The 57484-nt window shown below is 65.4% G+C and carries 54 protein-coding genes (2 of these 54 running past the window's edge); 37 read left to right on the top strand and 17 right to left on the bottom strand.

Annotated features, from left to right (window positions below):
• The 12 genes from manA to secA all read left to right on the top strand — a co-directional run.
• A protein-coding gene (gene manA, locus ACZI8R_RS15910) for a mannose-6-phosphate isomerase, class I (RefSeq protein WP_463380604.1) crosses the window boundary here: on the top strand, nt 1–1000 show its 3' portion. 239 nt of this gene lie to the left of the window's left edge; only the last 1000 of its 1239 coding nucleotides appear in the window; the start codon falls outside the window, past its left edge; it ends in the stop codon at nt 998–1000.
• 57 nt (nt 1001–1057) lie between these two features.
• Complete coding sequence (locus ACZI8R_RS15905) at nt 1058–1978, top strand: cation diffusion facilitator family transporter (RefSeq protein ID WP_463380603.1); 921 nt, start codon at nt 1058–1060, stop codon at nt 1976–1978.
• Between the two features lie 37 nt (nt 1979–2015).
• A complete protein-coding gene (locus ACZI8R_RS15900; RefSeq protein WP_463380602.1) occupies nt 2016–3563 on the top strand; it encodes an amino acid permease in 1548 nt (515 codons plus the stop codon).
• Between the two features lie 10 nt (nt 3564–3573).
• Nucleotides 3574–4218: a TetR/AcrR family transcriptional regulator gene (locus tag ACZI8R_RS15895; RefSeq protein ID WP_463380601.1), complete on the top strand. Its 645-nt coding sequence runs from the start codon at nt 3574–3576 to the stop codon at nt 4216–4218.
• 57 nt (nt 4219–4275) lie between these two features.
• Nucleotides 4276–5760, top strand: coding sequence for an adenosylhomocysteinase (ahcY, locus tag ACZI8R_RS15890; RefSeq protein WP_463380600.1), 1485 nt, complete (start codon nt 4276–4278; stop codon nt 5758–5760).
• 84 nt (nt 5761–5844) lie between these two features.
• A complete protein-coding gene (locus ACZI8R_RS15885; protein WP_463380653.1) occupies nt 5845–6498 on the top strand; it encodes a dTMP kinase in 654 nt (217 codons plus the stop codon).
• Nucleotides 6499–6544: 46 nt separating this feature from the next.
• The gene (gene mtrA, locus ACZI8R_RS15880; protein WP_463380599.1) at nt 6545–7222 is read left to right on the top strand and encodes an MtrAB system response regulator MtrA; all 678 of its coding nucleotides are present in this window, start codon (nt 6545–6547) and stop codon (nt 7220–7222) included.
• Complete coding sequence (mtrB, locus tag ACZI8R_RS15875) at nt 7219–9066, top strand: MtrAB system histidine kinase MtrB (protein WP_463380598.1); 1848 nt, start codon at nt 7219–7221, stop codon at nt 9064–9066. The genes mtrA and mtrB overlap by 4 nt, the downstream gene beginning before the upstream one ends.
• Nucleotides 9063–10826, top strand: coding sequence for an MtrAB system accessory lipoprotein LpqB (lpqB, locus tag ACZI8R_RS15870; protein ID WP_463380597.1), 1764 nt, complete (start codon nt 9063–9065; stop codon nt 10824–10826). The genes mtrB and lpqB overlap by 4 nt, the downstream gene beginning before the upstream one ends.
• Before the next feature lie 62 nt (nt 10827–10888).
• Complete coding sequence (locus ACZI8R_RS15865; RefSeq protein ID WP_463380596.1) at nt 10889–11566, top strand: ComF family protein; 678 nt, start codon at nt 10889–10891, stop codon at nt 11564–11566.
• Nucleotides 11567–11737: 171 nt separating this feature from the next.
• On the top strand, nt 11738–12415 hold the full coding sequence (gene hpf / locus ACZI8R_RS15860) for a ribosome hibernation-promoting factor, HPF/YfiA family (RefSeq protein ID WP_463380595.1): 678 nt from the start codon (nt 11738–11740) through the stop codon (nt 12413–12415).
• Nucleotides 12416–12545: 130 nt separating this feature from the next.
• Nucleotides 12546–15392, top strand: coding sequence for a preprotein translocase subunit SecA (gene secA / locus ACZI8R_RS15855; protein ID WP_463380594.1), 2847 nt, complete (start codon nt 12546–12548; stop codon nt 15390–15392).
• Between the two features lie 27 nt (nt 15393–15419).
• Here secA and ACZI8R_RS15850 read toward each other — a convergent pair whose 3' ends face one another.
• Nucleotides 15420–16034, bottom strand: a complete 615-nt coding sequence (locus tag ACZI8R_RS15850) for an Rv3235 family protein (RefSeq protein WP_463380652.1) — start codon at nt 16032–16034, stop codon at nt 15420–15422.
• A gap of 102 nt (nt 16035–16136) precedes the next feature.
• Here ACZI8R_RS15850 and ACZI8R_RS15845 point away from each other — a divergent pair, with 102 nt between their 5' ends.
• The 5 genes from ACZI8R_RS15845 (at nt 16137) to ACZI8R_RS15825 (ending at nt 21970) form a co-directional block, all read left to right on the top strand.
• Nucleotides 16137–17561, top strand: coding sequence for a WS/DGAT/MGAT family O-acyltransferase (locus ACZI8R_RS15845; protein WP_463380593.1), 1425 nt, complete (start codon nt 16137–16139; stop codon nt 17559–17561).
• Between the two features lie 28 nt (nt 17562–17589).
• Nucleotides 17590–18096 carry a DUF6912 family protein gene (locus tag ACZI8R_RS15840; protein WP_463380592.1) on the top strand — a complete coding sequence of 169 codons (507 nt, stop codon included), beginning with the start codon at nt 17590–17592 and terminating at the stop codon, nt 18094–18096.
• Between the two features lie 106 nt (nt 18097–18202).
• Nucleotides 18203–19318, top strand: coding sequence for a ferredoxin reductase (locus ACZI8R_RS15835; protein WP_463380591.1), 1116 nt, complete (start codon nt 18203–18205; stop codon nt 19316–19318).
• A gap of 57 nt (nt 19319–19375) precedes the next feature.
• Complete coding sequence (locus ACZI8R_RS15830; protein WP_463380590.1) at nt 19376–20623, top strand: fatty acid desaturase family protein; 1248 nt, start codon at nt 19376–19378, stop codon at nt 20621–20623.
• Nucleotides 20624–20731: 108 nt separating this feature from the next.
• Nucleotides 20732–21970, top strand: a complete 1239-nt coding sequence (locus ACZI8R_RS15825; protein WP_463380589.1) for a fatty acid desaturase family protein — start codon at nt 20732–20734, stop codon at nt 21968–21970.
• A gap of 3 nt (nt 21971–21973) precedes the next feature.
• Here ACZI8R_RS15825 and rsgA read toward each other — a convergent pair whose 3' ends face one another.
• Together rsgA and aroA are read right to left on the bottom strand one after the other, a co-directional pair.
• A complete protein-coding gene (gene rsgA, locus ACZI8R_RS15820; protein ID WP_463380651.1) occupies nt 21974–22963 on the bottom strand; it encodes a ribosome small subunit-dependent GTPase A in 990 nt (329 codons plus the stop codon).
• Nucleotides 22960–24279: a 3-phosphoshikimate 1-carboxyvinyltransferase gene (aroA, locus tag ACZI8R_RS15815; protein ID WP_463380588.1), complete on the bottom strand. Its 1320-nt coding sequence runs from the start codon at nt 24277–24279 to the stop codon at nt 22960–22962. The genes rsgA and aroA overlap by 4 nt, the downstream gene beginning before the upstream one ends.
• A gap of 38 nt (nt 24280–24317) precedes the next feature.
• On the opposite strand from aroA, the gene ACZI8R_RS15810 reads away from it, so the two are divergent.
• Complete coding sequence (locus ACZI8R_RS15810; protein WP_463380587.1) at nt 24318–25103, top strand: SOS response-associated peptidase; 786 nt, start codon at nt 24318–24320, stop codon at nt 25101–25103.
• 9 nt (nt 25104–25112) lie between these two features.
• On the opposite strand, the gene ybaK is transcribed toward ACZI8R_RS15810, so the two are convergent.
• Nucleotides 25113–25607 carry a Cys-tRNA(Pro) deacylase gene (gene ybaK / locus ACZI8R_RS15805; protein WP_463380586.1) on the bottom strand — a complete coding sequence of 165 codons (495 nt, stop codon included), beginning with the start codon at nt 25605–25607 and terminating at the stop codon, nt 25113–25115.
• Nucleotides 25608–25815: 208 nt separating this feature from the next.
• Here ybaK and ACZI8R_RS15800 point away from each other — a divergent pair, with 208 nt between their 5' ends.
• Together ACZI8R_RS15800 and rsrA are read left to right on the top strand one after the other, a co-directional pair.
• Nucleotides 25816–26442: a sigma-70 family RNA polymerase sigma factor gene (locus ACZI8R_RS15800; RefSeq protein WP_463380650.1), complete on the top strand. Its 627-nt coding sequence runs from the start codon at nt 25816–25818 to the stop codon at nt 26440–26442.
• The gene (gene rsrA / locus ACZI8R_RS15795) at nt 26439–26723 is read left to right on the top strand and encodes a mycothiol system anti-sigma-R factor (RefSeq protein ID WP_463380585.1); all 285 of its coding nucleotides are present in this window, start codon (nt 26439–26441) and stop codon (nt 26721–26723) included. Before ACZI8R_RS15800 ends, rsrA begins: the two co-directional genes overlap by 4 nt.
• A gap of 65 nt (nt 26724–26788) precedes the next feature.
• Here rsrA and ACZI8R_RS15790 read toward each other — a convergent pair whose 3' ends face one another.
• Nucleotides 26789–26863, bottom strand: coding sequence for a 50S ribosomal protein bL37 (locus ACZI8R_RS15790; RefSeq protein WP_110293457.1), 75 nt, complete (start codon nt 26861–26863; stop codon nt 26789–26791).
• A 91-nt stretch (nt 26864–26954) separates the two neighbouring features.
• On the opposite strand from ACZI8R_RS15790, the gene ACZI8R_RS15785 reads away from it, so the two are divergent.
• Nucleotides 26955–27170, top strand: a complete 216-nt coding sequence (locus ACZI8R_RS15785; protein WP_463380584.1) for a biotin/lipoyl-binding carrier protein — start codon at nt 26955–26957, stop codon at nt 27168–27170.
• Nucleotides 27171–27179: 9 nt separating this feature from the next.
• Nucleotides 27180–28727 (top strand): sensor histidine kinase, encoded by a 1548-nt coding sequence (locus tag ACZI8R_RS15780; RefSeq protein ID WP_463380583.1) that lies wholly within the window; start codon nt 27180–27182, stop codon nt 28725–28727.
• A 105-nt stretch (nt 28728–28832) separates the two neighbouring features.
• Here ACZI8R_RS15780 and ACZI8R_RS15775 read toward each other — a convergent pair whose 3' ends face one another.
• The gene (locus ACZI8R_RS15775) at nt 28833–29087 is read right to left on the bottom strand and encodes a WhiB family transcriptional regulator (protein ID WP_378573355.1); all 255 of its coding nucleotides are present in this window, start codon (nt 29085–29087) and stop codon (nt 28833–28835) included.
• 228 nt (nt 29088–29315) lie between these two features.
• Nucleotides 29316–30272 carry a diacylglycerol/lipid kinase family protein gene (locus ACZI8R_RS15770; RefSeq protein WP_463380582.1) on the bottom strand — a complete coding sequence of 319 codons (957 nt, stop codon included), beginning with the start codon at nt 30270–30272 and terminating at the stop codon, nt 29316–29318.
• A 73-nt stretch (nt 30273–30345) separates the two neighbouring features.
• Between ACZI8R_RS15770 and ACZI8R_RS15765 the strand changes: the two genes are divergently transcribed.
• A complete protein-coding gene (locus ACZI8R_RS15765; RefSeq protein ID WP_463380581.1) occupies nt 30346–30786 on the top strand; it encodes a hypothetical protein in 441 nt (146 codons plus the stop codon).
• 5 nt (nt 30787–30791) lie between these two features.
• On the opposite strand, the gene ACZI8R_RS15760 is transcribed toward ACZI8R_RS15765, so the two are convergent.
• A complete protein-coding gene (locus ACZI8R_RS15760; RefSeq protein ID WP_463380580.1) occupies nt 30792–31271 on the bottom strand; it encodes a GNAT family N-acetyltransferase in 480 nt (159 codons plus the stop codon).
• The gene (locus ACZI8R_RS15755; RefSeq protein ID WP_463380579.1) at nt 31268–31909 is read right to left on the bottom strand and encodes an acid phosphatase; all 642 of its coding nucleotides are present in this window, start codon (nt 31907–31909) and stop codon (nt 31268–31270) included. The genes ACZI8R_RS15760 and ACZI8R_RS15755 overlap by 4 nt, the downstream gene beginning before the upstream one ends.
• A gap of 120 nt (nt 31910–32029) precedes the next feature.
• Between ACZI8R_RS15755 and ACZI8R_RS15750 the strand changes: the two genes are divergently transcribed.
• The gene (locus ACZI8R_RS15750) at nt 32030–32827 is read left to right on the top strand and encodes a ParA family protein (protein WP_463380578.1); all 798 of its coding nucleotides are present in this window, start codon (nt 32030–32032) and stop codon (nt 32825–32827) included.
• Here the strand turns inward: ACZI8R_RS15750 and ACZI8R_RS15745 are convergent.
• Genes ACZI8R_RS15745 through ACZI8R_RS15735 form a run of 3 tightly spaced genes read right to left on the bottom strand, consistent with a single transcriptional unit; the run spans nt 32799 to nt 36491 of the window.
• On the bottom strand, nt 32799–33629 hold the full coding sequence (locus ACZI8R_RS15745; RefSeq protein WP_463380577.1) for an SDR family oxidoreductase: 831 nt from the start codon (nt 33627–33629) through the stop codon (nt 32799–32801). The genes ACZI8R_RS15750 and ACZI8R_RS15745 overlap by 29 nt on opposite strands.
• 48 nt (nt 33630–33677) lie before the next feature.
• The gene (locus ACZI8R_RS15740; protein WP_463380576.1) at nt 33678–34895 is read right to left on the bottom strand and encodes an Rv3212 family protein; all 1218 of its coding nucleotides are present in this window, start codon (nt 34893–34895) and stop codon (nt 33678–33680) included.
• 9 nt (nt 34896–34904) lie between these two features.
• Complete coding sequence (locus ACZI8R_RS15735) at nt 34905–36491, bottom strand: DEAD/DEAH box helicase (RefSeq protein WP_463380575.1); 1587 nt, start codon at nt 36489–36491, stop codon at nt 34905–34907.
• A 338-nt stretch (nt 36492–36829) separates the two neighbouring features.
• Between ACZI8R_RS15735 and ACZI8R_RS15730 the strand changes: the two genes are divergently transcribed.
• Both ACZI8R_RS15730 and ACZI8R_RS15725 read left to right on the top strand, forming a co-directional pair.
• Nucleotides 36830–37510 (top strand): ferritin-like fold-containing protein, encoded by a 681-nt coding sequence (locus ACZI8R_RS15730; RefSeq protein ID WP_463380574.1) that lies wholly within the window; start codon nt 36830–36832, stop codon nt 37508–37510.
• A gap of 115 nt (nt 37511–37625) precedes the next feature.
• Entirely contained in the window at nt 37626–37856 is a 231-nt protein-coding gene (locus ACZI8R_RS15725) for a DUF3107 domain-containing protein (protein WP_463380573.1), read from the top strand.
• 64 nt (nt 37857–37920) lie between these two features.
• Here the strand turns inward: ACZI8R_RS15725 and ACZI8R_RS15720 are convergent, their stop codons facing one another.
• On the bottom strand, nt 37921–38586 hold the full coding sequence (locus ACZI8R_RS15720; protein WP_463380572.1) for an HTH-type transcriptional activator FasR: 666 nt from the start codon (nt 38584–38586) through the stop codon (nt 37921–37923).
• Between the two features lie 403 nt (nt 38587–38989).
• On the opposite strand from ACZI8R_RS15720, the gene ACZI8R_RS15715 reads away from it, so the two are divergent.
• The 3 genes from ACZI8R_RS15715 (at nt 38990) to ACZI8R_RS15705 (ending at nt 42230) form a co-directional block, all read left to right on the top strand.
• Nucleotides 38990–40030: a DUF3152 domain-containing protein gene (locus ACZI8R_RS15715; RefSeq protein ID WP_463380649.1), complete on the top strand. Its 1041-nt coding sequence runs from the start codon at nt 38990–38992 to the stop codon at nt 40028–40030.
• 88 nt (nt 40031–40118) lie between these two features.
• The gene (gene moeZ / locus ACZI8R_RS15710) at nt 40119–41330 is read left to right on the top strand and encodes an adenylyltransferase/sulfurtransferase MoeZ (protein ID WP_463380571.1); all 1212 of its coding nucleotides are present in this window, start codon (nt 40119–40121) and stop codon (nt 41328–41330) included.
• A 45-nt stretch (nt 41331–41375) separates the two neighbouring features.
• Nucleotides 41376–42230 (top strand): TIGR02569 family protein, encoded by an 855-nt coding sequence (locus ACZI8R_RS15705; protein WP_463380570.1) that lies wholly within the window; start codon nt 41376–41378, stop codon nt 42228–42230.
• Here ACZI8R_RS15705 and ACZI8R_RS15700 read toward each other — a convergent pair whose 3' ends face one another.
• Nucleotides 42231–42896, bottom strand: coding sequence for a FadR/GntR family transcriptional regulator (locus ACZI8R_RS15700; RefSeq protein WP_463380569.1), 666 nt, complete (start codon nt 42894–42896; stop codon nt 42231–42233).
• A 67-nt stretch (nt 42897–42963) separates the two neighbouring features.
• Between ACZI8R_RS15700 and ACZI8R_RS15695 the strand changes: the two genes are divergently transcribed.
• The 6 genes from ACZI8R_RS15695 (at nt 42964) to ACZI8R_RS15670 (ending at nt 50570) form a co-directional block, all read left to right on the top strand.
• Entirely contained in the window at nt 42964–44139 is a 1176-nt protein-coding gene (locus ACZI8R_RS15695) for an MFS transporter (protein WP_463380648.1), read from the top strand.
• Nucleotides 44140–44273: 134 nt separating this feature from the next.
• Nucleotides 44274–45692 carry an MFS transporter gene (locus ACZI8R_RS15690; protein ID WP_463380568.1) on the top strand — a complete coding sequence of 473 codons (1419 nt, stop codon included), beginning with the start codon at nt 44274–44276 and terminating at the stop codon, nt 45690–45692.
• 44 nt (nt 45693–45736) lie between these two features.
• On the top strand, nt 45737–48244 hold the full coding sequence (nirB, locus tag ACZI8R_RS15685) for a nitrite reductase large subunit NirB (RefSeq protein ID WP_463380567.1): 2508 nt from the start codon (nt 45737–45739) through the stop codon (nt 48242–48244).
• 75 nt (nt 48245–48319) lie between these two features.
• Nucleotides 48320–48721 (top strand): nitrite reductase small subunit NirD, encoded by a 402-nt coding sequence (gene nirD / locus ACZI8R_RS15680; RefSeq protein ID WP_463380566.1) that lies wholly within the window; start codon nt 48320–48322, stop codon nt 48719–48721.
• A complete protein-coding gene (locus tag ACZI8R_RS15675) occupies nt 48718–49863 on the top strand; it encodes a uroporphyrinogen-III synthase (protein WP_463380565.1) in 1146 nt (381 codons plus the stop codon). The genes nirD and ACZI8R_RS15675 overlap by 4 nt, the downstream gene beginning before the upstream one ends.
• The gene (locus ACZI8R_RS15670) at nt 49860–50570 is read left to right on the top strand and encodes a sirohydrochlorin chelatase (protein WP_463380564.1); all 711 of its coding nucleotides are present in this window, start codon (nt 49860–49862) and stop codon (nt 50568–50570) included. The genes ACZI8R_RS15675 and ACZI8R_RS15670 overlap by 4 nt, the downstream gene beginning before the upstream one ends.
• Here the strand turns inward: ACZI8R_RS15670 and ACZI8R_RS15665 are convergent.
• From ACZI8R_RS15665 to ACZI8R_RS15655, 3 genes are read right to left on the bottom strand one after another with little or no spacing between them, the layout of a single operon-like run.
• Nucleotides 50559–52301 (bottom strand): NTP transferase domain-containing protein, encoded by a 1743-nt coding sequence (locus ACZI8R_RS15665; protein ID WP_463380563.1) that lies wholly within the window; start codon nt 52299–52301, stop codon nt 50559–50561. The two genes, ACZI8R_RS15670 and ACZI8R_RS15665, sit on opposite strands and share 12 nt — an antisense overlap.
• A 40-nt stretch (nt 52302–52341) precedes the next feature.
• The gene (locus tag ACZI8R_RS15660) at nt 52342–52644 is read right to left on the bottom strand and encodes an MGMT family protein (protein WP_463380562.1); all 303 of its coding nucleotides are present in this window, start codon (nt 52642–52644) and stop codon (nt 52342–52344) included.
• The gene (locus ACZI8R_RS15655; RefSeq protein ID WP_463380561.1) at nt 52644–53420 is read right to left on the bottom strand and encodes an alpha/beta fold hydrolase; all 777 of its coding nucleotides are present in this window, start codon (nt 53418–53420) and stop codon (nt 52644–52646) included. Before ACZI8R_RS15655 ends, ACZI8R_RS15660 begins: the two co-directional genes overlap by 1 nt.
• A gap of 67 nt (nt 53421–53487) precedes the next feature.
• Between ACZI8R_RS15655 and ACZI8R_RS15650 the strand changes: the two genes are divergently transcribed.
• Together ACZI8R_RS15650 and ACZI8R_RS15645 are read left to right on the top strand one after the other, a co-directional pair.
• Nucleotides 53488–56781, top strand: a complete 3294-nt coding sequence (locus ACZI8R_RS15650) for an ATP-dependent helicase (protein WP_463380560.1) — start codon at nt 53488–53490, stop codon at nt 56779–56781.
• On the top strand, nt 56778–57484 hold the start of the coding sequence (locus ACZI8R_RS15645; protein ID WP_463380559.1) for an ATP-dependent helicase. The gene runs 2647 nt beyond the window's last position; the window shows 707 of its 3354 coding nt (coding positions 1–707); the start codon lies at nt 56778–56780; the stop codon falls past the right edge of the window. Before ACZI8R_RS15650 ends, ACZI8R_RS15645 begins: the two co-directional genes overlap by 4 nt.

Here is a 57484-nt window from a genome sequence, read left to right as displayed (position 1 = left end):
GCTGCCTTTCCTGCTGAAGCTGCTTGCCGCCGAGGAGCCGCTGTCCCTGCAGGCACACCCGAGTGCAGAGCAGGCCCGAGAGGGGTACGCCAAGGAGAATGCAGCGGACCTGGCGCTCGACTCGTCGCTGCGAAACTATCGCGACAGCTACCACAAGCCGGAACTCGTTGTCGCACTGAGTAGATTCGAGGCGCTGGCGGGATTCCGTGACCCCAGTCGTACCGTGAAACTGCTGAGCGCGATCGATGTGCCGGAACTCGAACCGTATGCGGGGCTCCTTGCCGGGCAACCGGATTCGGAAGGTCTGCGCGCGCTGTTCACGACGTGGATCACCTTGCCTCAGCCGGTGTTGGCCTCCCTGCTGCCTGCGGTGCTCGAGGGCTGCATCGGATACCTGTCCGCCGGAGGCGGATCCGAGTTCGTCGCCGAGGTCCGCACCGCACTCGAACTGGGGGAGGCGTACCCGGGTGACGCCGGTGTACTCGCGTCGTTGTTGCTCAATCGCATCACGCTCGAGCCCGGTCAGGGTTTGTATCTCGACGCCGGAAACCTGCACGCCTACCTGCACGGTATGGCCGTCGAGATCATGGCGAACTCCGACAACGTGTTGCGAGGGGGCCTGACGCCCAAGCACGTGGACGTGCCGGAATTGCTGAAGGTGCTCGATTTCGAGTCGTTGGACATACCGGTGCTCGAATCCGAGCAGGTCGGAGCGAGTGCGGAGTTCGCCTACGAGACCCCTGCCCCGGAATTCGCGCTTTCCAGACTCGAATTCGACCCCGAGGATGGGAATCGGCGCACGTACACCGTCCAGGGCGGCGGTCCCCGGATCCTTTTGTGTACAGCCGGTCGGGCGGGTGTGACCAGCGGTGACAAAGGTCTCGACCTTCCGAAGGGCGCGGCCGTGTGGTTGTCCGCGGCGGACGGCGCCGTGACGGTCGAGGGATTCGAGCCGAACACGCAGGTGTTCAGTGCCGTGGTGGGTACTTCCGTCGCGTAATCTGTGATCCCGCTGCAGCGACTCCGCTGGGGTAACAGGTCACGAGGGGAGTTGCCGATGTCGGCTCACGGAGGCAACAAGGCGATCCTTGCAGCGCTCGGCGCGAATGCGGGCATCGCGGTCGCGAAGTTCACGGGGTTCCTCATCACCGGCTCGTCGTCGATGCTGGCGGAATCGGTGCACTCGGTTGCGGACACGTCCAATCAGGGTCTGTTGCTGCTCGGTAAGAAACGCTCCCGACGCGAGGCGGACAGCCTGCATCCGTTCGGGTACGGCCGCAATCGCTACTTCTACTCGTTCGTGGTGGCGTTGGTCCTGTTCACCCTCGGTTCGATGTTCGCGATCTACGAGGGCATTCACAAGATTCAACATCCAGAAGAACTCTCTTCTCCGATCGTCGCGGTCGTGATCCTGTTGGTGGCGATCGCCCTCGAGAGCTACAGCTTCTACACAGCGGTGAAGGAGTCGCGTCCACTCAAGGGTGACGGCAGTTGGTGGTCCTTCATCCGTACGTCGCGAAGTCCGGAACTCCCGGTCGTCCTTCTCGAAGACACCGGAGCTCTTGTCGGCCTCGTCCTCGCGCTCGGCGGTGTCGGACTGTCGATGGTCACCGGTTCCCCGGTGTGGGACGGCATCGGAACCCTGTGCATCGGCGTGCTGCTCGGAATCATCGCGGTAATCCTCATCATCGAGATGCAGAGTTTGCTGATCGGTGAGGGCGCCACGGCAGCGGAGGATGCACGCATCCGCACCGCCCTCGTGGACGGCGATCAGATCGTGAGCGTCATCCACATGAAGACGCAGTACCTCGGCCCCGACGAGATGCTGGTCGCCGCCAAGCTCGCCGTCCATCGTGGCTCGGACATCGAGGACGTGGCGAGGGCCATCGACGGCGCGGAAGCGCGTGTCCGCGAGGCCGTACCCGCAGCCCGCGTCATCTATCTGGAACCCGACCTGCTTCGGCCGGTCAAGCAATAGGCTGACTGCTGTTCTCGACCATGAGGAGACCGAAGTGGTGACGTCGTCGGACAAGAGACAATCCGGGCTGTTCCGGACCAAGTCGATCGAGCAATCGATCGCAGATACCGACGATCCGGAGACGAAACTTCGGAAGGATCTGACCTCCTGGGACCTGACCGTGTTCGGCGTCGCCGTCGTCGTCGGTGCCGGCATCTTCACTCTCACAGCCCGCACGGCAGGCAACGTGGCAGGGCCCTCGGTGTCCCTCGCCTTCGTGATCGCGGCCTTCGCGTGCGGCCTGGCCGCACTGTGCTACGCCGAGTTCGCGTCGACTGTGCCCGTTGCAGGCAGCGCCTACACGTTCTCGTACGCCACATTCGGTGAATTCATGGCCTGGATCATCGGCTGGGACCTCATCCTCGAGTTCGCGCTCGCGTCGTCCGTCGTGGCGAAGGGATGGTCGCTGTACCTCGGTGAAGTTCTCGGTGATCTGTCTCCCTCCGTGAAGATCGGATCGCTCGACTTCGACTGGGGCGCCGTCGCGATCATCACGGCCATCACCGTGTTGCTGGCCACCGGCACCAAGCTTTCCTCCCGCGTGTCCCTCGTGATCACGGCCATCAAAGTGGCGGTGGTGATCCTGGTCGTCGTGGTCGGTGCGTTCTACATCGACGCAGACAACTACTCGCCGTACGTTCCACCTTCGGAGGCGGCCGATACCGGATCGGGCATTCACCAGTCTCTCTTCTCGTTCGTCACCGGAGCCGGCGGCAGCACATTCGGTTGGTACGGACTGCTCGCCGCGGCGAGCCTGGTCTTCTTCGCGTTCATCGGATTCGACGTGGTGGCCACCACGGCCGAGGAGACCAAGGAGCCCCAGAAGGCTCTGCCCCGCGGCATTCTCGGCTCGCTGCTCATCGTGACCGTGCTGTACGTGGCCGTCACGCTCGTCCTCACCGGGATGGTCGACTACCACGATCTCGCAGGCGACGAATCGAACCTCGCGACCGCCTTCGGTATACACGGCGTCGAGTGGGCGAAGAACGTCATCTCGTTCGGTGCGCTCATGGGTCTCACCACGGTCGTCATGGTGCTCATGCTCGGTCAGACTCGGGTGCTGTTCGCGATGTCGCGTGACGGATTGATGCCGCGTTCGCTGTCGCCCACAGGCAAGCGCGGCACACCGGTGCGTATCACCGTGATCGTCGGTGTCGTCGTCGCCGTGCTCGCCGGCTTCTTCCCGATCGGAACACTCGAAGAGATGGTGAACATCGGCACGTTGTTCGCGTTCGTGCTCGTCTCGATCGGTGTCATAGTGTTGCGCAAGAAGCGTCCCGATCTGCCGCGTGGATTCAAAGTACCGCTGGTGCCGTTCGTGCCGATTCTCGCGGTGGTGTCCTGCTTGTGGCTCATGATCAACTTGTCGGTCGAGACGTGGCTACGTTTCGTCATCTGGATGGTCATCGGCGTCGCGATCTACTTCCTCTACAGCCGTAGGCACTCGGTACTCGGACAACGAATTGCGCAAGGCGTACAACACGACTCGACGGCAGCGGGTGGGTCGACACCGGTAGCCGGAGAGCCCGGTGATCGCGGCGACTAGTGTTTTCGCCATGACGTCGTCGAGGGGGAGAGTGCCGTACCAGGAGGCAACACGGCAGTTGTTGCGCACGTCGTTGCTCGACGCGATGCGCGATCTGCTTGTGGACAGCGACTGGTCGAGCATCACGATGTCGGCGGTGGCCTCCGGCGCGGGGGTGAGCAGGCAGACCCTCTACAACGAATTCAATTCGCGGCAGGGGCTGGCGCAGGCGTACGCAGTGCGTCTGGCGGACGAGTTGGTCGATTCGGTCGGCGATGCACTCGCTGTCAACGAAGGTGACGGGCGGGCGGCGCTGCTCGACGGGTTCGGTGGATTTTTCACGGCCAGTGTGTCCGACCCGCTCGTGCAGTCGTTGCTGCGTGGGGAGGCCAAACCCGACCTGTTGCGTTTGATCACCACCGACAGCGCTCCCATCGTGGTCAGGGCGTCGGTTCGGCTCGCGGAAGTGTTCGAGACCTGCTGGGTCCAAGCGGACCCGACCGACGCCGCGATCCTCAGTAGAGGCGTGGTGCGGCTCGCGATGAGCTACATCTCGATGCCTCCGGAATCGAGCACGAACGTCGCCGAGGACCTCAGCGTGCTCCTCGGGCCGTTCGTGGACGAGGCGGTCGACGGCGGAGCGCGTGAGCGGGTACGCAACGACGAGCGCGCATGACCGCACACGGCTACCGATAGCCTTGGGCGAACAGCAGAATCCAACCAGGAGAGGCAGATGACGACCTCAGCATCAACCACACCCGCGGTGACCAGTCTCAACGGCATCGATTTCAAGGTCGCGGACCTTTCGCTCGCGGAGTTCGGGCGCAAGGAAATCCGCCTCGCCGAGCACGAGATGCCCGGCCTCATGGCGCTGCGCCGCGAGTACGCGGAGGTCCTGCCGCTGAAGGGTGCCCGGATCTCCGGGTCGCTCCATATGACGATCCAGACCGCAGTCCTGATCGAGACGCTCACGTCGTTGGGGGCCGAGGTCCGCTGGGCGTCGTGCAACATCTTCTCCACCCAGGACCACGCTGCCGCAGCGATCGTGGTCGGCCCGCACGGCACGCCCGAGGAGCCGAAAGGCATCCCCGTGTTCGCGTGGAAGGGTGAATCGCTCGAGGAGTACTGGTGGGCAGCCGAGCAGATGCTCACCTGGCCCGAGGCGGACAAGCCCGCGAACATGATCCTCGACGATGGTGGCGATGCCACCATGCTCGTCCTCAAGGGCGCACAGTTCGAGAAGGCCGGCACTGTTCCTCCCACGGACGAGGAGAACGACGCCGACGAGTACAAGGTCTTCCTGGCTCTGCTGCGTAGCTCGCTCGAGGCAGACGGACAGAAGTGGAGCCGTATCGCCGAGTCGGTGAAGGGTGTCACCGAGGAGACCACCACAGGCGTGCTGCGCCTGTACCAGGTTGCGGCGGCCGGCGAGCTGACGTTCCCCGCGATCAACGTCAACGACTCGGTCACCAAGAGCAAGTTCGACAACAAGTACGGCACCCGGCACTCGCTGGTCGACGGCATCAATCGCGGTACCGATGTCCTCATCGGCGGCAAGGCCGCGCTGGTGTGCGGTTACGGCGACGTCGGTAAGGGCTGTGCCGAGGCACTGCGTGGACAGGGTGCGCGCGTCACGGTCACCGAGGTCGACCCGATCAACGCGCTTCAGGCGCTCATGGACGGGTTCGAGGTCAAGACCGTCGAGCAGGCGATCGGCTGGGCCGACATCGTCATCACGTCCACGGGCAACAAGGACATCATCACCTTCGAGCACATGAAGCAGATGAAGCACCAGGCCATCCTGGGCAACATCGGTCACTTCGACAACGAGATCGACATGGCCGGACTCGAGCGCTCTGCCGACGTCACCCGCGTCAACATCAAGCCGCAGGTCGACGAGTTCACGTTCGGCGACGGACACTCGATCATCGTGCTGTCGGAGGGACGCCTGCTGAACCTGGGCAATGCCACCGGGCACCCCTCGTTCGTGATGAGCAACAGCTTCTCCAACCAGGTCATCGCGCAGATCGAGCTGTGGACCAAGCCGGACGAGTACGACAACGAGGTGTACCGACTCCCGAAGCACCTCGACGAGAAGGTCGCGAAGATCCACGTCGATGCGCTGGGTGGAACCATCACCAAGCTGACCAAGGATCAGGCCGAGTACATCGGTGTCGACGTCGAGGGTCCGTACAAGCCCGAGCATTACCGCTACTGATCGAGTTCGCTCCTGTAGTCCGTCCCCCGGCCCGTCCGCGCGAGCCGGGGGATAGGCTTTGGCGCCGTGGGATCTGACGCGGGAATGCTGGTGGCCCTGGAAGGGCTCGACGGTGCGGGTAAGCGCACGCTCGTAGACAAGGTCACCAAGAGACTCGAGCTCGAGGGCCTGTCGGTCGCGACACTGGCGTTTCCTCGGTACGGGGACTCGGTGCACGCAGACCTCGGTGCCGAGGCGCTCAAGGGCTCACACGGTGATCTCGCCGATTCCGTGTACGGGATGGCAATCGTCTGGGCCACCGACCGCAGCGGCGCAGTCGCCGAACTGCAGGATCTGCTCGCCGCTCACGACGTTCTGATCCTGGATCGGTACGTCGCGTCCAATGCTGCATACGGAGCAGCGCGGTTGCATCAGGATGCCAGCGGCGACTTCGTGAACTGGATACGCGATCTCGAGTTCGGCAGGCTGGCCCTGCCGAGGCCGAACCTGCAGATCTATCTGGACGTTCCGGTGGAACTCGCCGGTGAGCGTGCCCGGAGCAGGGAGGCGGCCGAGCCTTCACGCACGCTCGATGCCTACGAGCGTGACGGTGGATTGCAGTCGCGGACCGGCGCCGTGTACCGAGAATTGGCCGCGGCGAACTGGATCTCACCCTGGTGGGTGGTGGGGCCGAACATCGACCCGGGCGAGATCGTAGAAAAACTGGCACTCTCGAATGGAGAACACGGCGCGCCGTGACAGTCGAACCGCCTGTTCGACGCTTCGAAGATGTAACGATAGGGACATGAAACCAAGGATTCTGGTTGTCGACGACGACACGGCGCTGGCGGAGATGCTCACGATCGTGCTCCGCGGCGAGGGTTTCGATCCGTACGTCGTGGGTGACGGCACCCAAGCGCTGGCCGCCGTTCGTGAAACCCGACCGGATCTGGTGCTTCTCGACCTGATGCTGCCTGGAATGAACGGTATCGACGTGTGCCGCGTGTTGCGTGCGGATTCGGGCGTGCCGATCGTGATGCTCACCGCCAAGACGGACACCGTAGACGTGGTCCTCGGTCTCGAGTCCGGTGCCGACGACTACATCATGAAGCCGTTCAAGCCGAAGGAACTCGTCGCCCGCGTTCGCGCACGTCTGCGCCGCACCGAGGACGAGCCGGCGGAGCTGCTCAGCATCGCCGACATCGTCATCGACGTGCCTGCGCACAAGGTGAGCCGAAACGACGAACTGATCTCCCTCACCCCCCTCGAGTTCGATCTCCTCGTGGCACTGGCCCGCAAACCGCGCCAGGTGTTCACCCGTGAGGTTCTGCTCGAGCAGGTGTGGGGCTACCGACATGCGGCTGACACTCGGCTCGTGAACGTGCACGTACAGCGTCTACGAGCCAAGGTCGAGACTGATCCCGAGAATCCAGAGGTGGTTTTGACGGTCAGGGGGGTCGGCTACAAGGCCGGACCGCCGTGACAGGTGTTTCCAGATGGCGCCGTCGTGTGAATCGGCGGCTCTCACCGGTACTACGGTGGAGCCGTTCCATGAGCAACACGCTCGCACACACGTGGCGGCGTTCCCTACAGCTGCGCGTGGTGGCATCCACGCTGTCGCTGTCCGTCATCGTGATCCTGGTGCTCGGTGTCGTGTTGACCAGCCAGATCACCGACCGACTGCTCGAAAGCAAGATCTCTGCTGCCACCGAGGAGATGGATCGCGCCCGTAGCACGGTCGAGGCCCAGCTCGCCGGTGCCGACGGCACGACAGCACTGTCGACGCAGCTGGAAGGGGCCGCGGCTGCCCTCACGAACAGGGGATCGGACTCGGCCGAGGCGTCCGGTTCCGCGGGCACCTTCGATCCTGTCCTGGTGGTCGCGGGCGACGGCCCACGGGCACCCACGTCGGAGGGTGCCGCCGAACAGATTCCGGAGTCGCTGCGCTCGTTCGTCCAAGCCGGCCAGGTGAGCTATCAGTTCGCCACGGTCGACGAACCCGAGGGCTATTCGGGTCCGGCGCTCATCGTGGGCAGCCCGACCGCGTCGTCGATCTCGACGCTCGAGCTGTACCTGGTTTTTCCGTTGGCAAGCGAGGACCGCACGCTGGCGCTGGTGCGCGGCACGCTGTTGATCGGCGGTGGTGTGCTCGCAGTGCTGCTCGCCGCGGTGTCGTTGTTGGTCGCGAGGCAGGTCGTTCTGCCCATTCGCTCCGCTTCTCGTATCGCGGTGCGCTTTGCGGACGGCCGACTCAAGGAACGCATGCCCGTGCGCGGCGAGGACGACATGGCCAGGCTGGCGATGTCGTTCAACGAGATGGCGGAGAGTCTGTCCAAACAGATCACCCAGCTCGAAGAGTTCGGCAATCTGCAGCGGCGATTCACCTCCGACGTCAGTCACGAACTGCGCACTCCGCTCACGACGGTGCGCATGGCTGCGGACCTCATTCACGACGGCAGCGACAGTCTCGATCCGGTCCTGCGCCGGTCGTCCGAGTTGCTCGTCGCCGAGCTGGACAGGTTCGAAGGGTTGCTCGCGGACCTGCTGGAGATCAGTCGTCACGACGCCGGTGTCGCCGAGCTGGCAGCCGAGCAACTCGACATCCGGATGTGTGCGAGGGCCTCGGTGTCGACGGTCCGTCACCTCGCCCGCGAGACGGCGACCGAGCTGATCGTGGACCTGCCCGACGAGCCGGTGGTGGCAGAAGTGGATCCGCGCCGCGTGGAGCGCGTGTTGCGGAATCTGCTGGCCAACGCCATCGATCACGGTGAAGGGAAACCGGTGTTGCTGCGCCTGCGTGCGGACGACAACGCGCTTGCGTTCATCGTCCGCGACCAAGGCATCGGGTTGCGACCCGGCGAGGAGAAGCTTGTGTTCAATCGGTTCTGGCGTTCCGATCCGTCGCGGGTGCGGCGTTCCGGAGGTACCGGACTCGGCCTGGCCATCAGTGTGGAAGACGCACATTTGCACGACGGTCGTCTCGAGGCGTGGGGCGAGCCGGGCAACGGTGCCTGCTTCCGGCTCACCTTGCCGCTCGTGCGTGGCCGCAAGGTGGCGTCCAGCCCCCTGCCGCTGAAGCCGGGAACGGGCCGGTACATCCAAGGCCAGCCGTTGCCGGGGGACCGGGAGCGCTCGGACGTCGACGTGCTCGGCCCGCAGGCCGCGCCGGACACCACGGTCGACGACTACGTGGACGAGACGAACACGGCCGGTGTGGATGCCTTGGAAGGTGTGGATGCCGACGAGGTGACCGCAGTGCCCATGACGCCGGACACTTCCGCCGCCGGTGAAGGGCGTACAGGCGCGAGCGGGGAGAAACGCGAATGAGGCGGGCAGGATTGGCCGCGGCGACCGTGGCACTCACCCTCGTCGGTGGATGCGCAAGTCTGCCGAATTCGTCGGCGCCCCAGGCGATCGGCACGATTTCACGTGACTCGGCCGGCACGAGCGTGGAAGCGCCCGCACCGGGACGTGAGCCCGACCTTCTGCTTCGCGACTTCTTCAAGGCCAGTACCGATCCGACCAATCAGCACTTGGCGGCGCGACAGTTTCTGACGGCGGGCGTCTCCGGCAAGTGGGACGACGCGGCGAGTACGACGATCGTCGACAAGATCGACGTGCTGCCGGAACAGCGCAACAACGAGCGCACCACCTACACGGTCCGTGCCAACAAGGTGGGCCAGCTCGAGCCGGGTGGGCTCTATGTGGCGGAAGAGGGCAGCTTCGAGACCGAGGTCGGACTCGTCAAAGTCGACGGCGAATGGCGGATCGATCAGTTGCCCGCGGGCGTGATCATGGATCGCGCCCAGTTCCTCAACTCGTACCAACGAAAGTCGTTGTACTTCCTCGACCCGTCGGGAACGACCGTGGTGCCCGATCCCCGGTGGATCGCCGGCGCGCAGGATCAGATGGCGTCCCAGCTGGTCGGGCTGATGATCGACGGGCCGAAGGATGCACTCACGCCTGCCGTACGCAACGAATTCGGCGAGGGCGTGTCCGTACGAGGGCCGATCACGAAGGCGGACGGACGGACCGCCCAGGTGGGTGTGGGCCTCGGCGGTATTCGAATCGACTTCCAGGGATTGAGCCAGAAGAACGAGCAGGAGCGAAGTCTGTTCGCGGCCCAGCTCGTGTGGACCCTTGCGAATGCCGACATCTCGGGCCCCTATGTCATCCTCGCCGACGGTGAACCGCTGGACGAACGGTTTCCGAACGGTTGGACGACCGCAGACGTGGCCTCGACGAACCCGCTCGCGACCACGAGCGCGACGGTGGGGTTGCACGCGCTTCGCGACGGGTCGATGGTGCGAGTGTCGGAGTCGGGTGCGACCCCCGTCGAGGGGTACTTCGGTTCGGCCCGCAGCTTGCGATCGGTCGGATTGTCTCCGGACGGCAAGCTGGTGGCCGCAGTCGCCGACACCGGCAAACCGACACCGGAACCAGCGAACGCGCTCATGGTCGGCGACTACGACGGTGGCGCCGCTCCAGCACTCGAGGGTGGGGCGATCACCCGGCCCACGTGGGGGCCGGACAACGCGGCCATCTGGGTGGCCGTGAACGGCAACACCGTGGTCCGGGTACTGCGTGAACCGGGGACGGGGAGGGAATCCGTCGTCAATGTCGACGCGGGTGCGGTCACGGCGCTCGGCACCAACATCACGGAGTTGCGACTGTCCCGCGACGGCGTTCGCGCCGCACTCATCGTGGACGGCAAGGTGTACACCGCGATCGTGGTCAAGCGCCCGAACGGGACTTTCGAACTGAGCAGTCCGCGGCCGATCGCGCTCGGATTGGGTAGCCCGGCGTTGGCGCTCGACTGGAGTGACGGCGAGACGATCGTCGTGGCCCGCGCCGCGAACGACACACCGGTCGTTCAGGTGGCCGTCGACGGTTCCCGGATGGATGCGCTGCCGAGTCGAAACCTCACGGCCCCGGTCGTGGCGGTCGATGCGTCCGCGACGACGGAGTTCGTGGCCGACTCGAGGGCGGTCTTCCAGCTGAACAACAATGATCCGGCCGGTGACCGGTACTGGCGCGAGGTGCCGGGACTTACCGGAATGAAGGCGACCCCGATTCTCCCCGGCTGACCGGAGCGGTATCGAGTTCTGTCGGCCCAGTTCTGTCTGTACCGAGCCCCATACTGGTCGGCATGACCGGCGTCGGCGTGGGTGCACTCCTGGATCTGTTGTTGCCCTCCGCGTGCGGCGGGTGTGCGCGGCCGGGCACACGATGGTGCGACGACTGTGCGACCGAGTTGTCCGATCACCCGATTCAGCTGTCACCCCGCGTCGATCCCGGCGTCCCGGCCTGGGCGCTCGGCCGCTATGCGGGCACGCGCGGGCATGCGGTGATCGAGATGAAGGAGCGCGGACGACGAGACCTCGCCGAGCCGTTGGGGCGCGCACTCTCTGCTGCACTGGCGCGACTGGGCGTCTGGGGTGTGCTCGACACGTCTGCGCCGCTCGTTCTGATACCGGCACCGACCCGAGCGCGAGCGGCGCGCAGGCGCGGAGGAGACCCCGTCGCTCGGACTGCATCGGCGGCCGTGGGCGCGGATCGGGTGTGTCGCGCCTTGGCTCTGCGAGCCGGTGCGCGGGACTCGGTCGGGCTGTCGGCCGCGGCGCGCAGAACCAACCTCGGCGGTCGCGTGCGGCTGACTGCACATGGGCGCACGCTCGCCCGGCTGCTGAGCGACCGCGGGCCGGCATCTGTGGTGCTGGTGGACGACGTGATGACGACAGGCGCGACGGCCGCGGAGTCGGTCGACGTGCTCCGACAGGCCGGAATCGACGTCGCCGCAGCAGTCGTTCTTGCGGGTGTCGGATGAAATTCTGCCGAACAGTGGCACTCCAACGCGTTACGTACTAGCGTCGCGGACACACCCGAAAACACAGGTAGGAGGTGAAACTTCGAACCTGGTGCCGGGCGGGCCCCCTCCCGGCACGTGCACAACTTCGCCACCACCCGTCGAGGGTGTGGCCGCTATCGGGAGGTACGAGTGACGACCCCTTCGCAAGCCTCGGTATTCGTCGACGACAGCGCGTCGGATCTGAAGGAACAGGCCGACACGACCAACGCCGAGATCGTCGTCAAAGGACGCAACGTTGAAATACCGGACCACTTCCGCGTGTACGTCGCGGACAAGTTGTCTCGTCTCGAACGCTTCGACCCTTCCATCTACCACTTCGATGTGGAACTAGAACACGAGCGCAACCGGCGTCAGGCAAAGAGTTGCCAACGCGTGGAAATCACGGCGCGAGGCAAGGGCCCCGTGGCCCGTGCAGAAGCCTCCGCCGACAGTTTCTATGCCGCATTCGAAGCGGTGACGGCCAAGCTGGAGAGTCGCCTCCGGCGCACGAAGGATCGAAAGAAGGTTCATTACGGCGACAAGAGACCCGTATCCGTGGCAGAGGCCACCGCAACGCTTGCGAGCGACGATTCTCTCGGCATATCTCCCGACATCTCGCTCGACGGCTACGAATCGGACGAGCACGCTCCCGGACAGATCGTGCGAACCAAAGAGCACACGGCGAAGCCGATGACCGTCGACGATGCCCTGTACGAGATGGAACTGGTCGGACACGACTTCTTCCTGTTCCATGACAAGGAGTCGGACCGGCCGTCCGTCGTATATCGGCGGCACGCGTTCGACTACGGATTGATCCGCCTGGCGTGACGCCTCGCGCGGTCCGGCTTACTCGCCCGATCGCGATTACGCCTACCATGGATTCCGGCCGCGGTTCTCGGATCACGGCCGGAATTCATGTGTCACCCATCTGTCGCCGAAATTGAGGACGAACAAGACTGTGCCGTCGTTGTCGCTATCGAAGCTGCTCCGTGTTGGTGAAGGTCGCATGGTCAAGCGGCTCAAGCACATCGCGGACCACGTTGCCTCTCTGTCATCCGAGGTCGAAGGCCTGGGCGATGAGCAGTTGCACGCCAAGACCGCCGAGTTCCGGAAGCGCTATTCCGATGGCGAGAGTCTGGACGAGCTGCTCCCCGAGGCGTTCGCTGTCGCACGTGAGGCGTCGTGGCGCGTTCTCGGTCAGAAGCACTTCGAGGTGCAGATCATGGGCGGTGCGGCACTGCACTTCGGCAACATCGCGGAGATGAAGACCGGTGAGGGCAAGACCCTGACCTGCGTGTTGCCCGCCTACCTCAACGCCATCTCGGGTGACGGCGTTCACGTGGTCACGGTCAACGACTACCTGGCGAAACGTGACTCCGAGTGGATGGGCCGTGTCCACCGTTTCCTCGGTCTCGACACCAGCGTGATTCTCTCCGGTATGACGCCGGCCGAGCGTCGCGCCGCATACGCAGCGGATATCACCTACGGCACGAACAACGAGTTCGGCTTCGACTACCTGCGTGACAACATGACGCACTCGCTCGAAGATCTCGTTCAGCGCGGTCACAACTTCGCGGTGGTGGACGAGGTCGACTCGATCCTCATCGACGAGGCGCGTACACCGCTGATCATTTCCGGCCCCGCGGACGCGTCCAGCAAGTGGTACGGCGAGTTCGCGCGAATCGCTCCACTGCTCAAGCGCGACGTCCACTACGAGGTGGACATTCGCAAGCGCACGGTCGGCGTGCACGAGGCCGGTGTCGAGCTCGTCGAGGACCAGCTCGGGATCGACAACCTGTACGAGGCCGCGAACTCCCCGCTGGTGAGCTACCTGAACAACGCCATCAAGGCCAAGGAGCTCTACACCAAGGACAAGGACTACATCGTCCGCAGTGGCGAGGTCATCATCGTCGACGAGTTCACCGGTCGTGTGTTGTCCGGTCGTCGCTACAACGAGGGCATGCACCAGGCGATCGAGGCCAAGGAAAAGGTCGAGATCAAGGCCGAGAACCAGACGCTGGCGACGATCACCCTGCAGAACTACTTCCGTCTCTACGAGAAGCTGTCGGGTATGACCGGTACGGCCGAGACCGAGGCCGCCGAGCTGCATCAGATCTACAGCCTCGGCGTCATTCCCATCCCGACCAACCGTCCGATGATCCGTGTGGACCAGGGCGACCTGATCTACAAGTCGGAGGAAGCCAAGTTCGACGCCGTCGTCGACGACGTCGTCGAGCGGCACGAGAACGGCCAGCCCGTCCTCATCGGTACCACCAGCGTCGAACGCTCCGAGTATCTGTCGAAGCAGTTCACGAAGCGTGGGGTTCCGCACAACGTGTTGAACGCGAAGTTCCACGAGCAGGAAGCCACGATCATCGCGGAAGCCGGCCGTTCGGGCGCCGTCACGGTGGCGACCAACATGGCCGGCCGTGGTACCGACGTCGTACTCGGCGGCAACCCCGACATCATCGCCGACATCGCCCTGCGCAAGCAGGGACTCGATCCGGTCCAGACGCCCGAAGAGTACGAGGCTGCCTGGGACGACGTACTCGAGAAGATCAAGTCCGAGGTCAAGGACGACGCCGCGTACGTGCGTGAAGCCGGCGGCCTGTACGTGCTCGGCACCGAGCGTCACGAGTCGCGACGTATTGACAACCAGTTGCGTGGTCGTTCCGGCCGCCAGGGTGATCCGGGCGAGTCGCGGTTCTACCTGTCGCTGGGTGACGAATTGATGCGGCGTTTCAACGGCGCGGCGCTCGAGTCGATCATGACGCGACTCAACCTGCCCGACGACGTCCCGATCGAGGCCAAGATGGTCTCCAAGGCGATCAAGAGCGCGCAGACGCAGGTCGAGCAGCAGAACTTCGAGATCCGTAAGAACGTCCTCAAGTACGACGAGGTGATGAACCAGCAGCGCACGGTCATCTACAAGGAGCGTCGCCAGATCCTCGAAGGTGAGGACATGGAGGGGCAGGTCGAGGAGATGATCACCGACGTCGTCTCCGCGTATGCCGACGGTGCGACGGCCGAGGGCTACCTCGAGGACTGGGATCTCGAGCAGCTGTGGACGGCGCTCAAGACCCTGTACCCGGTCGGGCTCGACTACAAGCAGCTGGCCGGCGAGAACGAGGACGGCGAGCTGTCCGACCTGTCGCGGTCGGAGCTCGAGTCGCTGCTTCTCGAAGATTCTCACAAGGCGTACCGACACCGGGAAGAAGAAATCGACAGCGTCGCGGGTGAAGGTTCCATGCGCGAGCTCGAACGCCGAGTTCTACTGTCGGTCCTCGACCGCAAATGGCGCGAACACCTCTACGAGATGGACTATCTCAAGGAAGGCATCGGCCTGCGTGCCATGGCGCAGCGCGATCCGCTGGTCGAGTACCAGCGCGAGGGCTTCGACATGTTCACGGCCATGCTCGAGGGACTCAAGGAGGAGTCGGTCGGGTACCTGTTCAACTTGCAGGTCGAGGCCCAGGCCCCGCAGCAGGGTAATGGTGTGAACGTGACGCCGGCATCCGCTGCTGCTGTGTCCTCCTCGGCGCCTCGTCCACTGCCGACCGACTCTGCAGGTGACTCGGAGAACGGTGCGACCGAGCGGCAGGCCGCCCCGGCTGCCCTGCGTGCGAAGGGCCTCGAGAACAACGAGCCTCGTGGACTCACGTACTCCGGACCGGCCGAGGACGGATCCGCGCGGGCGAGTCGTCGGTCGAGTGACGGCGACGCCGAGGAAGCTCAGCACGGGACTCGGCGGGAACGTCGGGAAGCTGCGCGCGCCGAGGCCAAGGGCCGCAAGCGTAAGCGCTGATCTCGGGTCCCTACCGGGATCTCCAGATCACACGAGTTGAAGTTGCGTGATCGTCCACGCGGGATGTCCTCCCGCGTGGACGGTGCGTCGCTCCATTCTGGCGGCGTACGCGAAGACTCGGTCTCCGCGCGAGTACGTCCCGAAGATTTCGGCAGCATCGTTGCCCTGCAACTGAATACGTAGTCGCTGCAGCGTTGCGGTACCCGCGGAGCCTGCGCAGATCGGAGCGGTGGACCGAGCGCGAACGACATCGATCATTCGATCGGAGATCATCGGCCGCAATTGTCGGGGACTGCGCCGGCGATCGAGCACTTCGAGGGCGAGCTTGATCGCGTGGTGCGCGAATCGCCGGCAGTCGTCGTGCGATTGCGGTGGAAGCGGAGCGCGGGCGGCAGTGCGTGGCGACGATCCGGTGTGCGGAGATCTGCGGGCCGGTGACCGCCGCGGTGTGCAGGCAGCGGACGCCCGAGCTTCCCGTGGTCGTGAGTCCGACCGGACCGGTAGTGGGCGCGGTTCGCTCGGCGCCGGTTCACAGTTCGGTGCGCTCGACAGAAATACGTACGATTCGCTCAAGACGATCCCCCCGGATCTTGTGGACGTGTCCCCCTGTTGCCGCCGTTGGTGGCAACATTCGGGGAACATGTTCGCACGGGAGCGAATGTCGCGTCGCAGAACGAGGAATCGCACCTTAGGGTGAACACCACTTATCGACATCAGTCCGGCAGTGAGGGGGCAATACGGCCCATGGCGACGAGACTCACGACGCAGGACGCGTCGTTCTATTTCCTGGAAGCGAGCAGTACCCCGATGCATGTCGGGTCTCTCGCGATCTTTTCTCAGCCACGCGATGGTCTGGACTACGAGACGCTGCTGGAACTGGTGGAGACGCGGCTGAGTCTCGTCCCTCGATACCGCCAGAAGGTCCGTGAAGTCGCGTTGGGGCTGGCTCGGCCGGTGTGGGTCGACGACCAGGAATTCGATATCGAGTACCACGTCCGTCGGTCCGCTCTGCCGAAGCCGGGTTCGGATGCTCAATTGCACGACTTGATCGCCCGGCTGACCTCGCGCCCGCTGGACAACTCGCGTCCGCTGTGGGAGATGTACCTGATCGAGGGCCTGGCCGACAACCGGGTCGCGATCTTCACGAAGTCGCACTCGTCGCTGGTGGACGGAGAAGAAGCACTCGAGATCGGACAGGTGATCCTCGATACGGAGCCGACCGGACGTACCGTTCCGGAGGAACTGTGGATGCCGAGTCCCGAGCCCAGCCAGACGACACTGATCGCCGGCGCACTCGGAGACCTGGTGGCGAGCCCGGGGGACGGTGTCGCCGGACTGCGAACGACGTTGGGCGACATGGCGTCCACGGCTGAGGAGAGCTTCCGTGCTGTCGGCCGGTTCGCGGCCGCGGTGCGTTCGGCCACTCAGGTGGCGCCGTCGAATCCGCTCAATGCACCCATCTCGCGAAACCGTCGCTTCTCCGTCGTCAAGACCGACCTCGCGGACTACCGAGCGATACGGGCGAGGTACGGGTGCGAGGTCAACGACGTGATTCTCGCCGTGGTCTCCGGTGCGCTGCGCTACTGGTTGCTCTCGCGAGGTGAGCCGGTGTCCGAGTCGACCACGGTGCGCGCGATGGTTCCCATGTCGGTCTACGCGGAGGACGACTGCGATCCCGAACTGGGAGTGAAGCGCGGTGACTGGTCCGATCCACGCAGTATGGTCTCGTCGTTCCTGATCGATCTACCCGTCGGTGAAGGCAATGCGGCGGTCCGACTGTCGCACGTGGCTCATGCCACCGAGGCACAGGCGCGTCAGACGCGACGGGTCACGGCTCAGACCCTCGTACGCCTTTCTGGGTTCGCCCCCGCCACACTGCACGCGATGAGCGCCCGCGCGGCGAGTAGCTTTTCGCAGCGCATGTTCAATCTGATGATCACCAATGCGCCGGGGCCGCAGGTGCCGTTGTACGTGGGCGGTGCGCGGATGCTCGAGATGTATCCGGTGTCGCCGCTGCTCAAGAATCAGGCACTGAGCATTGCGCTCACGTCGTACGACGGAAATGTCTACTACGGTTTGAACGCAGACCGCGATGCCATGGCGGACGTGGACGTCGTGGCAGCGCTGCTCTACGAATCTCTCGAAGAGTTGCTGGACGCCAGCCGGTGACCACGGATCGAAGAAGGGCACACGACACATGACAAGGGTGTACATCCCAGCCACCATCGAGATCCTTCAGCACCTCGTGTCCGACGAGGAAGTCGACCCGATGAGCCGTACGGCGTTCGCAGTGACCGCAGGGTTACGTGAGGCGTACGCGTCGGGCGACGACGAGGAATTGGCAGAAGTCGCGATCGCCGAGGCGGCGCGCGCTTCGCTTCGTCTCATCGCCGGGCGGATCGGCGAAGGGGCAGAGGTGTTTCACCGCCGGGCCGTGATCGCTGCCGACGTCGACGAAGTCACCCCGAGGCCCGACCTCGACGACGCGGTGGTGCGGTTGTCTGCCCCCGTGAAGCTGTCGGAGGTCGCATCGGTTCTCGTCGATCTCGCAGAAGCCGAGCCGGACGTGGAGCGCGGCGTCGCGGCCGTCGACGAGGCGGATCTCGGAGATCCGGATGCCGAGTTCGTACTCGGTGATGCCGAGGATCATGTGCTCGCCTGGTACGCGACGCAGGAGCTTCCGTTTCTCGTGGATCTGATGTGATCTCGGTCCGAGATCACATGGTCTCGGGTGCCGCGCCTGCCGAACCTACGCTATCGTAGGTTTGTCGCGTACAGACCGTGTGCGGCCTGAGGTATGTGGAGGTCGGATGGGTCTGAAGGACTGGATCGAGGCGCCCGCGGCTGCGGTTGTGCCGGCAACGAGGTCGAAGCTCAACTGGTTGCGTGGCGCTACCGCGCGGTTGACGACTCCCTTGCTGCCGGATGACTACCTGCATCTGGCGAACCCGCTGTGGTCGGCTCGCGAGCTTCGTGGCCGAATCGTCGAGGTTCGTTCGGAGACAGCGGATTCGGCGACGATCGTGATCCAGCCCGGGTGGGGCTTCGACTTCGACTACGCGCCCGGCCAGTACGTGGGTATCGGTCTGCACATCGAGGGTCGCTGGCATTGGCGGTCGTATTCACTCACGTCTCCGCCGAACTGGGATCAGAAGCGAATCTCGATCGCGGTCAAGGCGATGCCGGAGGGCTTTCTGTCCGCCCATCTGGTCAGCGGGGTGCCGTCGGGAACCATCGTCCGACTCGCTACACCCACCGGAAACTTCGCTCTTCCGGATCCGCCTCCGGAACGAGTTCTCTTCCTCACCGCAGGCAGCGGGGTCACCCCGATCATGGCGATGTTGCGGACGCTGAGCCGTCGCGGTCGGCGCCCCGACGTACTGCACGTGCATTCGGCGCGCACCGAGTCGGAGGTCATGTTCGGAGACGAGTTGCGGGCGCTTGCGGACGAGCATCCGGAGTTTCGATCGCACATTCAGCTCACTCGCAGTCAGGGCAAGTTCGCACTGTCGTCACTGGACGACGTGTGTCCCGATTGGCGCGAGCGCACCACGTGGGCCTGTGGACCGCTTCCGATGCTCGACGAGATCGAACAGCGGTGGCGCGACGAGGGGATCTCGGAGAAGCTGAATCTCGAGCGGTTCGCAGTATCGCGCGCGGACACCAGCGGCGAGGGCGGCACGGTGACGTTCCAGAAGTCCGGCAAGACGGTGACGGTCGACGGCGCCACGACACTGCTCGAGGCGGGCGAGGGGGCCGGTGCGCTCATGCCCTTCGGCTGCCGAATGGGAATCTGCCAGACCTGTGTGGTGCCCGTCCTTTCGGGGCATGCCATCGACCTGCGTAACGGCAAAGAGCATGCCGAAGGTGATCGCGTGCAGACCTGCATCTCAGCGGCTGCGGGTGACTGCACGCTGGACGCATGACAACTTCCGTTCATTTCGTTCGGTTATTCTTGAGCTTTCGATAGACGGAGGATCGCGGTGGCAATCACCGACATCAAAGAATTCGCTCATCTCACCGAGGCCGACATCGAGGCGTTGGGTCGTGAGCTCGATTCGATCAGGCTCGAGGTCGAGGAGTCGCGCGGCCTCCGGGACGCCCGATACATTCGTCGGACCATCCGTGCCCAGCGGGCGCTGGAACTCGGTGGCCGCGCCGTCCTCTTCGGGAGCAAGTACCGCCCGGCATGGGTCCTCGGAACGGCAATGTTGTCGTTGTCGAAGATCATCGAGAACATGGAGCTCGGGCACAATGTGATGCACGGGCAGTGGGACTGGATGAACGATCCGGAGATCCACTCGATGTCGTGGGAGTGGGACCAGACCGGGCCCTCCGACCACTGGAAGCGTGCTCACAACTACTCGCATCACACCTACACCAACATCGTGGGCATGGACGAGGACATCGGATTCGGCATTCTGCGCATGACGCGCGACGAGCCCTGGAAGCCGATCAATCTTCTGCAGCCGTTCGCGAATCTTCTGCTCGCTGCCACTTTCGAGTGGGGAATCGCACTCCACGATCTGGCGTTCGCCAGCGAACTCGAGGGTGTGGAGCCCGGAACCGTGAACTCCCGAAGCAACAAGGAGTTCGCCACCAAGATCGTTCGGCAGGTGGGTAAGGACTTCGTTCTGTACCCCGCGCTGACCGGGCCGGCGTGGAAGAGCACTCTTACAGCAAACGCCACCGCGAACCTGGTGCGGAACCTGTGGTCGTACGTGGTGATCTTCTGTGGACACTTCCCGGACGGGGCGGAGAAGTTCACCGAGGCGGAGTTCGAGAACGAGACCAGGCACGAGTGGTACCTCAGGCAGATGCTGGGTAGCGCGAACTTCAACGCCGGGCCCGTCATGGGGTTCATGAGCGGAAATCTGAGCTACCAGATCGAACATCACGTGTTTCCGGACCTGCCCAGCAACCGGTACCCCGAGATCGCGGTACGCGTCCGCGATCTGTGCCAGAAGTACGACCTTCCGTACACGACAGGGTCGCTCGCCAAGCAGTACGTGCTCGCGCTCCGCACCATTCACAAGCTGGCGTTGCCGGACAATTGGCTGAAGGCGACCGCGGACGATGCGCCGGAGACGTCTTCGGAGCGCAAGTTCCGCGATGCGGGCGCGGCCATGGTCGAAACGCTGAAGACGGACCCGGTCACAGGAGAGCGACGTGGTCTCCTGTCGGCTCTTCGTGCAAGGGCAGGGTCGAGGATCTCCCGCCGCCGAAAGTGAGATGGTTCACACCTACGCTCGCGTAACCTACGGGACCGTAACTTACGGTACGGTAGGGACCACACGCATTCAGGTGTGAACCATCGATCATCCGGGAGGTAGATCCCCATGGCCATTGCCGACGTCAAGGAATACGCGCATCTCACTGAGGCCGACGTCGAAGCGCTCGGTCGTGAGCTCGATGCGATTCGCCGCGACATCGAGGAATCACGTGGGGAGCGCGACGCACGGTATCTGCGGAACACCATTCGTCTTCAGCGCACCCTCGAGGTGAGCGGTCGTGCGGTGCTCTTCGCCAGCCGCCGGCGACCCGCCTGGTGGGCAGGCGCGGGCTTGCTCGGAATGGCCAAGATCATCGAGAACATGGAACTCGGGCACAACGTGATGCACGGGCAGTGGGACTGGATGAACGATCCGGAGGTCCACTCGACGTCCTGGGAGTGGGACAACACCGGGCCTTCTGCGCACTGGAAGCAGACCCACAATTACCTGCACCACAAATACACGAACGTCCTCGGCATGGACGACGACGTCGGATACGGGCTCTTGCGTGTCACCCGGGACCAGCGGTGGAAGCCGTTCAATGCGGGCAATATCGCCTTCAACGCACTGCTCGCCGTCATGTTCCAGTACGGCGTCGCCGCGCAGCACCTCGAGCTCGGCAAGGTGGCGCAGGGCCGGATCCCCAAGGAAGTCACGCAGCAGAAGCTTCGTGAGGTGGGCGAGAAGATCGGCAAGCAGGTCCTCAAGGACTACGTCGTGCACCCGGCAGTGACCGGCCCGGCCTGGCGCAGCACCTTGACCGCGAACATGCTGGCCAACGTCATACGCAACGTGTGGACCAACGCGATCATCTTCTGCGGGCATTTTCCGGACGGTGCGGAGAAGTTCACCAAGGCCGACATCGAGGGCGAAACACAGGCCGAGTGGTACCTGCGCCAAATGCTGGGCAGCGCGAACATCACCGGCAGCAAGGCGATGGACTTCATGTCCGGAAACCTCAGCTACCAGATCGAGCACCACTTGTTCCCCGATCTGCCCAGCAACCGGTACGCGGATATCGCGGTTCGGGTTCGTGAGCTGTGCGACAAGTACGACCTGCCGTACACCACGGGGCCGTTCCTGGTTCAGTACGGCAAGTCGTGGCGCACCATCGCGAAGCTGTCGCTTCCGAACAAGTACCTGAAGGCGACGGCGGACGATGCGCCGGAAACCGCCTCCGAACGCCGGTTCGGCGGGAACACCACAGCGCTCGTCGATCCGCAGACCGGAAAGCGCAGTGGATTGCGTACAGCGATCAAGCAGTCGCGGAAGCGTCGAAGCGTTCGCGCCCTGGTCGGTCGCTGAGCTCTACCAGGTTTCGTTCGCGCTGATCGCTTCGAGCAGATGGCGGACGGCACCGACACGTCGGGCAGATTTGCCTTCGAGTTCGTCCAGTGCGCATTCCGGGTCGGCCGGGGGGCCCAGGTGTGTGCACCCGCGCGGACAGTCCTGCACGGCCTCGGATAGATCCGAGAATGCCGCCACGACGTCCTCCGGGGAGATATGGGCGAGCCCGAACGAGCGAATGCCCGGCGTGTCGATGACCCAGCCCGCGGTGGGGAGGTGCAGTGCAACCGACTGTGTCGACGTGTGTCTGCCCTTGCCTACCCCGGACACCACACCGACCGCCCGATCGGCCTCCGGGACAAGGCGATTCACCAACGTCGACTTCCCGACGCCGGAGTGGCCGATCAGGGCCGTCAGTTCGCCGGCGAGCATGTTCTCGACCTCGTCGACCGGATCTTCGCGGCCGGCCACGATGACGGGGACGTCCAGATCGGCGAATGCCGCAGTGAACTCTTCCGGCGATTCCAGGTCGCTCTTGGTGAGGCACAGGATCGGCCGTAGACCGCCGACGTAGGCGGCCACCAGAGCGCGTTCCACGAAGCCCGTGCGTGGTGGCGGGTCGGCAAGGGCCACCACGATCAGAAGCTGTCGGGCATTCGCGACGACGATCCGTTCGTAGGGATCGGTGTCGTCCGCGGTGCGCCGCAGAACGGTGCTGCGTTCCGCGACGCGGACGATGCGTGCCAATGTGTCGGGCTTGCCCGACAGGTCACCCACGACGTCCACCCGATCACCCACGACGATGGGCGTGCGGCCCAATTCGCGGGCTCGCATGGTGACTACCGGCCGATCAGGGTCACCGTCGAGTACGCATCCCCAGCGCCCCCGGTCCACGGACACGACCATCGCCGACTCCGCACTCAGGTGCTCCGGCCTGGTCTTGGTTCGGGGACGAGTACCTTTGCCCGGTCGGACCCGGACGTCGGATTCGTCGTACCGTCGGCGGCTCAGCTGCTCGCCTTCCGTGCGGGCCCGGTGGATTCGGGAAGCATGTTCGCCCACAGCGTCTCGAACCCGGGGAGTGTCTTGGCCGTCGTGCCGATGTCCTCGACTTCCACCCCGTCGACTCGAAGGCCGATGATGGCGCCTGCCGTGGCCATCCGGTGGTCGGCGAACGACCGCCACACCCCGCCGTGCAGTTCGGCGGGGGTGATCACGAGTCCGTCGTCGGTCTCCTCTGCGGTTCCACCGAGTGCTTCGATCTCCGAGGACAACGCCGCGAGGCGGTCGGTTTCGTGACCGCGAAGGTGGGCGATACCGCGCAGATGGGAAGGACTGTCGGCGAGCGCCGCGAGGGCGGCCACGGTCGGCGTCAGCTCGCCCACATCGTGGAGATCGAAGTCGATTCCGCGCAGCGCCCGTGGGCCCTCGACGGTGAGCACGGAGTCGGACAGGGCGACGTCGGCGCCCATCCGTTCGAGAATCTCGCGGATGGCGTCTCCGGGCTGAGTCGTCTTGCTCGGCCAGTGCGGAATGCGGATACGTCCGCCGGTCACGGCGGCAGCGGCGAGGAATGGCGTGGCGTTCGAGAGGTCCGGCTCTATCGCCCGATTCACGGCACGAATCGGGCCCGGCGCAACGCGCCAGGTGTCGGCTCCTGCGCCGTCCTGGGGAGTACTCACCACGACACCCGACTCGCGCAGCATGTCGATCGTCATGTCGATGTGCGGCATGGACGGCACGGCCTTGCCGTCGTGGTGAACGGTGACCCCGTCGTCGAAAGCGGCGGCCGACAGCAGCAATCCGGAAACGAACTGGGACGAACCCGAGGCGTCGATCGTGACTTCGCCGCCCTGTACGCGGCCACTTCCGTGCACGGTGAACGGCAGGGAGTTGCCGTCGATGTCGGCTCCCACGCCCCGGAGAGCGTCGAGAATAGTGTCCAGTGGTCGGGTCCTGGCCTGCTCGTCCCCATCGAAGGAGACGTCCCCGGATGCGAGCGCTGCGAGCGGCGGGACGAATCGCATCACCGTTCCGGCCAGCCCGCAGTCGACGGTGGCGCCGTGGAGTTCGCCGGGTACGACGTCGAGGGTGGTGCCGTCACCCATCACGACGACACCGAGTGCGCGAAGTGCGTCGATCATCAAATCGGTGTCACGGCTGCGCAGCGCTCCGGTGATCGTCGACGGTCCGTCGGCGAGCGCTGCGAGCACGAGCGCACGATTGGTGATCGACTTGGATCCGGGAAGGGTGACGGTCGAGTTGACGGGCGAATGTGCGCGGGGGGCTTTCCACAGGCTCAGGGTCACGCATCCATCTTCCCTCATGCGGCAGAACTGTCGCATATGCGTGCCATCCTGGTGGTATGTGCGGGAGATATGCGACAACGGCCAATCCGGCGACGTTGGCGGCCGAGTTGGATGCGGTGGACGAGGTGTCCGATCTGGACGAGACGTCGCGGCCGGTGCCCAAGTACAACGTCGCCCCGACCGACCGAGTCTGCGCAGTGGTCGATCGGCGCGGTTCCCGGCGCATCCGCGGCATGCGCTGGGGTTTGGTGCCGCCGTGGACCAAGCAGCTCGGCAAGGGGCCGGTACTGATCAACGCTCGGGCCGAGTCGCTCACCGAGAAGCCTGCGTTCCGGACCGCGGCGAAGCACAAGCGCTGCCTGGTGCCGATGGACGGATGGTTCGAGTGGCAGACCGGCGTTGCCGACCGACTTCTCGGCGCGAGGACAGAGCCCGGCCCGCGTGGACAGAAGGCCGTCAAGATCCCGTACTTCATGACCCCACAGAATCACTCTCGGTTGTTCGTCGCCGGCCTCTGGTCGGTATGGCACGACCCCGAGGCTGCCGGCTCGGACGAGTCGCCCCCGCTTCTCAGTTGCAGCGTCGTCACGGTCGATTCGGCCGCGCATCTGACCGAGGTGCACGATCGGATGCCACTCGTCCTGCCCGCGGACCGCTGGGATGCGTGGTTGGACCCCGAGCACATCGCGGCCCCGGAACTGCTGGAACCGGCCCTCGATGCGTATGCGGACATCGAAGTGCGACGGGTGTCCACCCAGGTCAACTCCGTGAAGAACGACGGCCGAGAACTGATCGACCCCGTCCCCGACGATCGAGCGGGCGAGCAGATCACCCTGCTGTGATCGATCCGACTACTCCGCTGTGATCGATCCGATCGTTGCACTGGTCAGGGTGACCAGGTCGGTAGGGGCGAGCTCGATCTCCAGCCCGCGGCGCCCCGCGCTGCACAGCATTCGATCCAGTTCGAGCACGGAATCGTCGACGACCGTACGTAGGGGAGTGCGCTGCCCGAGCGGGGACACGCCACCGAGGACGTACCCGGTCGAGCGCTCCACCTTTCGCGGATCGGCCATGGCGGCCTTACGTGCGCCGAGCGTGTGAGCTGCGGCCTTGAGGGACAGCGAACGACCGACCGGGATCACCGCAACTGCGAGCGTTCCGGTGTCGAGCTCGACGACGAGGGTCTTGAACACCTGAAGAGGTGAGATGCCGAGAGCAGCGCTCAATGCATCGACGGCCTCGGTGCCGTAGGAATCCGCATTCGGGTCGTGCTCGTACGAGTGCACGACGTGCTCGATGCCGGATTTCCGAAGGACCGTGGTCGCGGGGGTGGCGGTGCCTGCCATGCGTAACTCCTGTGGTCGGCCGGGGAACAGATGGGTCGAAATCTGCGTTGCAACATCCAGTGCACTACTGACAGAAGAGTGGGCAGTACGAGAACAAGAGTAAGGAGCGCTCGTGAACGTGAGGTCCTCGGTGATGACGCGTGAGCCGCGTTTGCAGTTGGCGGTAACGTTGACGCCCACGGCGACCGAAGGGATCAGCGTGCAGGAAATGGATGGTCCACAGACGCGAGCGACCGAGACTCAGGACGAGTTGATCGCTCGTTTCGAGCGGGACGCCTTGCCGCTGTTGGATCAGCTCTACGGTGCGGCGCTCCGGATGACCCGCAATCCGTCGGATGCGGAAGACCTCGTGCAGGAAACGTACGTGAAGGCCTACTCGGCTTTCCGCTCCTTCCGGGCAGGCACGAACCTCAAGGCGTGGCTGTACCGCATTCTGACCAACACCTACATCAACTCGTACCGCAAGAAACAGCGCCAACCAGCGCAGTACCCCACGGACGAGATCACGGACTGGCAGCTCGCCGCGTCCGCGGAGCACACGTCGACGGGGCTGCGCTCGGCCGAGGTCGAAGCGTTGGACGCGCTTCCCGACGACGACATCAAGGAAGCTCTGCAGTCGTTGCCCGAGGAATTTCGGATGGCGGTGTACTACGCCGATGTCGAGGGATTCCCGTACAAGGAGATCGCAGAGATCATGGGCACGCCCATCGGTACGGTCATGTCGCGACTGCATCGCGGGCGCAAGCAGCTTCGCGGATTGCTGGCCGACGTCGCCCGTGAACGCGGATTCAACCGTGGCGGCACGGCGTCCCCGGAGCAGGAGGTTTCGCGGTGAGCGAGCAGGACGAATTTGAGAGGCTCGATTGCTCGGCAGTGATCGCCGACGTATGGCTGATGCTCGACAACGAATGTGACGAGGCCTCGCGGGTCCGGTTGCAGCGGCATATCGACGATTGCGGATCGTGCCTCGAGGCGTACGGCATCGAAGAGCGCGTGAAGAGTCTCGTGAGCCGCAAGTGCGGCGGCGAGCACGCGCCGGAAAGCCTGCGCCAGCGGCTGAGCATGGAGATCAGGCGGACGATCGTCGTGACGGACATCGGGCCGGACGAGCGGTAGCGCAGCGAAACAACGAGCAGGGCCGGGAAGCAAATGCTTCCCGGCCCTGTGTCAGTTCATGCGCCTCAGCTGTTGGGACGCTTGCCGTGATTGGCGGCATTGCCCTTGCGACTGCGCTTCTTGCGACCACGCTTACCCATGAAAGGCTCCCTTCTGTTTCGCTCCAGTCTTTCACGTGTGGTTGGCTGTGATTGCAACTGGGTTTGTCGGATTCGGGAATGAGGATTCACGATGGCAGAAGACGTACGCGCCGAGATGGTCTCCACGGTCTATCAGGTGGTCGTCAACGCTGGCGACAGCGTGAAGGAGGGCGACACCCTCGTCATTCTCGAATCCATGAAGATGGAGATCCCCGTCATCGCAGAAGAGGACGGAACGGTCACGTCCGTGGACGTTCAGGTGGGTGACGTCATCAAACAGGGCGACCTGATCGCCGTCATCTCGTGAGTCCGAACCGTGTCCACACTCAGTGACCTGCTTGCCGAACACACAGACCTACCGGGTTCGGCGGTGGACCATCTCCAACGGGTGGTGGGTGAGTGGCAACTCCTCGCAGATCTGTCCTTCGCCGATGTCCTGCTGTGGGTCGGTACGGATTCGGGTGTAGGTGGCGTCGAGGCCGGTTCGGTCATCTGTGTGGCGCACTGCAGGCCGACCACAGCCTCCACCGCCTTTCCCGAGGACATGGTCGGTGCGGTCGTGTCGGAATCCGAGCACCCCCAGGTCCGTCGTGCCTTGGCCGACGGACGAATCGTCCGGATGGCCGACGACGCGGAGGATCCGTCGCCGTCCGGGAACGTCGACCGCACTCGCATGCGGCCGCGTAGGGAAGCGGTGCCGGTTCGCTGGGCCGGGGACGTCATCGCCGTGCTCAGCCGGGACACCAACTCGAACCGTGAACGTGCGCAGAGCCCCCTCGAAGTCGCCTACCTCGACTGCGCGGACGATCTGTGCCAGATGATCACGGACGGGACGTTTCCCATCAGGGAGGCGCGCGCCGACACCAACTCGAGCCCTCGCGCAGGCGACGGGTTCATCCGTCTCGACACCGAGGGCGACGTGGTTTTCGCGAGTCCGAACGCGCTGTCCGCATACCACCGCATGGGTCTCAACTCGGACCTGATCGGGCAGAACCTGGCAGCCACCACGCGCGCCCTCGTCACCGATCCGTTCGAATCACGGGAAGCTGCGTCGTACATTCGCGACACCATCGAGGACAAGCCCGGCCGCAGGATGGAGATCGAGGCCAAGGGCGCGACGGTGCTGCTGCGCGCGCTGGTGCTCAAGCCCGGCGGGACGCGAGTGGGTGCGGCCGTCGTGGTGCGTGATGTCACCGAGGTCAAACGCCGGGACCGTGCGCTGCTCAGCAAGGACGCCACGATCCGCGAGATCCACCACCGCGTGAAGAACAACCTGCAGACGGTCGCTGCGCTCTTGAGGCTGCAGGCGCGGCGTACCCGGAACGAGGAAGCGCAACAGGCACTCACCGAGTCGGTGCGACGGGTGACGTCCATCGCGCTCGTGCACGACACGCTGTCGATGTCGGTGGACGAGGAAGTGGACCTGGACGAGGTCGTGGACCGTCTGGTGCCGATGCTGTCCGACGTCGCCATCGTCGGTACGCCGGTCACCATCGGTCGGGAAGGGAGTCTTGGAGTCTTCACCGCCGAACGGGCAACTCCGATGGTGATGGTGATGACCGAACTCGTTCAGAACGCGATCGAGCATGCCTTCGATTCCGGCGAGCCTGGCAACGTCACGATCCGGGCGCAGCGATCGGCGAGGTGGTTGGACATCGTCGTCCACGACGACGGGAACGGGCTGCCGGACGGCTTCGATCTCGAAACGTCGGATCGGCTGGGTCTGCAGATCGTTCGCACTCTGGTCGCTGCCGAACTCGACGGCTCACTGAGTCTGCGCGCCGGCCCGGACGGCGGCACGGACGCGACGCTGCGAGTGCCGCTCGGGCGCCGAGGAGCGACCGGTGAACGTCGGAGGCCCTGAAAGGTCGCCGGTCCTGACTTTCGGACATGCAAAAGGCCCGGCACCATGTGGTGCCGGGCCGTCCTCTTGGTAGCTTGATGCTGTGTAGCTTTGTTACGCCTGGTTTCAGACGGTGGTGCGAGCGCGCGTGCGAGCATTGCGACGCTTGAGTGCGCGACGCTCGTCTTCGCTCATGCCGCCCCATACGCCGGCATCCTGGCCCGACTCGAGTGCCCATGCGAGGCAATCGGCGGTCACAGGGCAGCGGTTGCATACAACCTTGGCATCCGCGATTTGAGCGAGAGCCGGACCGCTGTTGCCTACGGGAAAGAACAACTCGGGGTCTTCGTCACGACAGATTGCGTTGTGGCGCCAGTCCATCCTTCTGCTCCTTAACTGGGTGCGAATATGCACCGTTGCGTTTGTTCTGAGTTCACCTGTGCGTACTCGGTGTTTCCGCACTGTTGCTTGTGAATGCTTTCACGAACTGGGCTGATGTCAATAGAAAACGCCCGCACCGTGGGGGAACTCACTCACTTAGGTTTGCCTTTGTCGGACGTTCCGGTATAGAGTTCGGGGGTTGTCTGACCAGGCCCGTTCCGCCCCATTCTACGGACGCGGCGGAGCCACCACGTCCAGAACCTGCGGCACGGAGACGAATTCCGCCGTACTTCTCAGGCCGATGTAATCGCCGTCCATCTGAAGTCCGATCGGCGTCGATGCGGTGATGCGAACTCGCGGCACATCGTCGGTCCGAAACAGCTTCGTGGCCGCGGGCTTCGCGCCCCGTACGAGGAGTTGACGTACGACACGCAGCGTCGCGAGCGCGGATGTCGTCCGCATCGCGAAAACGCCGAGCCCGCTGTCGTACGACGTCCCGGGATTCGTGTGCACCTGGCGCTTGTTCAGATACGTCCACGGACTCGAGTTGGAGACGAAGCAGTAGTGCACGCCCTCGACAGGCTCCTGGTCCGGGATCTCGACCGTGAGCGTGGGTTCCGCGCCCTTGATGCGGAAGAAGGCATGGATTGCGGATCGGACGTACTGGGCGGGGCTTGCGGGCTTGCCGTCGGTTCGGTGAGCGTCGACGGCTTCGCACACCTGAGCATCCCAGCCGAGGCCGGCATTGAACGTGAACCATCGGTTGTCGCAGTGGGCGAGGCCGATGGTGCGTTTGCGCCGGAACGACAAGAGGTCGATGAGCTGGTTGGTGGCGTCCACCGGGTCCGGTGCGATCCCCAGCGACCGCGCGAATACGTTCGCGGAGCCACCCGGCACGACGGCGATCGGCGGAATGGGCCCGACCCGCATCGCCCGCACGGTGTCGGGGTTGGGCGGGCCGAGCAAGCCGTTGACGACCTCGTTCACGGTCCCGTCACCGCCGTGCACGATGATGAGCCCCACCCCGTCGTCACAGGCCTGTTCGGCCAGCTCCGCGGCATGTCCCCGGTGCGTGGTGTGAGCGACGGTGAGTCGAACGCGACTCGACAGTGCATGGGCGAGCAGATCGCGCCCGGCGGGGGTCGTCGATGTTGCGTTCGGATTGACGATCAGCAGTGCTCGCACGGAACATCACCCTAGCGGCCCGGAGGCTACGTGCCGGACGAGTCGCTTCTCGGTGGTGTTCTAGGCTGGCCGGGTGTCGACACCGCCTGTACGAAACTCCACGCCCACCACCGTTCGCTGGGCCGGTGGACTCGTAGCGCTCGAAGGTGCCGTCGCGGTCGGCGTAGCCGTCGTCCTCGTCGTTCGTGGCCTGCTGGGGCACGACCAGACGATCGCAAGTGGTTACGGCACTGCGGCGTGGTTCGCCATCCTCGGCGGAGGAGTGCTTGCCGGAGGAATCGCACTGTTCCTGGGCAGGCGTTGGGGGCGCGCGATCGCGATCGTCGCTCAGCTACTGCTTCTGCCGGTCGCGTGGGCCTTGCTGACCGACTCTCATCAGCCGGTGTTCGGGGTCCTGCTCGCCGTCGTGGTGGTGGGCGCGCTCGGATGCCTGTTCAGTGGGCCCACCTCGCGGTGGATGGAAGCGCAGTACGGGCAGGAACCCGAAGCGACGGAAGCGACCGACGAGACCTGAGCGGATCATTCGGTCTCGGCCGCGAGCGTTTCCAGTGGCTGTCCGGTGAGCCGGTAGGTGGTCCACTCGTTCTGCGGCTTCGCGTTCAGTGACTCGTAGAACTCGATCGACGGCGTGTTCCAGTTGGCTACGGACCAGGCCAGCCGGGTGTACCCGTTGTCGACGCATTCTTTTGCGAGGGCCGCGAGCAGAGCCTTTCCGTGTCCGCCGCCGCGCTCCGACGGACGGACGTAGAGATCTTCCAGATAGATTCCGTGGCTGCCGTCCCACGTCGAGAAGTTGAGGAACCAGACTGCGATACCGACCACTGCGTCGTCGTCGTTGACGGCCACGTGGGCGAATGCGGCCGGATCGTCACCGAACAGCGCCTCGCTGATCTGCGTGTCGGTGACGGTGCACTCGTCCTTCGCGCGCTGATGCTCGGCGAGAAGGTAGATCAGCTCGGTGATGTCGGTGACATCGCCCTGCTCGGCACGTCGAATCATGAGAGGCCCTCCTGGCTGACAACGTTGTGGCTGATCACTTGGCGGGCGCCGTGCTCGAATCCGAGGATCGACAGTCCTGCGGGTGACAGTGCAAATCTACGGCCCTCGGAGACCGGAAGTTCGATCCACCTGGAAACGAGAGCACGCGAGAAATGGCCGTGCCCGACGAGGATGACGTCGTGTTCCGCGAGCTGGGATTGGGCGACCGACAGCACGAGATCGCATCGAGCGTGAATGTGCTCGGCCGTCTCGCCGCCGGGGCACGGGTGAGTCCACACCGTCCAGTCGGGAACGGATTCGCGAATCTCGGGGGTGGTGAGCCCTTCGTATCGCCCGTAGTCCCACTCGGCGAGCGCATCCCAAGTGCGATTCACGCGGAGGCCGGCGAGCCCGGCGGTTCGATGCGCGCGCAACCGCGGGCTCGAGACGACCAGCGGCGCCCGCAGGTCGAGCGCCTCGATGGTGGCGGCGACACGCCGAGCCTGTACTTCGCCGATCTCGGTCAGGGGGATATCGGTGCGACCCGTGTGTTTTCCCAGCTCGGACCACTCCGTCTGACCGTGCCGCAGCAACACGATCCGGGGAATGCGCCCCGAATCGGGGACCGCCTCGGCATCGGACGTTTCGGAAGCGCTCATCGAACTATCATTGCAGCGACCAAGCGGGGAGTTGCACCGACTGGGCAGAGTGCGCAAAGGACCTGTTCGTTTTCGGTCGAAGGTCTCGCCAACGGCGGGGAAGTGAGTGAGGATCGAATCGTGACAACCATTCTTGCAGTTGCGAATCAGAAGGGCGGGGTCGCGAAGACCACCACCGTCGCATCATTGGGGGCGGCTCTCGTCTCGTTGGGGCAGCGGGTGCTCGTGGTCGACCTCGATCCGCAGGGGTGCCTGACGTTCTCGCTGGGCCACAATCCGGACCGGTTGGAGGCGTCCATTCACGACGTTCTGACGGGCGACGTCACGGCCGACAAGGTCGTGATCGACACCAAGGACGGCGTGGGGTTGTTGCCGGCCACGATCGACCTTGCCGGAGCAGAGGCGATGCTGTTGATGCGGCCCGGTCGCGAGTTCGCGCTCAAACGCGCACTGACCCCGCTGCACGACGAGTACGACACGATCATCATCGACTGCCCGCCGTCGTTGGGTGTGCTGACGTTGAACGGTCTGACCGCCGCACAGTCGGTGCTCGTTCCGTTGCAATGCGAGACGTTGGCGCACCGCGGTGTCGGCCAGTTGCTGCGCACGGTCCGTGAGGTCCAGCAGATCACCAACCCCGACCTCGTCCTGCTCGGCGCCCTCCCGACGTTGTACGACGCCCGCACCACGCACAGCCGAGACGTCCTTTCCGATGTCTCCGACCGGTACGACCTACCCGTGCTGGCACCGCCGATCCCGCGCACGGTGCGATTCGCGGAGGCAACGGCGTCGGGCGCGACGGTCCTGTCCGGCCGAAAGAACAAGGGCGCGCAGGCCTACCGGGATCTGGCGGAGAATCTCGCCAAGCACTGGGCAGGCTCCGAGCTCACTACGTTTGCTGTTGGAAGTGGCGAGTGAGTTCTTCCTGAGTCGGATGCCAGGGGGCCGGCCAGGCGTCGGCGCGAAGCTGCGCGTCCGTGCCACCGTCGGCGAAGATCACGCTGCCACACAAGAGAGTCGATCCGGGCCCGAGCAGGAATTCGGCCAGTGCGGCCACCTCCTCCGGCCGCCCACGCCGTCCCAGCGGAACCGGGTAGAAATCCAGGGCCTTCGCGAGCTCGGGGTCGAGATGGTCGCCGGACGTCATCGGGGTGTCGATCATGCCGGGCGCGATGGCGTTGATGCGCACCCCGCGACCGATCCATTCGGGGCGGACGGCTTCGTGTCGCACCCATCCCGCGAGCGCGAGTTTGGACGCGGGGTAGGTGGGGATCGCCGTCAATTCGTCGGCGAGGCGGGCGGCCTCGGCTTCGTTGCCGTCGCGGCAGAGGGCTACGAGGTCCTCGGGGATTCCGGGTTGCGTGCTCGTGCTGCTCGACGACAGGACGACTACCGAAGCGGACTGCGCCGCGACGAGAGCTTCCCGTACTCCTTCGATGAACCCGACCGTGCCGAAGTAGTTCACGGACGTCAACAGGCCGCCCGATTGACCCGCCAGTGGGCCGACCCCGGCGCAGCACACCACCCCGTCGAGGCGGCCGCCGGCGAGTTCGGTGGTGGCTCCTGCGGCGTCGGCGCGGCCGCCCGCGGTGGACAGGTCGCCGACGACGTCGGCTTCGCGTAGATCCACTCCGATCACGGTGTGGCCCGCATCGAGGAGGTGCTGGCGAGTTGCGGCGCCGATTCCGGAGGCGGCGCCCGTTATGGCATAGGTCGACATGACGAGATTAGAACATGTTTCACATTTCGAATGAAGGCTTTCAGCCCTTCAGCGCAGTGCGACCACGGTGTCGCCGCGCTGCTCGAGAACGACACCTCCGACGACCGAGGTGGTGATCGGGCCTTCGTAGTCGCCGCGGTCCACGGCGATGGTGCGCTGCGGTTGTCCGGTGGCTCCGTCGAGCACCGCGATGCCGGTAGGCACCGGGACGAGGAAGCTGCTTCCCATGGCTGCGCCCGGACCGAGTGCGCCGACGAAGGCCCATTGGGGATGCAGATCCTTCTGGTCGAGCTTCATCACCTCTGTGCCCGTCCACCACGTGATCGCCTCCGAGGTGGCGGACGTGAGCGTTTCGGGACCGACCGGGCGAGGGAGTGGGGAGACGGAAAGCTCCTCACCGTCGCCGCCGTATATACCGATCCGAGCGCCGGAAGTGGGGCCCGCGGGCAGGTAGACGGCAGCGGTCTCGCCCTCCACGGCAAGGATCCGAGCACCCTCGGTATCGACGTCGAGGTCCGCAAGGACGGAAGACCCGTACTCCCGCGGCTCCTGGCTGTCGTCGGGGGCGGGGTCGAGCATGGTGAGCCGATCTGCCTGCTCGCCCGGGCACCGCTCGAGCACCGCGGTACGGGAGCTGCTCGTCGCTGCATCGAGGAGCTCGCACCCGCTCCGAGGTTGCTTGTTCGGGTTGATCGGTGCGTCGACCCGTCCGTATTCGACCGTCCGAACGAGGTCGGATCGCCACAGTTCCATCCGGCGATCGCCTCGGGACACGACGTAGGTGCCGCCGTCCGAGACGGCGACGGCGGGGTCCGCTTCGCTGTTGCGTTGTGCTTCACGAACGCCGGTTCCCCCGGCGAGCGCGGTGACCTGTGAGCACCCGCGATCGTCGCGATACACGGCCACCACCTCGTCCCATGCGGCCACCGCGCCGCACAGATCGATGTCTCGTTCGTAGCGCCAGAGTTCGTCGCCCGTCGCGCGGTCGTGTCCGACCACCGCGCCGCCGTCGGCGGTGACCACGACGGTGTCCGCCGCGACCACCGGAGTGTGGGTGGCCGCACTCGATGCTTCCCAGGCGGGAGTCAGAGTCTCCGGGACCGTCAGCACCGTCTCGGCGGCCTCGGGCGGCGTCTCGGCAGTGACCGAAGTGGTGCCACGCGCATCACTGCGAAACCACACAACGGCCGCAACCACGACAAGTACCACCACGATGGCGGCCGCGACGATCAGATCGACGCGGGTGCGCCGTTCGGGTGCGAGCACGGTGTTCGGCTACTCCGATGCTGCCGTGCCGGCTGCCTTGGCAGGACGGCGGCGGCGACGTCGCCGGGGCTTGGATGCGCCCTCGCCTGTCGCGGATGCGGCCGGCTGATCGCTCGGTGCGGTCTGAGCGGCCTGCTGTTCGTTGGTCGCCGACGCGGGCTTGCCACCACGGGTGCGGCGACGGCTGCGATTGCGTGCGGGGCGTTCCGACTTCTCGGTCCGCTCCGAGCTGCCGGTCTTCTCGCCTTCCTCGGACGAGTCGGCCGACTTCTTCTTGATCGAACCCTTCGCATCCGTGGGGATGGAGAGTTCCTCGTACAGGTGGGGCGAGCTCGAGTACGTCTCGGCGGGGTCCGGGATGTTCAGCCCGAGCGCCTTGTCGATGAGCTGCCACCGGGGAATGTCGTCCCAGTCCACGAGAGTGACGGCAGTTCCGGTGCGCCCGGCGCGGCCCGTACGACCGATCCGGTGCACGTAGGTCTTCTCGTCCTCGGGGCACTGGTAGTTGATGACGTGAGTCACGTCGTCGATGTCGATACCGCGGGCTGCCACGTCGGTGGCGACCAGCACGTCGATCTTGCCGTTACGGAACGACTTGAGCGCCTTCTCGCGGGCGATCTGGCCGAGATCGCCGTGCACCGAACCCACCGCGAATCCGCGCTCCGACAGGTCGTCCGCAACCTTCTGTGCGGTTCGCTTCGTGCGGGTGAAGATCATCGTGGCGCCGCGGCCCTCGGCCTGCAGGACGCGCGCGACCATCTCGGCCTTGTCGAGAGCGTGTGCACGGTAGATGTGCTGGCTGGTCCGCTCGTGCACCGCGGACGATTCCGCTTCCTCGGCCCGAATGTGCGTGGGCTGCGAGAGGAACGTGCGCGCGAGCGTGATGATCGGGCCAGGCATGGTGGCCGAGAACAGCATCGTCTGGCGTTTGTCCGGGACCATGCCGAGGATGCGTTCGATGTCGGGCAGGAACCCGAGGTCGAGCATCTCGTCGGCCTCGTCGAGGACGAGCACGCCCACCTTGCCGAGGACCAGATGGCCCTGCTTGGCGAGGTCGAGGAGTCGGCCCGGGGTTCCGACGACGACGTCGGCGCCCTTCTGCAGGGTCGCGATCTGAGCCTCGTACGGGCGACCGCCGTAGATGGCGAGGACTTCGAGCTTGTCCTTCTCGCCCTTCAGGTACTTGGCGGCGTTCTCGAGGTCCTTCGTGACCTGCACGCACAGCTCACGGGTCGGAACGATCACGAGTGCGCGGGGAGTGCCGTCGAGGGCTGCGGTGCCCGTCGTGCCGGTCGAGATTCGGTGTAGGAGGGGAACGCCGAAGCCGAAGGTCTTGCCCATACCCGTACGCGCCTGACCGATGAGGTCGTCACCGGCGAGGGCGAGCGGGAGGGTCAGTTCCTGGATGGCGAAGGTGCGTTCGATGCCGAGTTCGTCGAGTGCTCGGACGATCTCGTCGCGAACGCCGAGTTCGCCGAAGGTCGGGCCCAGGTGGGACTCGTCGAGTGTGGCGGAAAGTGTGGTTTCGGTTGCGTCGTCTTCATGGTCGACGGTGATCTTGCTCAGGGGACTTGCCTTCCTCGTAGCTGCACGCACGCACGAGGTGAGGGCCGGGCCGCTGGTCGGCCCGATTTCCCAGTCGACGTCTGGTCGACGTCCTCTACCGGCCGGTTCCTGCGTCCGCCTCAGCACGGAAATCGAAGACTTCTGTAAACACGGAAATCGAGATTTCGGCGAAGCGGTGGGAACGGTCGATCAGGTGCGCGCACATTGTCTCGGAGAACCGCTCCGAACCGATGCACGGCCCGAATGTGCGTCCGCCCGAAAATCTGCAGGGCGAAATACGCGGCTTCCACGGTCATTGTAACCGTAGCCAGGCGACACGGGGGCCACGCATGGCCGACATCACCGATACGGCATTACGCTCTGTGCTCATGGGAGCCGATACATCCGAAACGTCGTCATCGAAGATCTCGCCTGATCACCCGGGGGTGGGAGAGCTGTTCGCCGTTCTCGCATACGGCGAGATCTCGGCGTTCTACCGATTGGCAGACGATGCGCGAATGGCGCGCACTCTCGAGGGCAAAGTTGCTTTGGCCAGCATGGCTGCGGCCGAGATGAACCACTTCGAGGCGCTCGAATCGGCTCTCACCGCGCGCGGCTTCCACATCTACGAGGCAATGGACCCCTTCGTGCGCGCGCTCGACGACTATCACGAATCGACGACGCCGTCGACGTGGTTGGAGGCGCTGGTCAAGGCCTACGTCGGTGATGGAATCGCCGCCGACTTCTATCGCGAGATCGGGCACTCTCTGCCGCCGGAGGTATCCGAGACGGTGGAGGAGGTTCTGTCCCAGACCGGCCACTCGGAGTTCGTGGTGCACGAGGTGCAACGTGCGGTCGAAGCGAGCACTCGCGACAAGGACCGTCTGATGCTGTGGGGTCGCAGGCTCCTCGGGGAAGCCATCACGCAGGCGCAGTTCGTCCTCGCGCAGCGCGAGGCGTTGACGGACCTGGTCATCAACGCGTCCGGCGATCTCAACGGGGTCGTGGCACTCTTCGACCGCATGCAGGAAATGCACGCGGAAAGGATGTCCGTGCTCGGCCTCGTGTGACGACGGCTCGCGGCGGTGTTCGCTCTCGGCACAGGCGGTGAGGGCGCCACTGGGCGGAGGCTGCATTAGCCTGGCCTGGACAGCTGATATTTCTCGGAGAGTTCGGAGGTTGACCGTGGAGGTCAAGATCGGCGTAATCGACAGCCCGCGGGAGCTCGTCGTGGCCAGCGAGCAGACGGCCGACGAGGTCGAAGCCCTGGTTTCGGGCGCACTGGGTGGCAAGGCCGAGGTCCTGGCGTTGACAGACGAAAAGGGTCGCAAGTTCCTCGTGCAGGCCGCGAAGATCGCCTACGTCGAGATCGGCCCGACCGATCCTCGCAAGGTCGGATTCGCGCACTCCTCGTAGCAAGCAGAAATGAGAAAGCCCCCGCAGTCGACGACTGCGGGGGCCTTCTCGTGTGTCTGTGTCTTCAGGCCTGTTCGGACTGCAACGGAACGCGGGAGAGTCCGCCCCATGCCAGGGTGACCGTGATGTCCACGGCTTCCTCCTTGGGGATGGGACGAGCCGCCTCGAGCCAGTAGCGCGCGGTGAACTGGCTGGCTCCGACGAGTCCGATGGCGAGGATGCGCGCGCGGTAGGGGTCGAGTCCGGAATCGTGACTGACGAGGTCGAACACAGCGTCGACGCACGCCTCGGTCGCCTGATCGACTCGGGTCTGTACCTGGGGCTCACCCATCAGGTCCGACTCGAAGACGAGCCGGAAGCCCTGCGAATCGTTGTCGACGAAATCGAAGAAGGCCTGAACGGCAGCGCGTACGCGCTGCCTGTTGTCGGTTGTGGACCGCAAGGCCTGGCGAACGCCGGCGATCAGAATGTCCACGTAACTCTGCAGGACGGCGACGTAGAGTTCGAGCTTCCCAGGGAAGTGCTGGTAGAGCACCGGCTTGCTGACGCCTGCACATTCGGCGATCTCGTCCATGCCGGCGGCGTGGTAACCGCGGCTGACGAACACCTCGCTCGCTGCGGCCAGCAGTTGCTGCCGACGAGCATCCCGCGGCAGGCGAGCACTTCGACGAGGCGTTGTGGTCGTCGTGGCATCGCGATCGGAGTTCGTCCGATCCGCGAGTTCAGTCATGGCGCGTCCAATCCAGTCATGTATTCCGAGTCACATCCGTGTGTGTGGTGTGATCATCTGAACGATACCTGTGCAAAGGACTGCGGATGCGCCCGGCGTCGATGGCACGCCGGTCGGGGTGCGGTGGCTGGTAGTTAGCGAAGAAGGGTCTCCGGCCCTGTGAGTGCTTTGCGAGTCCAGGGATTCCTCAACCACTCACAGGGGGTGGGCGGTAACTACTCGGTAACTGCTGGATGGTTGGGGACACGCCGAAACCCGGCGGTTCGGTGGGCTGGGACGAGACGGTCCGACACTGTGAGATTCTGGGTCGGTGAACGACCGAGGAGGACCGCGCATGCGTAGTCGAACTCCCCAGAACGACGAGCAGGGAGATCGGCAGTCGCCCGGCGACGAAGGACGGCAGATGCGCCCGGCGCGCGACGGTGCTGCCTACGGTTCCGGTTACGCCCCGCGGGTCCCCGACCAGCGTCGCGACGACCGGAGCGGTTCACATCAACCCTTGCGTGCACAGTGGGATCCGACGAGACGTGAGGTTCGCTCGCGAGCCCCTCGGCCGGAGCGGCAGGCGCGGAAGCAGAGCAAGGTCGGTCGTTTCGTTTCCGTCTACGGATGGCGCGCCTATGCCATCCCCGTTCTTCTGATCGTGACCCTCCTCGTCCTGGTCGACGCGATCCGCAGCACCGGATCCGATCAGCCCGCCGTCGCGGCGGACGAGCCGGGCTTCGGGGCGCTGTCGAGCGACCCGACCGGCTCCGAGGTCATCGGCGTTCCGCCCGAGGCGGACGGCAACTTCGCCGCATCGATCGCCTCCGGCGCATTGCCCGACGGTGGACCGTTCGCCGCGGAAGGCGCAGGAACCTGGCGCGTCGTTCCAGGTTCCTCGGGCAAGGTCGGTGAGGGGACCGAGCGGGAGTTCACGTACTCCGTCGAGATCGAGGACGGCGTGGACACCGCGGGCTTCGGCGGCGACGAGTCGTTCGGCCGGATGGTCGACCAGACACTGTCCAATCCGAAGAGTTGGACTCACGACCCCCGCTTCGCCTTCCGGCGCGTCGATCAGGGTGAGCCGGACTTCCGGGTGTCGCTCACGTCGCAGATGACCGTTCGAGAGGCGTGTGGTTACGACATTCAACTCGAGGTGTCGTGCTACAACCCCGGCATCGGCCGGGTGCTGCTCAACGAGCCGCGATGGGTTCGCGGGGCCATCGCGTTCCAGGGCGACATCGGGTCGTATCGCCAGTACCAGATAAACCACGAGGTGGGGCACGCGGTCGGGTACCGCGAACACCAGCCGTGCGAGGTCGGCGGGGGACTGGCGCCGGTCATGATGCAGCAGACCTTCGGAACTTCGAACAACGACATCGCGAAACTCGATCCGGAGGGGGTCGTTCCGATGAACGGTCTCACGTGCCGATTCAACCCCTGGCCCTTCCCGCGCGGCTGACGGTTCTCACGCGGCACGGAGCGGGAAGAATGCGCGATTGCACGGCGTTGAACCAAGAGGTCCTGTGTCCCGAATCGAGGAGAGTTCCGTGACTGTCGACATCGCTGGGCGCACGCGGTCCGGGTCCGGCTCACTGCCCCCGCTCTGCGAGCCTGCGGCAGATCTCTCCCGCGAAGAAGTCGCCAGGTACAGCCGTCATCTGATCATTCCCGACGTGGGGATGGTCGGACAGAAGCGGCTCAAGAACGCGAAGGTGCTGTTCATCGGCGCGGGCGGGCTGGGGTCTCCGGCTCTCGTGTACCTCGCGGCCGCCGGTGTCGGGACGATCGGCATCGTCGAGTTCGACGAGGTCGACATGTCGAACCTGCAGCGGCAGATCGTCCACGGCCGATCGGACGTGGGTCGGCCGAAAGGCGAGAGTGCGCGCGACACGATCCGCGAGATCAACGAGCACGTCGACGTGCGGCTGCACGAGTTCCGTCTGGACACCGACAACGCGGTGGATCTGTTCTCCGAGTACGACCTGATCCTCGACGGCACCGACAACTTCGCCACTCGCTATCTGGTCAACGACGCCGCGATCCTGGCGCACAAGCCCTATGTCTGGGGTTCGATCTATCGGTTCGAGGGTCAGGCGTCGGTGTTCTGGGAGGACGCCCCGGACGGCCGCGGCCTGAACTATCGCGACCTGTATCCGGAGGCTCCGCCACCGGGCATGGTCCCCTCCTGTGCAGAGGGCGGCGTGCTCGGAGTCCTCTGTGCGTCGATCGGGTCGATCATGGCGACCGAGGCGATCAAACTCATCACCGGGATCGGTGAGACGTTGCTGGGCCGGCTCATGATCTACAGCGCCCTCGACATGACCTATCGCACCGTGACTCTCGGCCCTGACCCGGACCGGACGCCGGTCACCGAACTGATCGACTACGACGAGTTCTGCGGGGTGGTGTCCGACGAGGGCGTCGCCGCTGCCGCCGACTCGACGATCACCCCGGCCGAGTTGCGGGAACTGATCGATTCCGAAGCGGCCATCGAACTCGTCGATGTCCGCGAGCCGGTCGAATGGGACATCGTTCACCTTCCCGGAGCCGTGCTGATTCCCAAGGATCGCATTCTGTCGGGGGAAGCTCTGGCGGAGTTGCCTCAGGACAAACGGATCGTCCTGCACTGCAAGACCGGTATCCGGTCCGCCGAAGTGCTCGCCACCGTGAAGAAGGCCGGATTTGCGGATGCTGTGCATTTGCAGGGCGGGGTGATCGCATGGGCGAATCAAGTCGATCCGAGCTTGCCGGTCTACTAGGCGCGCCTACCGGACTGCCGGCGCCACGGCGGTAGCCTGGCGAGCGTGAGCACCGGCCAACCTCCCCAGCATGTGTGCTCCACGTTCGGCCTGCGCGAAGTCGACCCCACCCCGCTAGGGGCGGATTGGGACGGCGGATGGCTGTGTGGAGACGTGGTTCTGTCGCCCGTCGCCGATCATGCCCGAGCGGCGTGGTCCGCAAAGGTGCGTGAGACCTTGGAAGTGGACGGAGTTCGCCTCGCTCGTCCGGTGCGTTCGACCGATGGTCGCTACGTGGTGTCGGGCTGGCGTGCGGACACGTTCATCGAGGGGTCCCCGGAGCCTCGCCACGACGAGGTCGTCTCGATGTCCGGTCGGCTCCATGCGGCGACGTCCCAGTTGGAGCGTCCGAGATTTCTCGTGCAGCATCCCGTTCCGCCGCTGGCCGAGGTCGACGTGTTCGTGGCAGCCGACCGCGCAGCGTGGGAGAAGGTCCCCCTGCGGAGCGCCAAGGGTGCCGAGCAGCTCGAGACACCGTCCCCGGACGGTCGCAAGAGCCTCGAGCTGATCGCCGGACTGGCGTCTCTGCGCAAGCCGGTGAACACTCCGGATCAACTCGTGCATGGTGACCTCTTCGGAACGGTCCTGTTCTCGGGGGCCGAGGCTCCCGGTATCACCGACATTACGCCGTATTGGCGCCCGGCAGCGTGGGCCGCTGCGGTCGCGGTGGTGGACGCGATTTCCTGGGGCGGCGCGGACGAGGCTCTCATCGGCCGGTGGGAGGATCTCCCGGAATGGTCGGAGATGTTGCTGCGCGCGGTGTTGTTCCGGCTAGCCGTGCATGTGCTGCACCCTCGTTCCACGGCCGACGCCTTCCCGGGTCTCGCCCGGACTGCCGACGTCGTGCGCCTGATCCTCTAGCTATCCCAACAGTTCCTCGAACAGGGCGCGCGCGGCCTTCGTCGCAGCGTCGGGGTCGCCGTCGACGACTGCCGCGACCAGCGCCGCGTGCTCGTCGTGGAATCCCAATCCCGTTGCCGTGACGTGGTTGTCGATCGTCTGCGCGATGTTCGGCAACAAGGAGTCGTAGAACTCGAGATAGACGGCGTTGTGGCTCGTGGCCACGATCGCGCGGTGCAGTGCCACGTCCGCGGAAACGGCTGCCTCGTGGTCGTCCGGCGGCCATTGGTCGCGCCGTTCGTTCAGTAGGCGGTTCAGAGTCTCGACGTCCTCGGGGGTGCGGCGACGGGCCGCCAGGCGCGCCGCCGTCACGTCCAGCGCCTGCCGGAGCTCCAGGACATCCCGCTCGTGTGCACTCGCGAAGTACGAGCCGAGTGCGGAACTGACTTCGGAGGTAGCGACGACGAACGTTCCCGAACCCTGTCGGCGCTCCAGGACGCCGGCGTGGACGAGCGACTGGACCGCTTCGCGGACCGTATTGCGGCCGGTGCCGAATTGCTCCACCAGTTCGGGCTCGGTCGGGATGCGGTCGCCGACCTCCCACTGTCCGTCGCGAATACGCGCGCGAAGTTGATCCGTCACCTGTGAGATGAGGCTCGTTCGCCGAACTGGTTTCACATCAGTCATCCTGTCATCCTATGATTTATCGGTGAGTCTAATCCGTGGTCGCCTGCTCGTGTTCGCCGCGATCGCCATGTCGGCGCTCGTCCTGAGACTGGCGGTCACGTCGTTCACGCCCCTCGCTGCGCAGATCCGCGACGACATCGGATTCTCGTCCACCGTCGTCGGTGTCTTCGGAATGGTGCCCACGGCGATGTTCGCCCTGTTCGGCATCGCCACGCCCTATCTGGCCCGCTGGTTGGGGCTCGAGCGGACAGCGTTGATCGCCATGCTCATGGCAGGCACCGGCATGCTCCTGCGCGCGCTGGTGGACGACGTCTGGTCGCTGCTCGCGTTGTCGGCGCTCGCCCTCGGCGGTATGGGCATCGGCAACGTCGTGGTGCCGCCGTTGGTCAAGCGCTACTTCTCCGATCGTCTCGCGCTGATGAGTTCGGTGTACATCGTCGGCGTCCAGATCGGCACCATCGCACCGGCTTTCGTGGCGGTGCCGCTCGCGGATGCCGCGGGATGGCGCGTGTCCCTCGCGGTCTGGGCCGTGTTCGGATTCGCGGCCGCACTGCCGTGGATCGTCGTGCGTCTGCGTGCACGGCGCGCGGAAGGTCGCGGCACGGCGGCCGAGCATCACACCGACCATCCGGACCAGGTTCGTGGTCAGGCGTGGCGGTCGCCGGTGGCCTGGGGGATGGCCGGGATGTTCGGTATGACGTCGTGCATCACCTACTCGATGTTCACGTGGATCCCCGACATTCTCACCAGTGCCGGAGCAAGTGAATCGTTCGGTGGCGCGATGGTCGGTCTCTTCTCGTTCATGGGTTTGCTCGCCGCGCTGGGTGCACCGTCATTGTGTGCCCGCATGACCAATCCGTTTCCCGTCGTGCTCGCCTGTGCTGCCTGCTACCTGATCGGGTTCGCCGGACTGCTTCTCGCACCGATGAGCGCGCCGATTCTGTGGATCGTCATCGTGGGTCTCGGCCCGAGCACCTTCCCGATGTCGCTCACTCTCATCAACCTCCGCACCCGTACTCATATGGGGTCGGCTTCGCTCTCGGGGTTCACCCAGGGGCTGGGTTACGCGGTGGCGTGTGTCGGCCCGCTGCTGTTCGGTGTGTTCCACGACGTGACCGGTGAATGGTGGGCCTCGTTCGGTCTCCTGACATGCGCCGTGGTGATCGTGGTCATAGGCGGAGCGCAGGCCTGCAAGCCACGCATGCTCGAAGACAGCTGGCTCGCCGCAGGTCAGGGCAGGTAGCACCCGCGAATCTCTGATTCTCACGATCAGCCGTTCGCCTTGGTGAGGATCAATTGACGTTGCGGTCATTCGCCGCAGCACCCCCGCAACACCCGTTTTCTACCTTTAGGTCTCCACACAACGAGGAGGCCCGGGTGAAGCATTACATCGAGCACTGGGACGCCGAGGACGTCGAGGCCTGGGAAGCAGGCGGCAAGAACGTCGCGAAGCGAAACCTGATCTGGTCCGTGATCGCCGAACACGTCGGATTCTCGGTGTGGTCGATCTGGTCGGTGATGGTTCTGTTCATGCCGACCGAGGTCTACGGCATCGATGCGGCAGGCAAGTTCTTTCTCGTCGCCGTTCCCACTCTGGTGGGCTCGATCCTGCGCATCCCGTACACCGTTGCGACCGCACGGTTCGGTGGACACAACTGGACCGTCTTCAGTGCACTCGTGTTGTTCGTCCCGACGTTGTGGACGCTCTACCTGATGATGAACCCGGGGGCGTCCTACACCACCTTCATGCTGGTGGCCGCGCTCGCCGGCGTAGGTGGCGGAAACTTCGCGTCGTCGATGACCAACATCAACGCGTTCTACCCGCAGCGACTCAAGGGATGGGCCCTCGGCCTGAATGCGGGAGGCGGAAACATCGGCGTTCCGACCATCCAGCTGATCGGTCTGCTCGTCATCGCCACGATCGGAAACCGGGCGCCGTGGATCGTGTGCGCCGTGTATCTCGTCTTCGTCGCAGCGGCGGCCGTGGGCGCCGCGCTGTTCATGGACAACCTCGGTAACCAGAAGTCGGATCTGCGTTCGATGGCTCGGGCACTGAAGTTCTCCGAGTCGTGGGTGATCAGCTTCCTCTACGTCGGCACCTTCGGCTCGTTCATCGGCTTCAGCTTCGCCTTCGGGCAGATCCTGCAGATCAACTTCCTGGCCGGCGGCGCGACGCCCGCCGAGGCCGCGCTGAGCGCAGCCCAGATCGCGTTCATCGGGCCGCTTCTCGGGTCGATCGCCCGTCCTATCGGCGGCAAGCTGGCCGACCGCATCGGCGGCGGTCGGATCACGGTCTACACCTTTGTCGCCATGGCAGCGTCCGCCGGCGTGCTCGTCGTCGCAGGGACGGTCGACGATGCGAGCGAGGGAGCGGCGACAGGTGCGGTGATGGCCGCGTTCGTGCTCGGATTCATTGCGCTGTTCCTGCTGTCGGGCCTCGGAAACGGCTCTGTCTACAAGATGATTCCCGCGATCTTCGAAGCCAAGGCGCAGGGACTGTCCGGAGTGGACCGCACCGAGCGGGCTGCCTGGTCGCGCAGCATGTCCGGCGCTCTCATCGGATTCGCCGGTGCCATCGGCGGACTCGGCGGAGTGGGTATCAACCTTGTCCTTCGTGCCTCGTACAGCAGTCCGGCCAAGTCCGCGACGATGGCGTTCTGGGTGTTCCTCGCCTTCTACGTCGTCTGCATCGCTGTCACCTGGTTCGTATTCCTGCGCAGACCTTCTCAGGGCAGAACTTCTCAGGGAAACACACCTTCCCGCGAGGACGAGAGCCCACTTTCGGCCGCCGTCTGACGCGACCACACGAACTACAGGCATTACTGGAAGTAGGAGCCATCATGAGCCACAAGTCAGCAATCGTCGTCGGCCACGGAATGGTCGGGCACCGATTCGTCGAGGCGTTGCGAGCGCGCGACGACGCGAACGAATGGGCGATCACCGTTCTTTGCGAGGAGCGACTCGCTGCGTACGACCGAGTCGGTCTCTCCTCCTACGTAGGCACTTGGGACCCGAAAGAACTGGCGCTGGCCGGAAACGACTTCGTCGGGGACGAGTCCGTCGATCTGCGGATCGGGGAGCGCGCATCGGCCGTCGACCGCGAAGCGCGAACGGTCACCACCGGTTCCGGCGAGGTCTTGAATTACGACGCGCTCGTGATGGCGACGGGTTCGTACCCCTTCGTGCCTCCGGTGCCCGGACACGACCTGCCCGGTTGCTTCGTCTACCGCACTCTCGACGACCTCGACGGCATTCGTGCGGCAGCGGACACGGCGCCGGGCGGCCACGGGGTCGTGATCGGCGGTGGATTGCTCGGATTGGAGGCGGCGAACGCGCTGCGTCTGCTCGGACTCACGCCGCACGTCGTCGAATACAACAGTCGGCTGATGGCTGCGCAGGTCGACGAGGGTGGCGGCGCGCTTCTCGCGCGTCTCGTCGGCGAACTCGGCATCGAGACTCACACCGGAGTCGGAACGGACCGGATCGAGGAGGGTGCAGACGGCCTGGCCGTGACCCTCTCAGACGGCACGGTGATCGACGCGGCGTGTGTCGTGTTCTCGGCGGGAGTCCGTCCGCAGGACCAGTTGGCTCGCGACTGCGGCCTGGAGGTCGGCGACCGCGGCGGGATCCTCACCGACCTGTCACTGCGGACGTCGGACTCGAACATCTACGCCGTCGGTGAATGTGCCGCCGTCGAGGGGGTCTGTTACGGCCTGGTGGCACCCGGCTATTCCACTGCGGAGGTCGTCGCAGACCGTCTTCTCGGCGGCAGTGCAGACTTCCCGGGCGCGGACCTCTCCACCAAGCTCAAGCTGCTGGGGGTGGACGTCGCGAGCTTCGGCGACGCGCACGCCACCTCGCCGGGCGCGCTCGAGGTGGTGCTTTCCGACGCAGCGAAGGGCACCTACGCGAAGCTCGTCGTGTCGGACGACGCGAAGACATTGCTCGGCGGAATCCTGGTCGGTGACGCCTCCGCGTACTCGTTACTGCGCCCGCTCGTCGGCAGCGAGCTTCCCGGTGACCCCGCGTCGCTGATATCGCCTGCGGGTGAAAAACCTGGAGCGGGTTCGCTTCCCGACGACGCCGAGGTGTGTTCGTGCAACGGCGTCACGAAGGGCACGATTTGCAGTGCCATCGCCGATGGTGCGTGCGACCTTGCCGCTGTGAAGGGGTGCACCAACGCCGGAACCACCTGCGGTGGTTGCCTTCCGACCGTCAAGCAATTGCTGGCCTCGTCCGGGGTCGTCATGTCGAAGGCGCTGTGCGAGCACTTCGAGCAGTCGCGTGCCGAACTGTTCCAGATCGTGCAGGCGACCAACACTCGCACGTTCTCGGCGCTCATCGCCAAGTACGGCAAGGGAACCGGTTGTGACATCTGCAAGCCGACTGTCGCTTCCATTCTGGCGTCGACGGATTCGGATCACATCCTGCACCGCCAGCAGGCGTCGCTGCAGGACACCAACGATCACTTCCTCGCGAACATTCAGAAGAACGGCACCTATTCGGTCGTCCCGCGCATGCCGGGCGGGGAGTGCACCCCGGATCAGCTGATCGTGATCGGTGAGGTGGCTCGCGACTTCGGGCTGTACACGAAGGTGACGGGCGGCCAGCGTATCGACCTGTTCGGTGCCCGGGTGGAACAGCTTCCGGCGATCTGGAAGCGGCTCGTGGACGCCGGTATGGAGTCGGGGCAGGCGTACGGAAAGTCGCTGCGCACGGTCAAGAGTTGTGTGGGTTCCACCTGGTGCCGATACGGCGTGCAGGATTCGGTCGGTATGGCCGTGAATCTCGAGAACCGCTACCGCGGGCTGCGATCACCGCACAAGATCAAGTTCGGCGTCTCGGGCTGCGCCCGTGAATGCGCCGAAGCCCGGGGCAAGGACGTGGGTGTCATCGCCACCGAGAACGGGTGGAACCTCTACGTGGCCGGCAACGGCGGACAGTCTCCCAAGCACGCGCAACTGCTCGCGGGCGGTCTCGACGACGAGACCCTGGTCCGCTACATCGACCGGTACCTCATGTTCTACGTCCGCACCGCCGACCGTCTCCAGCGCACCGCGCCGTGGATGGAGTCGCTGGACGGCGGACTCGACCATCTCAAGGCAGTCGTATGCGAGGACAGCCTTGGGATCGGCGCCGAACTGGAAGAGGACATGGCCAAGCACGTCAGCGGATACCAGGACGAGTGGGCCGGCGTCCTGGACGACCCGGAGAAGCTCTCCCGGTTCGTGTCCTTCGTCAATGCGCCCGACCAGCAGGATCCGACCGTGTCGTTCGACGATTCGGGCGTCAGGAAGGTGCCCGTACTCATGGGAATGCCGAAATTCGCAGCTTCTACATCGGAGTAATGACGGCTTAACACCGGAGAAACACCCGAGCCGTAGACATGAATGGACCGCACCGGTGGTGCTGAGGAGGAAATCATGACCGTGACCCACGTAGGCCGCGCAAGCGTGCAATCCGGACGTCTCGAGTGGACGTCCGCGTGCCCGCTCAGTCATCTGATTCCGGGCAGGGGCGTGGCGGTGTTGCTGCGCGGAGGTGAGCAGGTGGCACTGTTCCTCCTCGAGGACGGAACGCTGCGTGCGGTCGGAAACATCGACCCGTTCGGTCGCGCCGCGGTGATGTCACGTGGCCTGGTGGGGGACCGCAGTGGTGAGCCGATTGTGGTCTCGCCCCTGCTCAAGCAGGTGTTCTCGCTGGTAGACGGCCGCTGCCTCGACGACGAGAACGTCCTGCTCCCGGTCTACGACGTGCGAGTGTGGGCCGGAGTCGTCCAGGTGCACAGCTCGGCCCCGTCGCAGGGCGAGCGCGGCGTTTCGTGAACGATGCGACACCGCTGTGTGGGTTCACAGTGGGGATCACGGCCTCGCGCCGGGCAGAGGAGTTCGCGACACTGCTGACCCGTCGCGGCGCCGACGTCGTCTACGCGCCGGCCATTCGCATCATTCCTCTCGCGGACGATTTGGAACTCGAGAGGGTGACCCGCGACATCGTCGAGAACCCGCCGGCGATCGTGGTGGCCACCACCGGGATCGGATTCCGCGGGTGGATGGAGGCCGCCGAGGGCTGGGGTCTGGCCGAGGAGTTGGCCGGCGCACTCGCACGGGTGGAACTGCTCGCGCGTGGGCCCAAGGCCAAAGGCGCGATCCGAGCCGCAGATCTACGCGAGACCTGGTCACCTGATTCCGAATCCTCCGCCGAAGTCCTCGACCATCTTCTGGAGGAAGGGGTGGAGGGGAAACGGATCGCCGTGCAGCTGCACGGCGCCACCACCGAGTGGGAACCGATTCCCGACTTCTGCGAAGTACTGCGATGTGCCGGCGCAGAGGTCATCTCGGTACCGGTGTACCGGTGGACGCCACCGGAAGACCCGACCCAGCTGGATCGGATGATCGAGATGGTGACGTCGGGAGGGTTGGACGCAATCAGCTTCACCAGCGCTCCCGCGGTCGCGTCGATGTTGGGGCGGGCGAAGGAGATCGGATTGCTCGAGCCGATGCTGCACTCGTTGCGCGGACGAGTCGCCGCGGTCTGTGTGGGACCGGTCACCGCAGCGCCGCTGCACCAACTCGACGTACCCACCACCGAGCCGGCGAGGGCGCGGCTCGGAGCGTTGGCCAGGCACATCGTGGACGAACTACCCCGGCGTGCCAACCGGATTCAGGCCTCGGGTCACGAGCTGAGTATCAGAGGGTGCTGTGTGGTCGTGGACGGCGAGGTTCGCCAGTTGCCGCCGGCCGCGATGTCGCTGATCCGAGCGCTGGGTGTGCGCCCGGGCCGGGTGGTGTCGCGCGACGAACTCCTGGGTGTGCTCCCGGGCGGCGGCGGTGACACCCACGCAGTCGAAACGGCGGTCGCGCGGCTACGTGCCTCGCTCGGCGCCCCGAAAGCTGTTCAGACCGTGGTGAAGAGGGGATACCGACTGGCCCTCGACCCTGTCGACTGCGGGGAGGAGAGAGTATGAACGACCCGAGAATGGTGCTGGTCGCACACGGAACCCGCAACCCACGGGGCGTGGAGATGATCGCGGCGCTCGCCGATGCAGTATCCGAACGGGTGGGAAATACACGTGTCGCGTTCGTCGACGTGCTCGGACCCGCACCGTCCGAAGTTCTGCGAGAGCTGACGGGGCCGGCGGTCGTCGTGCCGGCGTTTCTGGCATCGGGATATCACGTGCACACCGATGTGCCACGCGAAGTCGCCGACAGCGGGCACTCCGATGTGATCGTGACACGGGCTTTGGGGCCGGACCCGGTTCTGGCGCAGGTGCTGATCCGCCGACTCGTCGAAGCTGGTTGGCGTCCAGGCGATTCGGTCGTCCTCGCCGCTGCCGGATCGTCGGACCCGCGTGCTCTTCGTGACGTGCGCAGGGCTGCCGCGATGCTGTCGGAGGCGGTAGGCGATCGGGTCGAGATCGGGTACGTCGCCACTGGTGAGCCGCGGGTCCCCGCAGTGGTCGAGCGGGTGCGCAGGGCAGGAGCCAAGCGGGTGTTCGTGGCGTCCTACCTCTTGGCGCGCGGCCTTTTTCACGATCGTCTCGGTGCTGCCGGGGCGGACGGAGTGGCTCAGCCCCTCGGTGTGGATCCCGATGTGGTCGGTGTACTCGAGCAGCGGTTCACGGCTGCCGCGGAGTCGCTGCTGGTCGCCGCTCCGCAACGTTCAGCGCGGTAGGGGCATCAATTCGACCGGACCGCTGTGGTTCGGACGCACGATCGCCAGCGCGTCCCTGCCGATGAGTCCCGCGAGGTGAGCGGTGCGAACCGACTGGTCCACTTTCCATCGGCCATCCGGTAGTCGCGTTGCCGGGAGAATGCGGGTCGCGTTGGTTGTGAGATCGTCGAGGTCCAGCACATTGCCCGTTTCGGAAGTCGGCGTTCCGGATCCCACGAGTGCAGCGACGATCGTCGGCAGCATGGCCGACAGCGTCGCGACTGCCGCATAGGGATTACCCGGCAGTCCGAGAACGACGCGGCCGTCGGGGAGGGTGGCGACGATCTGTGAGCCGCCGGGCCGGATCGCCACTCGCCCCACCACCACGCGGGCCCCCACCTCGTCGAGCGACCGGCGCAGTTGATCGGCAGCGCCGCCGCCGGTGGCGCCCACGATGACGATGACGTCGGTGTCCGTGATCTCGCGGAGGACTTGCTCGAAGCTTTCGGATGTGTCGCGCAGATGCGCGGTCGTAACCTCGTGAACGCCGCAGTGTGAGAGCAGCATCGGGATGATCGGGCCGAGTGAGTCGCGCGTCTGGCCGGTGTGGAGTGGCCCGCTGCGACGAATCTCGTCTCCCGTCACCACCACGTGTGCGCGAACCGGACCGCGAACCGCGGCAGCGGTGACTTCGGCGGATGCGGCTGCGGAGATCAGTGCCGGAGAGACGCAGGTGCCGGTATCGGCAATGAGATGTCCGACGTCCCAGTCCTCGCCGCGTCGACGTGTGTCGTCTCGATCGGCGACGTCGTCCCGGAGTCGGACCTCCGAATCGTCCACGATGACATGTTCGTCGCGAAGTACGGTCGTTGCACCGTGCGGTACATGGGCACCGGTCGCGATGCGGACTGCTTCGCCGTCCTCGAGTTCGAGAGTTTCCGCGGCGCCTGCATAACGAGTCTCCGTGCGCAGGCGCCATGGTCCGGTCGTGCCACCCGCCACCGCGTATCCGTCCATGGCGGACACGTCCATTCGCGGGTAGGCCTCCGCCGCGATCAACGGCTCCGACAATGCGGCGCCGCGCGAGGTTTCGAGGCTGCGTATCGCGGACGGCAACGGGGGCACGGCGCGAAGCACGGCTCGTCTTGCCTCGTCGATGTCCAGCGGCGCGTGTCGAGTGCGTGAACGAGCGAGGTCGACATCCGACGTAGTGTCGCAATCCACCGCAGCTTGCGTGGGAACCGAAGAGTATCGATCCGGCACAAGGACTTTCATAGGTTGGTTCACGTGCGAATTCAGTGCCTTCAGTCGATCGTCGAGCACTCCTGCATTCCATGCCGAGCACAGGTACTGCACGTGATCGGACTCGTCCACGGCAAAAGCCACGCCGCCTCGACTCGTGTCGACGGCATCGGTCAATGCGCCGATCAGCTCCGTATCCAGGTGGGGGAGATCGGCGGCGAGGACCACGATCGTGTCGTGCTCGTGGGGCGCGAGCTCCTCCACACCGGCGGCGACAGCGGCGACCGGGCCGGCCCCGTGAGGCGATTCCCGGTTCTGGAGCACCCGGCCCTCGAGCTCCGGCCGATGCGGGCCGACCACCACGATGCGCTCGCACGCGGACACGGCTGCGAGAGCGGTATCGAGCATGCGGCGACCACCCACGACGAGTGCCGGCTTGTCCACGCCGCCCATACGGCTGGCTTTTCCGCCGGCCAGGACGATCGCATGCACGGATCGGGTGGACGTCATGGACCAATGCTGCCGTACCCGGCGCCCGATTGCACCACCATCACGCACCGAATCGATGACGGGCAACACTGAGGTCCACCCGACCGTCGCGGATGGGGACGCCCTCCAGTTCGAGGGCGGCGAGCTGTCGGTGCACGAGGTGCGCTGCAGGACGGCCGGATGCGCCGATCACTCTGTGCCACGGCAGATCGGCTGCGTCCGTGCGCATGATCCATCCGACCGTGCGCGGACTCGAGAGGTGAGCCGCAGCCGCTATGTCGCCGTACGTGGCGACGGAACCCGACGGGATCGACGCGACCAGTTCCCGGACGCGTTCGATCTGCTCGTCGGTGGTTGCGGCCATCAGAGGTACTTGCGCAGAATGGCTGCCACCTCGTCGGGTAGCGCCAGCGGAACCATGTGGTCGCAGTCGAGCTCAGTGGTGGTCAGGTTGTCGCCCAGACGCTCCTGCAGGGCCGCCCGGAACGCCTCGGTGGTGTACGGCGGTTGGACCTTCTTGGCGGGCACGAGCGCGGTCGGCGTGCCACTGGGCGGCAGGACGAACTCTCGGGCCAGCTCACCCCACACGGCGACGACGGCGGGGACGGACATGCGCCAGTTGACCCGACCGTTGTCCAGGTCGATCAGGTGCTCGTCGATCTCGGCGCTCAGGATGTGCGCGGGGACGTCACCCCAGGCCTCGCCCTCTTTCTCGCCCCGCGCCTCCGCAGCATCGGTGTAGTCGGGCGAGGAGATGGTCAGTTCGGCCACCTTGTTCATGAGCGCGCCGTCGAGTCCGATCGCCGGGTCGAGCAGGACCAGACCACGCACGAGGTGTGGAGCCGTGTTCGCGACATGCAACGCGAGGGCGCCGCCGAACGAGTGACCGACCACGACCACCGGGCCGCGGGCGTGTGCCGCGAGCGTGTCGATGATCGCGGCCACGTGGGCCTCGATGTTCCATGGCGCAGACCAGGTGGAGCGTCCGTGGCCGAGCAGATCGGGTGCGATCCATCTCGCCTCGGGGACGTGGTCGCGAGCGAGCGCCTCCCAACGCCGGCCGTGTCCGGTCACCCCGTGAAGTGCGAGAACCTCGGGTCCGTCCTCGGGTCCGTACAGATACGTATGCAATGCCGACACGAGAGTTCACTCTAGGGTGCGGTCCCGAGCCGAGGTCGTGTCGGACCGATCTGGTGAAATGCACTTCATGACTCAGACGGCCGTGCACTCCCGGAAGGCGCCCGGTCGCGCCAGGCTGGTGCAGCGCACGGCGGCGAGTCGCACGAAGCGTGACTGGGATCCACGAGTCGGACGTTTGTTCGCTGCCACCGCGCCGAGGGGCTGGCACCCCTGGCAGGTGCTGGGCGGGCCGGGCACGGGCAAGACGTCGCTTCTGGTCGACTGTGCGGTCGATCGCATCTCGTCGGGGGAGAACCCCGAGTCGGTTCTGGTCCTCACTCAGTCTCGCCGTGCCGCGACGCGGGTGCGCGAGGAGATCACTGCCGGTCTGCTCGACCACGAAACCGAACACGGTGCCAGAGCCACGCGCGAGCCCCTGGTGCGGACGGTGCATTCCTACGCCTTCGCGGTGCTGCGTCTACAGGCGTCCGCGCACGGGAATCCTCCGCCCCGACTCATCACCGGCGCCGAGCACGACGCCGTCCTGCGAGAGATGTTGCGCGGTGACATCGAGGACGGTGGCAACATGTGGCCCGAACGGCTGCGCCCGGCGCTCGGCATGAATGGGTTCGCCACCGAGGTTCGAGACCTGATGATGCGCGCCAACGAACGTGGGCTCGGGCCGGAGGACCTGATCAAGCTGGGCCGCAAACGCAATCGCCCCGAGTGGACTGCAGTGGGACGGTTCGCCGCCCGCTACGAATTCGGGATGCTCCTGCGCGGCTCGGTCGGGGTCGAGGCGCCGGAGGCCACCGCACCGGCATTGGACGCCGCCGAACTGATCAGTGCGGCACTGATGGCCTTCGCCACCGACCCGGAGTTGTTGCGGGGTGAGCGCGCCCGAGTACGGCACCTGTTGGTCGACGATGCCCAACACCTCGACCCGCAAGCCGCCGAACTGGTGCGCCTCGTCGGGACCGGTACGAGCACCACCGTGATCGCCGGTGATCCCGATCAGGCGATCTACGGATTCCGCGGAGCGGACTCACGGTTCCTCCTTGAGCTCGCGGACAAGGGAGCCGACCGGCAACTGGTTCTCCCCACCAACTTCCGGAGCGGCGCCGAGGTTGCGGCGGTGGCATCGAAAGTGGCGGCGCGGTTGCCCGGTCACCATCCGCATCGGGGGTGGGTACCGGACGCGGACGGCGGACGTACACAGGTGCACGTCGTGGCCAGCCCGGCCAAGGAAGCCGCACTGATCGCGGACACGATGCGACGGGCACACCTGCTGGACGGCGTTCCGTGGTCCGAGATGGCGGTGATCGTTCGTTCGGTTCCTCGCGCCCTCGCTCCACTTCGTCGTGCGCTGCTGGCCTTCGGCGTGCCGGTCACCACCTCGGCCTCGGAATTGCCCTTGGCTCGCCAGCACGGCGTGAGCGGCCTGCTGCTCGCCCTGCGCGCTCTCTCGGGCGAGGCGTTCACCGGTGAAGACGCTGTCGCGCTGCTGTCGTCGCCCGTCGGCGGTGTGGAACCGGTGGCACTCCGTCGTCTGCGGCGAGGTCTCCGTCGCTCGGAGCTCGCGCGCGGCGGTGAGCGGGAATCCTCGGAGCTGTTGCGGCTGGTGCTCATCGGCGAGATCGGGCGTTCGGACCCGCTGTTGAAACGGCTCACCGATGTCGAATCGGAGTCGCTGCGGCGCACGATGTCGGTGTTGCGCAAGGCCGCGGTGCCGCTCGACCGCGGCCGCGGACTCGAAGAGGTGCTGTGGGCGGCGTGGCAGGCCGCCGGGCTCGAACGGGTGTGGGCTGCGGCCTCGGCGCGCGGTGGACCGGTCGGCTCACAGGCGGACCGTGACCTCGATGCGGTCGTCGCGCTGTTCGATGCCGCTGCCGGCTATGTGGACAGGCTGCCGCGCGCGCAGATTGCCGGGTTCGTCGATTACCTGACGAGCCAGGAGATCCCGAGCGTGTCGCGGGGCGCCTCGGCCGTGCCCGGAGATGCCGTGACGATCCTCAGCGCGCATTCAGCGGCGGGGCGCGAGTGGGATGTCGTTGCCGTGGCGGGAGTGCAAGAGGGATTGTGGCCGAGCCTGCGTGCACGCGGATCACTTCTGGCGACGGATGCCCTGATCGATCTTGCGGACGGAGTCACGGACGGCAGCGATGCCGCAGAAGATCGCATGTCGCGCACCGCACCGCTGCTCGCAGAGGAGCGCCGGCTCTTCCTCGTTGCCTGTGGCAGAGCCCGTCGAGGCCTGTTGATCACGGCGGTGGAATCTGCGGGCGGCGACGAGTTGGTGCCCTCGCGATTCGTAGAGGAGCTGTCCGGGACCCAGTGCAGCGATTCCGACGACCTCGAACCGGAGAAGGTCGAGCAGCCGCCGAGTCGAGTTCTGGCATTGCCCGCCCTCGTGGCCGAACTACGCAGCGTCGTCTGTGATCCGGATATCGGCGAGAGTGACCCGGCGCGCAGAGATCGTGCCGCAGCGCAATTGGCCCGTCTGGCAAAGGCCGGTGTGCGCGGCGCCCACCCGGATCAGTGGTACGGAACCGCAGAACCGAGTTCGAACGACCCGTTGTGGGAGGTGTCGGACGGACCGGTCTCGCTGTCGCCGTCGAGCATCGAGTTGCTCGAAACCTGTGCGCTGCGCTGGCTCCTCGAACGGCACGGCGGAACCGACGGCGACAACACTCACGCCATCTCCGGCACGCTGGTCCATACCCTGGTGCAGGCCGTCGCGGGTCGCATTCCCGCCGACCAGGTCGACGCGGCACTCGAGAAGGCCTGGACTGCGATCGATCTGGGGTCGCAGTGGTATTCGCGCAGTGAACTCGATCGCACGCGCGCGATGATCGAGACGTTCTCGAAGTGGCTGGCGGGCACGCGAGGCGAACTCACCGAGGTGGGCGTCGAAGTGGGAGTGGACGGAGTTCTCGAGCCGCGGGAGGAGGGTGGTCCTTCGGTGCACCTACGTGGCCGCATCGACCGCCTGGAAAGAGACTCCGAGGGGCGGCCCGTCATCGTCGACGTGAAGACCGCGCGCAATCCGGTTACCAAGGACGCCGCCCAGGAGCACGCGCAGTTGGCGGCATACCAAGTTGCAGCGGCCGTCGGCGCCATCGACGGCGAACCACCGACAGAACCGGGTGGGGCGTGGTTGGTCTTCGTGGCGAAGTCGCACAAGAAGGACGGTGCGGCGCAACGTAACCAGTCGGCGCTGACGGACGAGGGCCTCGCGACCTGGACCGATGTGATCCACGCCGCGGCCGCCGCCACCAGAGGACCGCAGTTTCTCGCCCGCATCAACGACGGCTGCCGTCACTGCCCGGTGAGGTCGAGTTGCCCCGCCCACGACGAAGGCAGGCAGGTGACGGGGGAGTGAGCGCAGCGCGCAATGTTCGAGTGAGCCCGGACGATCTCGCTCGTGGACTCGGACAGTTTCCGCCCACTCCCGAGCAGGCGGCCGTCATCGCAGCCCCGATGGGTCCGACCCTCGTCGTCGCCGGCGCCGGTGCAGGGAAGACCGAGACTATGGCCGCTCGGGTGGTGTGGATGGTGGCGAACGGTCTCGTCGAGCCCGAAGCCGTTCTAGGACTCACCTTCACACGAAAGGCGGCGCAGCAGCTCACCGCGCGTATCCGTAAGCGCCTTTCGAGGCTGGCGGGATCGGAGTTGCTGCGATCGATCGATCCTTCGGGCGAGCTGCGATCGAAGATCGTGTCCGGGGAACCGGAGATCAGTACGTATCACGCCTATGCGGGCAGATTGTTGACCGAGCACGGGTTGCTGTTGCCGATCGAGCCATCGTCCACGCTGCTGTCCGAGACGGAACTGTGGCAACTCGCGCATCGGGTCGTCAGCTCGTGGGACGGAGACCTGGACACCGACCGAAGCCCTGCCTCGCTCACCGAATCCGTGCTCGCACTGTCAGGTCAGCTCGCCGAGCACCTGGTGGAACCCGATCAGCTTCGCGAGGCCCACGCCGAACTCGACCGGCTGGTACATACGCTTCCGGCCGGGCCGGGGCAGCGCGGGGGACCATCGAAGGGGCTCCTCGACATCCTGGACACCCAGCACGCGCGGGT

This window comes from Rhodococcus huquni, assembly GCF_055231055.1.
The sequence above is the reverse complement of the archived record's forward strand: the minus strand, read 5'-3'. Positions and strand labels throughout refer to the sequence as shown.

Bases quoted from the DNA above. Each gene is read 5' to 3' on its own strand.
- ACZI8R_RS15885 (WP_463380653.1), top strand. From the start codon at position 5,845: ATGCTGGTGGCCCTGGAAGGGCTCGACGGTGCGGGTAAGCGCACGCTC.
- mtrA (WP_463380599.1), top strand. From the start codon at position 6,545: ATGAAACCAAGGATTCTGGTTGTCGACGACGACACGGCGCTGGCGGAG.
- lpqB (WP_463380597.1), top strand. From the start codon at position 9,063: ATGAGGCGGGCAGGATTGGCCGCGGCGACCGTGGCACTCACCCTCGTC.
- ACZI8R_RS15810 (WP_463380587.1), top strand. From the start codon at position 24,318: ATGTGCGGGAGATATGCGACAACGGCCAATCCGGCGACGTTGGCGGCC.
- ACZI8R_RS15650 (WP_463380560.1), top strand. From the start codon at position 53,488: ATGACTCAGACGGCCGTGCACTCCCGGAAGGCGCCCGGTCGCGCCAGG.
- ACZI8R_RS15850 (WP_463380652.1), bottom strand. From the start codon at position 16,034: ATGTTCCCCGAATGTTGCCACCAACGGCGGCAACAGGGGGACACGTCC.
- ACZI8R_RS15800 (WP_463380650.1), top strand. From the start codon at position 25,816: ATGGATGGTCCACAGACGCGAGCGACCGAGACTCAGGACGAGTTGATC.
- ACZI8R_RS15720 (WP_463380572.1), bottom strand. From the start codon at position 38,586: ATGACTGAACTCGCGGATCGGACGAACTCCGATCGCGATGCCACGACG.
- ACZI8R_RS15660 (WP_463380562.1), bottom strand. From the start codon at position 52,644: ATGGCCGCAACCACCGACGAGCAGATCGAACGCGTCCGGGAACTGGTC.
- ACZI8R_RS15665 (WP_463380563.1), bottom strand. From the start codon at position 52,301: ATGACGTCCACCCGATCCGTGCATGCGATCGTCCTGGCCGGCGGAAAA.
- ACZI8R_RS15835 (WP_463380591.1), top strand. From the start codon at position 18,203: ATGGGTCTGAAGGACTGGATCGAGGCGCCCGCGGCTGCGGTTGTGCCG.
- ahcY (WP_463380600.1), top strand. From the start codon at position 4,276: ATGACGACCTCAGCATCAACCACACCCGCGGTGACCAGTCTCAACGGC.
- ACZI8R_RS15840 (WP_463380592.1), top strand. From the start codon at position 17,590: ATGACAAGGGTGTACATCCCAGCCACCATCGAGATCCTTCAGCACCTC.
- ACZI8R_RS15785 (WP_463380584.1), top strand. From the start codon at position 26,955: ATGGCAGAAGACGTACGCGCCGAGATGGTCTCCACGGTCTATCAGGTG.
- ACZI8R_RS15730 (WP_463380574.1), top strand. From the start codon at position 36,830: ATGGGAGCCGATACATCCGAAACGTCGTCATCGAAGATCTCGCCTGAT.
- ACZI8R_RS15895 (WP_463380601.1), top strand. From the start codon at position 3,574: ATGACGTCGTCGAGGGGGAGAGTGCCGTACCAGGAGGCAACACGGCAG.
- ACZI8R_RS15905 (WP_463380603.1), top strand. From the start codon at position 1,058: ATGTCGGCTCACGGAGGCAACAAGGCGATCCTTGCAGCGCTCGGCGCG.
- ACZI8R_RS15775 (WP_378573355.1), bottom strand. From the start codon at position 29,087: ATGGACTGGCGCCACAACGCAATCTGTCGTGACGAAGACCCCGAGTTG.
- ybaK (WP_463380586.1), bottom strand. From the start codon at position 25,607: ATGGCAGGCACCGCCACCCCCGCGACCACGGTCCTTCGGAAATCCGGC.
- ACZI8R_RS15865 (WP_463380596.1), top strand. From the start codon at position 10,889: ATGACCGGCGTCGGCGTGGGTGCACTCCTGGATCTGTTGTTGCCCTCC.
- ACZI8R_RS15825 (WP_463380589.1), top strand. From the start codon at position 20,732: ATGGCCATTGCCGACGTCAAGGAATACGCGCATCTCACTGAGGCCGAC.
- nirB (WP_463380567.1), top strand. From the start codon at position 45,737: ATGAGCCACAAGTCAGCAATCGTCGTCGGCCACGGAATGGTCGGGCAC.
- ACZI8R_RS15845 (WP_463380593.1), top strand. From the start codon at position 16,137: ATGGCGACGAGACTCACGACGCAGGACGCGTCGTTCTATTTCCTGGAA.
- ACZI8R_RS15745 (WP_463380577.1), bottom strand. From the start codon at position 33,629: ATGTCGACCTATGCCATAACGGGCGCCGCCTCCGGAATCGGCGCCGCA.
- ACZI8R_RS15700 (WP_463380569.1), bottom strand. From the start codon at position 42,896: ATGACTGATGTGAAACCAGTTCGGCGAACGAGCCTCATCTCACAGGTG.
- ACZI8R_RS15760 (WP_463380580.1), bottom strand. From the start codon at position 31,271: ATGATTCGACGTGCCGAGCAGGGCGATGTCACCGACATCACCGAGCTG.
- nirD (WP_463380566.1), top strand. From the start codon at position 48,320: ATGACCGTGACCCACGTAGGCCGCGCAAGCGTGCAATCCGGACGTCTC.
- ACZI8R_RS15715 (WP_463380649.1), top strand. From the start codon at position 38,990: ATGCGCCCGGCGCGCGACGGTGCTGCCTACGGTTCCGGTTACGCCCCG.
- ACZI8R_RS15755 (WP_463380579.1), bottom strand. From the start codon at position 31,909: ATGAGCGCTTCCGAAACGTCCGATGCCGAGGCGGTCCCCGATTCGGGG.
- aroA (WP_463380588.1), bottom strand. From the start codon at position 24,279: ATGAGGGAAGATGGATGCGTGACCCTGAGCCTGTGGAAAGCCCCCCGC.
- ACZI8R_RS15695 (WP_463380648.1), top strand. From the start codon at position 42,964: ATGTCGGCGCTCGTCCTGAGACTGGCGGTCACGTCGTTCACGCCCCTC.
- ACZI8R_RS15670 (WP_463380564.1), top strand. From the start codon at position 49,860: ATGAACGACCCGAGAATGGTGCTGGTCGCACACGGAACCCGCAACCCA.